Genomic DNA, 57,671 nt, shown 5'->3' with positions numbered 1-57,671 from the left:
GAGGCTTGACCATGTCGGCCTTGTGCTCGCGGCGGCCGCCTCCCGCCCTCGCAGGTATCTGTTCTGTGGCGCGTGGCGGCTGACGTCGGCTCATGGCCCGGCTCTTAGAACCCTTTTGCCATGAGCCAGTTGTCCATCCTTTCGGCGACTGCTTGCCATCCTGGTTCGAGCATCATGACGTGCCCCATGTCGGGGAAGATTTCAACGTCTGCCCGGTAAATGGCCGCCACGGCAGACGCGTCCCCTTTGATTCGCGAACGGTCGTCTTTCGCGCCGAGGACGAGGATGGGCGCTGTCACAAGGTGAGCACCCGGAAGTCGGTTCACCGTTTCTCGTGCAGCGCGTGTGCTCTCGGGTTCCAGCCGAGCCACACAGGAGCTGACGATGGAGTCAGGGGTCCGCGCGGAGAACAAGAACTCGCGCGCCAACGCCGGAGTATTAAACAGATCAACTGGGTTGCCAAAGGTGTTGGTCCATAGAACAATCCACGGGTGACGGCGGATCGTGTGGAATGCCCATCTTCGTAATCCCCGCGGTGTGCCTGGTGCCATGAGAACCCCGGCCGGGCCGCCTCGCTTCTCAAGGTACTTGAGCACTATCCAACAACCCATCGAGTGACCGATGAGCACTGGCGGGCAACCCAGCGTGCCAACAACATCGTGTACGTCGTCCACGTAGTCCGCGATTGAACAAGATTTGAGAGGCTTGGACAAGCTGCTGGCACCGTGGCCGCGAAGACTCAGCGCGACAGCGCGGTAACCCTTGTCGGCGAAGAATCTCAGAAAATGATCGTCCCAGACTCCTGCTGTGCTGCAGGCGCCGTGAACGAAGAGCAGCGGAACAGGATGCGCTTCGGTCGCGGACCCTCTGTCGATAACTTCCAACATGAGTCTCCCAAACGGTTCGATGCGTATTCCTCCCGGCATCTTCCCAGCCGCTAGTCGCCGAACGGCTAATTCGCTCGATTGGCTTGCCGCTCCGGGCCTCTGCGGCGCGGATGCGGCCACGGGGGCGCCAACACCGGTGAGCATGACGTCGATGCGATCCGTCCGCCACGGGTGATGCCGAGGGGTGAGAGTTGATCCCTCAGGCCGCGACGCCGTGGATTCCAGGTTTGAGGGCTTCGTCGAAGCGACACAGCACCGTCTCGGCAACCAACCGGTGTGCGCCCAACGGCTCTGCCAGCGCGTGCCCGGCGCCGTCGGCGAAACCACGCACCCGGTCCGGTAGCCGCCCCGGCGCCAGGAACCACGGTGCGATGACCACCCGTCGGGCGCCCTGCCGGCGCAATCGGCCTGCGGCCTCGGCCAGCGACGGTCCCGGATGGGTCACGAACGCCGTCGTCGCTCCCGCCCAGCTCGTGCCCGCCAGCAGACGGGGCGCCACCCCGCGAGTCCGCGCGTTGGCGATGGGGTCGGACGACCCGATCGCCGCCACGAGCACACCGACCCGCTCGTCGTCCCGGGAGACGCCCGAGTCCATAACCCGCTGCCGCAGCAGCGAGATGAGGCGGGGATCTTCGCCGAGCACGCCGGCTTGGCCCGCATCGACACCGGCCCGGGCGATCTGGCGGGGAATGTCGACCCGGGCGTGGTAGGCGTTAGCCAACAACAGCGGGGTGACGACGGCGGCGTCCCTGCAGTCGCCCAGCACGTCGACCAGGCTGGGTGCGTTCAGCTCGCAGAAGGCAAGCCGCACGTCCAGGCCGGGCCGCATGCGCGCCACCTGACGGGCGACGGCCCACGCGTTGGCCGCCGACCGTGGATCCTCGCTCCCGTGCGCGACGAGCAGGAGGGTGCTCACGACGCGTGCAGCCCGCATTCCGTCTTGGCATGGCCCTGCCAGCGGCCGCTGCGCGGGTCGGCCTCGTCGATCGGCTTGGCCGTGCACGGGGCGCAACCGATCGACGGATAGCCTTCGTAGACAAGGGGATTGACCAGCACGTCGTTCTCGTCGATGTAGTTCTGCATGTCGTCGTCGGTCCACGTGGCCAGCGGGTTGATCTTCACCAGCTTGTATCCCTCGTCGAAGCTGATCACCGGGGCGTTGGCGCGCGTCGGTGCGTCGCTGCGGCGCAGCCCGGTCACCCACGCCGAGTAGCCGCGCAGCGCCTTTCCCAACGGGGCGACCTTCCGCAGCCGGCAGCACTCGCCCGGGTCGCGCGCGAACAGGTCCTTGCCCATCAGCCTGTCCTGCTCGGCCACGGTGTGCTCGGGCGTGACGTTGACCACCCGGATGTCATAGACGGATTCGATGGCGTCCCGCGTACCGATGGTCTCCACGAAGTGGTAGCCGGTGTCCAGGAACATCACCGGCACGCCCGGACGCACCTTGGCGGCCAGATCAATCAGCACGGCCTCCTGCATGCTGGACGCCACGACGTAGTTGCATGTCGCCCAGCCGCGCGGCCCGTTGATTCCGCCGAAGTTCTCGTCGGTCCAACGCAACAGCTCGGTGGCGCTTGCGCCCTCGAGTTCGGCGGCGCCGCGGGCAGCCAACTCGCGAAGTTGAGCTTCCGTCGGCCTCGTGGTTTCTGAGATCATCGCAAGTCGCCTTCCTCGGCGCGAACGACCCACTGCGCGAATCGTTCACCGTCGCTTCGGTGCTTGATGAAGTTGCGTACCACTCGCTCGATGTAGTCGCCCAGCTCGTCGCTGGTGACCTTGTGCTGCCGCAGTTTTCGGCCGAAGCCGCTGTCCAAGCCAAGGCTGCCGCCCAGGTGCACCTGGAACCCCTCGACCGAGCCGCCGTGGCCGTCGTCGACCATCTGACCCTTGAAACCGATGTCTGCGACTTGAATCCGCGCGCACGAGTTCGGGCAACCGTTGATGTTGACCGTGATCGGCACGTCCAGCGCGGCGTTGAGGTCCTCCAGCCGACGCTCCAGCTCGGGAACCAAACCCTGTGCCCGCCCACGGGTTTCGGCGAACGACAGCTTACAAAACTCGATCCCGGTGCATGCCATGAGATTTCGGCGCCAACGCGACGGGCGCGATTCAAGCCCCAGCGCCTCCGCGCCGGCGATCAGGTCATCGAGCTTCTCGTCGGGCACGTCGAGAACGATCAGCTTCTGGTACGGCGTGAACCGGATGCGGTCCGAACCGGCCCGCTCGGCCAGGTCGGCCACCGCCGAGAGGATGGTGCCCGACACGCGTCCGGCGATCGGGGCGAGCCCGACGGCGTTGAGCCCGTTCTTGAGCCGCTGCACTCCGACGTGATCGATCGGATGCGGGACCGGCTCGGGGGCGGGGCCGTCGATCAGCGGGCGCTTGAGGTACTCGGTCTCGAGAACTTCCCGGAACTTTTCGATGCCCCAGTCCTTGATCAGGAACTTCAGCCGGGCCTTGGCCCGTAGCCGCCGATAGCCGTAGTCGCGGAAGATCGAGGTCACCGCGGCCCACACCTCGGGCACCTCGTCCAGCGGAACCCAGGCGCCGACCCGCTGGGCCAGCATCGGGTTCGTCGACAGGCCGCCGCCCACCCACAGATCCAGGCCGGGACCGTGCTCGGGATGGTTGACGCCGATGAACGCGATGTCGTTGATCTCGTGCACGACGTCCTGCAGGCCGGAGATGGCGGTCTTGTACTTGCGGGGCAGGTCGGCGAAGTCGGGCTTGCCGATGTAGCGGCGCACGATCTCGTCGATTGCCCAGCTCGGGTCGAGCACCTCGTCCAGGGACTCGCCGGCCAGGGGAGACCCCAGGATCACGCGCGGGCAGTCTCCGCACGCCTCGGCGGTCTGCAGGCCGACCTCGGCCAGACGCCGCCAGATCTCAGGGACGTTTTCCACCTCGATCCAGTGCATCTGCACGTTCTGCCGGTCGGAGATGTCGGCGGTGTCCTGGCCAAATTCGGTCGAGATCTGGCCCACCGTGCGCAAGGCGGCGGTGGAGAGCGCGCCGCCGTCGCAGCGGACCCGCATCATGAAGTACTTGGCCTCGAGCAAATCGGCGTTCTCGTCGCCGGTGAATGACCCGTCATAGCCCTGCTCGCGTTGGGTGTAGAGGCCCCACCAGCGGAAGCGGCCCCGCAGATCGGACTTCTCGATGCTGTCGAATCCGTCCTTGGCGTAGACGTTTTCGATGCGTTCGCGCACGTCGAGCGGGGCGCCGGCCTGCTTCATCTCTTCGTTGGGATTCAGCGGCTCGCGATCGCCCAGCGCCCACTGACCCTCACTCCGGGCCTTGTTTTGGGCCCTGGCCGGACGGGCTGTGGTCATCGGGTCTCCTTCGCGAACATCGCAGGCTTGGACGCGCAGCACACCGCTTTTATTTCGGCTGCGCAGATCCGGCAGCCAGCTGAGTACAGGTGGGGCGGGTCTACGGCATCAAGGCAGACAGCAACAACAACAGCTGCATACGCGCTTGAGATCGATGTGCCGCCGAGCCACGAGGGCGATACGCAAGCTGCGATTGGCGACGGTCACGGCAGCCATTCTGCCATGGACCGCGACAAGCTTCGCCATCAGGTCATATTTTTCCTCACGCTGACCCAAAGTAGGGCGCGACCCTGGGCGATCGGGCAGACGCAGCCGCGAATCACCTGAGAATCGGCTCCCCCGATCGAGGCCGCCTTACCCGGCCTGACCTGTGCCGATTCGCCTCGCTCGACGGCGGGAGCGCTCGGCGTGGGAAAATTCGGCATGCCCCTTGCCGAGGCCCCGGTTGACCTCCCCGCCCTGCGGCCGAACCCCGGGCAGCCGTTCGGGCTGTACATCCACGTCCCGTTCTGCATAACCCGCTGCGGATACTGCGACTTCAACACCTACACCCCAGCCGAGCTGGGCGGCGTCAACCCGGACGCCTGGCTGCAGGCACTGGGAACGGAGCTGCAGCTGGCGGCCGCCCGGCTGGACGGCCCGACCGTCAGCACGGTGTTCGTCGGCGGGGGCACTCCTTCGCTGCTGGGCGGCGCGCGCGTGGCCAAGCTGCTGGACATGGTTCGTGAGCACTTCGCCCTCGCGCCGGACGCCGAGATCACCACCGAGGCCAACCCGGAGTCGGCGTGGCCGGACTTTTTCGCGGCCATTCGCGCCGCCGGGTTCACCCGGGTGTCGCTCGGCATGCAGTCGGTGTCACCCCGAGTCCTCGGCGTCCTCGACCGGATCCACACCCCGAACCGCTCGGCGGCCGCGGCCCGCGAGGCGTTAGCCGAGGGCTTCGAACACGTCAGCCTCGACCTGATCTATGGGACGCCGGGAGAGTCCGACGACGACCTGCTGCGCTCCGTCGACACCGCGATCGACACCGGCGTCGACCACGTCTCCGCCTACGCCTTGGTGGTGGAGGAGGGCACCGCGCTGGCGCGGCGGGTCCGGCGCGGGGAGTTGCCCGCCCCCGACGACGACGTGCTCGCGCACCGCTACGAATTGGTCGATGCCCGGCTTTCCGCGGCGGGGCTGTCCTGGTACGAGGTGTCCAACTGGTGCCGACCGGGCGGTGAGTGCCGGCACAACCTCGGTTACTGGGACGGCGGCCAGTGGTGGGGCGCAGGACCGGGTGCCCACGGGTATGTCGGTGCGACGCGCTGGTGGAATGTCAAGCATCCCAACGCCTACGCGGAGAGGCTGGCCGGCGGCGAATTGCCGGTTGCCGGCTTCGAGCAGCTGGACCGCGACGCGTTGCACACCGAGGAGGTGTTACTGAAAACCCGTTTGCGCCAAGGACTTCCGCTGGATCGGTTGGGCGCAGCCGAGCGCGAACGTGCCGAAACCTCCGTCGCGGACGGGTTGCTCGTATCCGAGGGCGACAACCTGGTGCTGACCCCGCGCGGCCGGCTGCTCGCCGACGCGGTGGTGCGCACGCTGCTGGGGTAGTCCTCAGTCGGCCGTCAATCCGTGGCCTGAGCGACCCTCAACTCTTGTTCGGCTCGATCCATGGCGGCCACCTTCTCGAGATCGATGATGGCGACCTTTGTGATATCCGGGGCGGGCACCCTCTCGGCGGCGGCTATGGCGATCCGCGTGCTCGTCTCGTGATTGGACAGGGACCGCATGTGGTCCCACCCCTCGATCACCAGCCTCGGACTGTCGTCCTGCCCGCTGAACTCGTCCAGGTAATAACGGAGCGACTCACCCGTCGTGTGATCGACAAGAGGCACACGGGAACTCAAGTGGAGATACACAACCCGGGTGCCCTCCGGAATCTGTCCCAGCTCCCGAATCATGTGAAACAGGTTGAAACACACCAGGGGACCGTCAAGGTACAGGTGGTAGGTGTCTTCGTCGACTTCCCGTTTGGACACCGGATTGCGGAAAAGGCTGAGGAAACGGCCTCCGAAGTTCGGCTTCGCGCAGTCCGTCCCGTTGCTCAGGGTGTGCCAGAGGCCCAGGTACCACAGGTTCAGCACCAACTCCAGGACGATGCCGGTGACGATGCCCACCAGTAGGTCCGTCGTCACGGTCACCAGCACAGTGGTGACGAAGACGACGAACTGCTCCGTCCCGATCCGCGCGATCTTGAGCCACAGCGCGGGCTTACACAGCTTGTAGCCGATGAATACCAGGATGGCGCCCAGGACCGCCTTCGGGACCATGTTGATCACCTCGCGGCCGAGCAGCACGAACGCCAGCAGGAAGCAGGCGTTGTAGAAGTTCGCCCATTGGGTCCGGCCGCCGGCCATGATATTCGCCGTGCTCTTGACCATGCCGGGGATGATGGTCAAGCCACCGAGCAGGCTGGAGGCGCCGTTGGACGCGCCCATCGCCAGCAACGTCTTGTCCGGATCGGAGCGGCGGCGATACGGGTCGAGATTGTCCACGGCCGCGATCGTCGCCAGGGACTCGGTCGCGTCGATCAAAAGCAAGGTGATAACCAGGTACCCCAAGGGCAACAGGAGTGCGGGAGTGCTGAATGCCTCGCCGAAGTGGGGGAACACGATCCCGTGAAACAGCGAATCGGGCACGTTGATGAGCTTGGATCTATCGAGCTTCAGCATGAATGTGCTGACCACCGTGCCGCCGACGAACACCCAGACCGGAGCCGGCATGATCTTCAGCAGCCGCCCGGGTAGGGCCGAGAGCACAAAGAGCGCCACCACGCAACCAACTCCAAGGGCGAAGCACTTGCCGCTCATCGACGAGAGATGGCTGGGCACTTCCTCCAGGACCGTCAAGAATTCGTGGGCCTCGAACTTCACACCCATGAAGTGAGGAATCTGCCGCACGATGATCATCAGGCCGATCGCCGTCAGCATGCCGTGGATGGCCGCGGCCGGGAAGATGGCGCTCAGGCGCGCCACCTTCAACTTGGCAAGGATCACCTGAATCACGCCGGCAATAGCGATCGCGACCAGGATCAGGGGGTACCCCACGGCAAGCAAATCGGATGTTGGGGCGCCGTGCCCGAGGCGGGCCTGCCCCAGGGTGATCATGCCGGCGAACAAGGTCGGCGCCAGTCCCGCGGCCGGGCCACTGATGGTCACGTACGAGCCGCCCAATAACGGCAGGACGAATCCGGCGATGATCGCCGACATGATTCCGCAGACCGGCGGCGCACCCGAGGTGATTGCGATTCCCATCGAGAACGGCAGCGAGATCATCGCAACCGTGAACCCCGAGCGAAGGTCGTAACGCCAGTGTTTGAGACCGGCCAGGCCGTTGCGGGGCTTTTCGGATGGAACGGTTGCCGGAACGGATACGGCTTGTAGCACGGTGAGCGCCCTCTCGACAACGGCTCGACTATGTTGTGGGTCGAATTCAAATGGAACTCATGCAGTTTTCCACCCGCCCGAATCCGCGGCGGCCTCAGTTAACTGGTCTTTACGAATAATTGACGACACTTTTACGAACTGTCGACGCCCACCGTGCAAGGCTGGAAACATCTCGGAAACATCCAGTCCGCCTGGAGTGTCGAACCATCCGGCCTGCCTGGCATCATCAGGGCGTTGAGTCGGGCCCCACGGGTCCCTTTGTGGTTTGCCGCTCACAGCATCGCACCCGCCGCGAGACAGGCTGGAGATTAGAACCTGTGCAGGCTAGGCGGGCGATCTCGATGTCGAGCGGGATTTCCGATACGACGTTTGTCAGACGCCCGGGAACCAATGCGCGACTAGGCGATTGAACTCGATGTAGAGCGGGATCCCGATGGTGACGTTGTAGGAGAACGTCAACCCCAGAGAGGCGGCGAGCGGCAGCGTGGGGCTGGCCTCGGGGATCGCTAGGCGCTGCACCGCCGGCACAGTGATGTAGGACGCCGCGCCGCATAGCACCGCGAACAGCACGTAGGTGCCCGGCTGGAAGTGGGTGTCGGTGAGGTCGGCGTAGCTGTAGGCGGCCAGGATCCCCAGTGCCGCAAACAGATTGGGGGCCAGCAGGCCGAAGGCGATGAAGCCACGACCGGCGAGCTTGAGGTCGTGCAACTTGCGGGACGCCGTCATGCCCATCTCGAGGAGGAACAGGCACAGCACACCCTGGAATGCGGCGACGAAGAGCTCGTTCTGGTCGTGCACGACCTTCTGCCCCTGCAGTGCGCTGACGAAGCCGATGATGATGCCGCCGATCAGGAGAATCAGCCCCGGGTTTAGGAAGACCTCCTGCATCAGCTCCCTGGAGAAGATCGGCATTCGCTTGGCCTTCCCGCGGACCGGGCTGTCGTCGGGCTCCCAGTTCGGATGCTCCAGCTTTTCCAGCGAGAGTTCCAGTTCCTGTTCGACGCCCTGCTGCTCCTCGGAGCTGAGGCTCTGGCCGGGCAGGGGCCGTGCGGCGGTTCCGGGGCCGACCCCGACGGCCACCGGCGCGACGTACCCGGGCTCGTCGGGCATGTAGCCCGATTCGTTGAGACCCCGGTGGCGCAGCCGCATCACCAGATAGAGCGCCACCAGGCAGCCCGGAATCTCCATGATGGCCAACAGGACTGGCATGTAGGCGTTGAAAGCGATGCCCACGCCGGACAGGACGGCGACGCAGGTGGCGAAGGTTCCGGCCGAATCCGAACCGTAATAGCCGGCGACGGTCGCGCGGTCGACTTGGCGCAGGCGGGTCGTATATTTCAGCACCACGTACGCCAGAACTCCGATGAGGAAGTTCAATGCGAAGCCCATCAACGCGAAGCCGGCGATGTTGTCGATGTCGGCCGGCTGGATCTTGGCGAGTTCCTCGCCCCCCTGCCAGCCGATCGACACCAGCAGGTACATGGTCAGGCCCTGATAGATCACATACGGAAACTCGAACCGCACCTTCATGATCGGGATCAGGAAGCCGAAGTAGAAGAACAGCAGTAGCGGCTTGAAGAGATTATGAGTGAAGTTATCCCAGAACTCATGCAGCATTAGCGCCTCCGACGGTCAATACGGCGGTGCCGCAAGCAGCATCCAACGCCGGGGAGTCCACGAACATCATTAGTACCTTGGGGACTCACAGGACTTGAGTCAACGGAGTGAAGGTGTCTTTACGAATCGTTAACAACGCGTAACGGGGGGACACAAACGTCCCGCCCGTCGCAGCGGGTTAGACGCGACGCCGGCCAATGGCGTTGTGGGCCATTGGCCGGCGTCCAGGCTCTACGTGAACCAGTGCCCGATAAGGCGGTTGATCTCGATGTAGAGCGGGATCCCGATGGTGACGTTGTACGAGAACGTCAAACCCAGCGATGCGGCCAGTGGCAGGGTGGGGCTGGCCTCGGGGATCGCCAGGCGCTGCACCGCCGGAACGGCGATGTACGAGGCCGCGCCACACAGCACCGCGAACAGCACGTAGGTCCCCGGCTTGAAGTCGGTGTGGGTGAGGTAGGCGTAGCTATGGGCGACCAAGATCCCAAGCGGGGCAAAGATGTTCGGGGCAAGCAGCCCGAAGAAGATAAAGCCCGGGCCCGCCGATCGCAGGTCCCTCAGCTTGCGTGACGCCGTCATGCCCATCTCGAGCAGGAAAAGGCACAGCACGCCTTGGAATGCCAGCACGAAGAACTTGTCGTCGTCCGCAACGACCTTCTGGCCCTGCAGCCCACTGATGAGGCCGATGAGGATGCCGCCCATCAGAAGCACGAGCCCGGGATTGAGGAACACCTCCTGCAACAGCTCGCGGGAGAAGATCGGCATCCGCTTGGGCTTGCCCAACGCCGGGGTTTGATCGGGCTCCCAGTTCGGGTGCTCCAGCTTTTCCATCGAGAGCTCGAGCTCCTGCTCGACCCCCCGCTCATTTTCGGCCGCGAGGCTCTGGCCGTGCGGGGGTCGTGCTGCGGTGCCGGGCCCGATCCCGACCTTCACCGGCGCGACGTAGCCGGGCTCGTCGGGCATGTAACCGGCTTCGCTCAGCCCGCGGTGGCGCAGCCGCGCGACCAGGTACAGGGCGACCAGGCAGCCCGGAATCTCCATGACGGCCAACATGACCGGCATGTAGGCGTTGAACGCCATGCCGATCGCGGTCAACACGGCCACGCAGGTGGCGAACGTTCCCGCGGAGTCCGACCCGTAGTAGCCGGCGACAGTCGCCTTGTCGATTCGTCGCATCGAGCTCATGCGCCCCAGGAGCAGGTAGGCCAACCCCCCGATCACGAAGTTCAACGCGAAGCCCAGGACCAAGAAGCCCGTGATGGTGCCGATCTCCTCGGGCTTGATCTTGGCGAGCTCCTCACCGCCGTGCCAACCGATGGCCAGCAGCAGGTACATCGTCAGGCCCTGGTAGATCACGTACGGGAACTCGAACCGCACCTTGAGGATCGGGATCAGGAACCCGAAGTAAAAGAACAGCAGCAGCGGCTTGAACAGGTTGTGGGTGAAGTTGTGCCAAAACTCCTGCAGCATGGGGTGCCTCTCTTCAGTGATCCGGTGACCAGGGAAAAAGCACCGTCCGCGAGCGGGCCACCACGAACAATCCCGATGATCGTGCAAGAATTTAGCCCCGCCGTCGGGGGCCCGCCACTCGGATATCGCCCGAAAAACCCGCAGTTAACATCGCTGTGACGCAATATCGGATGCCGCCAAAGTCGGAGGTCACGGCGGTGCTGGTAGGGATAGGTAAAGCCCGCTTGGCGTGAATCCTCTGTGACTTTTCTGGGGATTAACTGTGTGCATGGGTGTGGCGGTGTCTGGGCCGGGGCGGGCCCGACCGATCCGACGGGTCCGCGCCGGCCAAGGAGAGGGGTTGCGCAGGCTTACATAGGTTAGGCTACATTTACTAACCGTGACCGAGCTCAGCGTCGAGACGAATCCCGCCGGCTCCGCGTCACCGCTGATTCCCCTGATCCCCGGCATCGATCCGGCTGACCTCGCGGCCCAGCTGGCCGCCGCGCTGCCCGAGCGCTCGGGCGAGGAGTACCTCCTCTACGAGCGCAACGGGCAATGGGTTCTGGCCAGCGGTGTGCGGGCGATGGTGGAACTGGACAGCGACGAGCTGCGGGTGATCCGCGACGGCACCACCCGGCGGCAACAGTGGTCCGGACGGCCCGGGCCCGTGCTGGGTGAAGCCATCGACCGGCTGCTGCTCGAAACCGACCAGCTGTTCGGTTGGGTCGCCTTTGAATTCGGCGTCTACCGCTACGGGCTGCAGCAACGGCTGGCGCCGCAAACGCCGTTGGCGCGGCTGTTTTGGCCCCGCACCCGCTTCGTGGTGAGCGAGGAGGGCGTTCGTTTGGACGGTGCCGACGCCGCACACAGCGAGGCGGTGCGCCGCCTGTTGCGCGACGGCGTCGCCGGCGTGCCGGACGCCCGCACCATTGACTTGAGCGACGACCCGTCGGGCTACCGCACCCGAGTGGCGGCGGCCGTCCGCGAGATCGCCAACGGCGAGTACCACAAGGTGATCCTGTCGCGCTGCGTCGAAGTGCCTTTCCCGCTTGACTTTCCGTCGACCTACCGCCTGGGCCGCCGGCACAACACACCGGTGCGGTCGTTCTTGTTGCGGCTCGGCGGCATGCGTGCCGTGGGTTACAGCCCCGAACTCGTCGCAGCCGTTCAACACGACGGGACGGTGGTGACTGAGCCGCTGGCCGGCACGCGCGCGCTCGGTCGTGGCGCGGCGCATGATCGCCAGGCCCGCGACGAATTGGAGTCGAACTCCAAAGAGATTGTCGAGCATGCCATTTCGGTACGCAGCTCGCTACAGGAGATGACCGAGATCGCCGAGCCGGGAACCTCGGTCGTCAGCGACTTCATGACCGTGCGGGAGCGGGGGAGCGTGCAGCACCTCGGCTCGACGGTCAGCGCCCGCCTGGACGCGTCGAGGGACCGCATGGACGCGCTGGAGGCGCTCTTTCCGGCCGTCACGGCATCCGGCATCCCGAAGGCGGCCGGCGTCGAGGCCATCCTGCGGCTCGACGAAGGACCGCGCGGCCTCTACTCCGGTGCCGTGGTGATGGTTTCGGCGGACGGCGGCCTGGATGCGGCGCTGACGCTGCGCGCGGCCTACGAATGCGACGGCAAGACGTGGTTGCGCGCCGGCGCGGGCATCATCGAAGAGTCGGAGCCCGAGCGTGAGTTCGAGGAGACCTGCGAAAAGCTGTCCACGCTCGCGCCGTACCTGATCGCCCGGCAGTAGCCTCCGAGGCCGCTTTCCCGCGGCCCCCCTGCCTCGGTGTGTCGCGGCTCTCCCAGCCATGGGACCTTTGGCCCTATTTCGCCTTTTCGCCGGCGTGTCATCTTGGTGTAACCGCATGACACAGTAAATTCAGTGTTACTGATCGCAACACATAACTGGGAGGGCTCCGTGTCCGACGGCTTGACCAACTTGCAGCTACTTCGCGAGCTAGAACCCGTGGTCGAAAAATTGCTTGACCGCCACCTCTCGCTGTTCAAGGAGTGGAACCCGCACGACTACATCCCGTGGTCGGACGGCAAGAACTTCTACGCGCTGGACGGGCAGGACTGGGAAACCGGACAGAGCCGGTTGTCCGACGTGGCGCAGGTCGCGATAGTGCAAAACCTGCTGACCGAAGACAATTTGCCGTCCTATCACCGCGAGATCGCGATGAACTTCACCATGGACGGCCCGTGGGGACAGTGGGTGAACCGCTGGACCGCCGAGGAGAACAGGCACAGCACGGCGCTGCGGGACTATCTGGTGGTCACCCGCGCGGTCGACCCGGTCGAGCTCGAGAAGCTCCGGTTGGAGCAAATGACTCGAGGGTTCAGCCCCGGCCAGAACCACCAGGGTGACATGTTCGCTGACAGCCTGTTCGACTCGGTGATGTATGTGTCGTTTCAGGAGTTGGCCACCCGCGTCGCCCACCGCAACACGGGCAAAATCGCCGGCGACACCATCGCGGAACAGCTGATGGCCCAGGTGTCGCACGACGAGAACCTGCACATGATCTTCTACCGGGACGTCAGCGCAGCCGGCCTGGACATCGCGCCCAACCAGGCGATGCGCTCGGTGCACCGGATCCTGCGCAATTTCAAGATGCCCGGGTTCACCGTGCCGGAGTTTCGGCGCAAGGCCGTGATCATCGCGGTCGGCGGTGTCTACGACCCGCGCATCCATCTCGACGAGGTGGTCATGCCGGTACTGAAGAAATGGCGCATCTTCGAGCGCGATGACTTCACCGGCGAGGCGGCCCGGATGCGCGACGATCTCGGGGTGCTGATCAAGGAACTTGAAGTGGCTAGCGACAAATTCGACGAATCCAAGCAGCGCTACCTCGAGCGGGAGGCCCGCAAGACGGAACGGATCACCGCCGACAAGGTCCTCAAAACCGAAGGGACGCTGACGCTTAGCGGACGCTAGCCGTTGCCGATTGACCGCACGATCGCCTTCTTGTCGATCTTGCCGATCGGCGTCGTGGGCAGCGCCGCCAGCGCGACCAGCACGTCGGGCCGGGCGTGGGCGGCGACGCCACGCCCGTCGAGATGGGCGTTGAGCTCGGCGAGGGTCAACTGGTCCCGGTCGAAAACAACCGCCGCGCAGATCTTTTCGCCCAGGTACGGGTCGGGCAGCGCGACCGCCGCTGCCGAACGGATCGCGGGATGGCTCAGCATGTGCTCTTCGATTTCGGCCGCCGCGATCGTTTCGCCCGCGCGACAGATGACGTCCTTGATCCGGCCGGTGACCACCAGGTAGCCGTCGTCCCTGCGGCGGACGAGATCACCGCTGCGATAGAAGCCGTCGGGATCGAAGCAGCGCTCGTTGTCGCGTTCGGCGCGGAAGTAGCCGTTGAGCGTGTACGGCCCGCGCACCAGCAGCTCGCCCTCCTCGCCGGGCGCCACCGGCCGGCCGGCCCCGTCGACGATGCGCAACTCGTCGGCCGCACACAGCGGACGGCCCTGGGTGTTCTCGACGACTTCCGGGGGATCGTCCGGCCGGGTGTAGCAGAGCAGCCCCTCGGCCATCCCGAACACCTGCTGCACGCCCGGCGTCAGCGTGGCGCGCACCAGGCGGGAGTCCGTCGGCTCCAGCTTCGCTCCGCCAATCTGCAACAGCCGCAACGACTTCGGAGTCACCGGCTCCCACTCACAGGCCTGGGCCCACAGCTTGGCCAGCGCCGGCACCAGGGCCGTCACGGTCACGCGGTGGCGCGCGATGGCGGCGAAGGCGGCCTCCGGGCTGGGATCGGCGCCGAACACCGTCGTGGCGCCGACGGACATCGCGCCCAGCAGGCCGGGGCAGGCCAGCGGGAAGTTGTGGCCCGCGGGCAGCACCGAGAGATAGACGTCGTCCGCCGTCAGCCGGCAGACCTCGGCGCTGGCCGTCGCGTTGAACACGTAGTCGTCGTGGGTGCGCGGGATCAGCTTGGGGGTGCCGGTGGTGCCGCCCGAAACCAGCAGCAGCGCAGGCATTGCCGGGTCGGCCAGCGGCGGGGCCGGCGAGTGGACGCTGCCTTGTTCGCACAGTTGCGTCCACCCCGCGAACTTCCCGGGGTCGCCGTCGACGATCACATGCCTGAGCGCCGGGTGCCCATCGACGAGCTCGCCCGCCGTCGCCGGGTAGTCGAAACCGCTTGCGGCATCGGGTATCACGAGGGCTGTCGCCTCGCTGACGGCGGCGAAGTGGCCCAATTCGGCGGCCCGGTGAGCGGGAAGGCACATCACCGGGATCGCGCCGGCCCGCAGCAGCCCGAACAGCGCGGCGGCGAATTCGCGGCCGTTCGGCAGCTGGAGCAGGACCCGGTCGCCGGGCGCCACGCCCAGCGCGCGCAGCCCGGATGCCGCGCGGGTGACCCGCTCGTCGAGCTCCGCGTAGCTGTATCCGGCGTCGGCCCCCGCGTCGACGACCGCGGTCCGGTTCGGCCAGCGGCGCGCCGCGTCGGTGAGGATCGTGTCCAGCGCGCGTCCCGTCCAGTAGCCCGCCGCGCGATAGGACTCGGCCCGGTCGGCCGGGAACGGCACGAATCCCTCCAGGCCCGCCGAAGGTCGCGTGGGGTTCGGGACCATCGGTCTCCTCGGGCTCGGGGGGTGGTAGCGGCGGCGCCAGGGATGAGGATAGGGTAACCAAACAACTTAGGGCAGCCTTTGCTAATTCAGGGAGGATTCGTGGTGCGTGCCCCGGCATGCTCGGAGGACATCCGCGCGGAGGTCGCCGAGCTGCTCGGCGTCCGCGCCGACGCGATTCACCCAGGTAGCAACCTCATCGGCCAGGGCCTGGACTCCATCCGAATGATGACGCTCGCCGGTCGGTGGCGCCGCCAGGGCATCGCCGTCGATTTCGCCGCCCTGGCCGCGGCGCCGACGATCGAGGCCTGGTCCGAGCTGGTGACGGCGAGCCCGCGCGCCGACGAACCGGCCCCGCCCGCCGACGCCGAACCGTCGGGGGAGGGCGAGCCCTTCCCGCTGGCGCCGATGCAACACGCGATGTGGGTCGGACGCCAGGACAACCAGCAGTTGGGTGGCGTCGCCGGGCACCTGTACGTCGAGTTCGACGGCGGCCCGATCGACCCGGACCGGCTGCGCGCGGCGGCCAACCGGCTGGCCCTTCGCCATCCGATGCTGCGGGTGCGATTCTCAGCCGACGGCACGCAGCGCATCGCCGCGGCCGACGAGTGCGGGGACTTCCCCGTCTCGGTGGTGGACCTGCGCGACCAGCGGGACCCGGTCGAGCCGCGCCTGGCGGCCCTGCGCGAGGCCAAATCGCACCAGCAGCTCGACGGCGCGGTGTTCGAACTCGCGGTGACGCTGCTGCCCGATGGGCGGTCCCGGCTGCACGTCGACCTGGACATGCAGGCCGCCGACGCGATGAGCTACCGCACGCTGATGGCCGACCTGGCCGCCCTCTACCTCGGCCGGGAACTGCCCGAATTGGGTTACACCTACCGCGAATACCGCCGGGCCGTCGCGCGTCAGGAGGCGCAACCCCAGCCGCGGCGCGACGCCGACCGGGATTGGTGGGCCCAGCGCATTCCCGGCCTGCCGGATCCGCCCGCGCCGCCGTCGACGGGCGGGCGGGGCTCACGCACCAGCACCCGTCGCTGGCATTGGCTGGACCCGGCGACCCGCGACGCGCTGTTCGCCCGCGCCCGAGCCCGCGACACCACCCCGGCGATGACGCTGGCCGCGGCGTTCGCCGACGCGCTGGCCCACTGGTCCTCGCCGCGGTTCCTGCTGAATGTGCCGCTGTTCGGGCGCCAGGCGCTGCACCCCGACGTCGAGAAGCTGGTCGGCGACTTCACCTCGTCGCTGCTGCTCGACGTCGACCTGACAGACGCCGACACTCCGGCCGCGCGGGCGCGCGCGGTGCAGGATGCGATGCGGACGGCCGCCGCCCATTCCTCCTATCCCGGCCTGTCCGTGCTGCGCGACCTCAGCCGCCACCGCGGCACCCAGGTCCTGGCGCCGGTCGTCTTCACCAGCGCGCTGGGTCTCGGGGAACTGTTCAGCGCCGATGTCACACGGCAATTCGGCGCACCCGCCTGGATCATCTCCCAGGGCCCGCAGGTGCTGCTCGACGCGCAGGTCACCGAGTTCGACGGCGGCGTTCTGGTGAACTGGGACGTGCGCGACGGTGTCTTCGCGCCGGGCGTGATCGACGCGATGTTCGCCCACCACATCGAGGAACTGCTACGGCTGGCGGCCAGCGACGACGCCTGGGACGCCGCCGCTTTGCCGGCGCTGCCGGACGCGCAACGCGCGGTGCGCGAGGCGGTCAACGGCCGCAGCGCCGCGCCGAGCGGGGAGGCTCTGCACGACGGGTTCTTCCGGCGGGCCGAGCAGCAACCCGACGCGCCCGCCGTGTTCGCGAGCTCCGGCGACCTCACCTACGGGCAGCTACGCGACCAGGCGCTGGCGCTGGCCGCGGCGTTGCGGGCGGCGGGAATCGGCGACGGTGACACTGTCGCGGTGCTGGGCCCGAAGACCGCCGAACAGCTGCCGGCACTGCTGGGCATCCTGGCCGCCGGCGGCGTGTACCTGCCCATCGGCGTCGACCAACCACGCGACCGCGCGGAGCGCATCCTGCACACCGGTGGGGTGCGGCTGGCCCTGGTGTGCGGCGGGCAGCCGCTGTCGCTGCCCGTCCCCGCGTTGGTGATCGTCGACGTGCTCCGCGAGCCGCCCGCCATCGCCGACTTTCCCTTCGCCAGAACGGATCCCGCCGAGCTCGCCTACGTGTTGTTCACGTCGGGCTCCACGGGGGAGCCCAAGGGCGTCGAGCTGACGCACGACGGCGCGATGAACACCGTCGAATTCCTCAGCCGCCATTTCGAGATCGGCGCGGCGGACCGTTGCCTTGCCCTCTCGACGCTGGAATGCGACCTGTCGGTGCTCGACGTCTTCGCAACCCTGCGGGCCGGTGGCGCGATCGTCGTGGTCGACGAGGCGCAGCGACGCGATCCGGACGCGTGGGCCCGGCTGATCGACACCCACCAGGTCACGGTGCTGAACTTCCTGCCGGGCTGGCTGGAGATGTTGGTCGAGGTCCAGGCCGGCGACCTGTCGTCCCTGCGGGTGGTGGCCACCGGCGGCGACTGGGTGCGCCCCGGCCTGGCCCGCCGGCTGCAGGCGCGGGCGCCGCACCTGCGCTTCGCCGGGTTGGGGGGCGCCACCGAAACGGCGGTCCACGCAACCATTTTCGAGGTCGACGCCGACATGCCCGAGGACTGGACCGCGGTGCCTTACGGCAAGCCGTTCCCCAACATCGCCTGCCGCGTCGTCGGCGACACCGGCGCCGACTGTCCCGACTGGGTCGCCGGTGAGCTGTGGGTGTCCGGGCGCGGCATCGCCCGGGGCTATCGCGGGCGCCCCGAGCTGACCGCCGAGCGCTTCGTCGTCCACGACGGCCGAACCTGGTACCGCACCGGCGATCTGGCGCGCTACTGGCCGGACGGCACCCTCGAGTTCGTCGGCCGCGCCGATCACCGGATCAAGGTCAGCGGGTATCGCGTCGAGCTCGGCGAGATCGAGGCGGCGCTGCGCCGAGTGCCCGGGGTGCGAGCGGCCGTGGCCGCCCTGGTGCCCGGCTCCGGCGGCCCCGACGTGCTGGCCGCCGCCGTCCGCCTCGACGACGACGCGTTGACCGCACCGCGAATACGCCAGCTTCTGGCCGATCTCGTTCCCGCGCACATGGTTCCGCAGCACATATCGTTGACCGACCGCATCCCGTTCACCGACGGCGGCAAGATCGACCGGCGCGCCGTCGGTCGTCAACTGGCCGAGGCGGTCGACTCCGGCGACGTGTCCGCGCCCTATCAGGGCCCGCGCACCCAACTGGAACGCGCGCTGTGCCACATCATCGCGGACCTTCTCGACCGGGACACCGATGCGGTGGGTGTGCACGACGACTTCTTCTCGCTCGGCGGCGATTCCGTCCTTGCGACGCAGGCCGTCGTCGGCATCCGCCAGTGGCTCGACTCGCCGAGCCTGATGGTCGCCGACGTCTTTGCCGCCCGGACCGTCGCCACGCTGGCCGACTTGCTGACCGGCCGGGAGGCGAACGGCGACCGGCTCGAGCGGGTGGCCGACGTGTATCTGGAGATCGCGGACATGTCGAGCGCCGACGTGTTGTCCGCGCTCGACACCGCCCCCGCGCCGGCACGGCGCGAGTTCAAGCCGTGGGTGAAGCGGTTTACGGCGAGCGCCGCGCGCGGCTCAGTGGTCGTGTTCCCACACGCCGGCGGCGCCGCGGCGGCGTATCGGTCGCTGGCGAAAGCGTTGTCGTCCAATGACGTCGACGCCTTCGTGGTGCAGTACCCGCAGCGTGCCGACCGGCGGGACCACCCCGCGGCCGAAAGCATCGACGCGCTCGCCCTCGAGTTGTTCGAGGCGGGCGACTGGAGCTCGGTGGCTCCGCTGAGCCTGTTCGGGCACTGCATGGGGGCCGTCGTGGCGTTCGAGTTCGCCCGGGTCGCCGAACGCCATGGCGTGCCGGTGCGCGTCCTGTGGGCCTCGGCCGGGCAGGCCCCTTCGACGGTCGAAGCCTACGGACCGCTGCCGACCAGCGACAGCGGCGTGCTGGCGGACATGATCGATCTCGGCGGCACCGACCCCGAACTGCTGGACGACGAGGAATTCATCGAACTGCTGGTGCAGGCGGTGCAGGCCGACTACCGGGCCCTGAACGCCTACTCGTGCCGCCCCGACGTGCGCATCGCCGCCGACATTCACGCGGTCGGCGGCGATCGCGATCACCGGATCAGCCGGGAAACCCTGGCGCGCTGGGCAACCCACACGTCCGGCCGATTCACGGTGTCGGAATTCGAGGGTGGCCACTTCTACCTCGACGATCACCTCGACGCGGTGGCCCGGATGGTGAGCGCCGATGTCCGATAACGACCCGGTCGTGATTGTCGGGTTCGCCCTCGAGGCGCCCGGCGGCGTGGAAACCGCCGACGACTTCTGGGCGTTGCTGTCCGAGCAGCGCGAGGCGCTCGGCCCGTTCCCCACCGATCGGGGCTGGGCGCTTCGCGAGCTGTTCGACGGGTCGCGGCGGGACGGCTTCAAACCCATCCGCGATCTTGGTGGATTCCTCTCGACTGCAACGACATTCGACCCGGAGTTCTTCGGCATCTCACGCCGGGAAGCGACGGCCATGGACCCCCAGCAGCGGGTCGGGCTGCGGGTGGCGTGGCGGAGCGTGGAGAACAGCGGCATCAACCCCGACGACCTCGCCGGCCATGATGTGGGTTGCTACGTCGGCGCGTCCGCGCTGGAATATGGCCCTGCCCTTTCCGAATTCTCCGACCACAGCGGGCATCTGATCACCGGGACGTCGCTGGGCGTCATCTCGGGGCGCATCGCCTACACGCTGGACCTGGCCGGGCCGGCGCTGACGATAGACACCGCGTGCTCGTCGGCGCTCGCGGCGTTTCACACCGCGGTCCAGGCGATCAGGTCCGGCGACTGCGACCTCGCGCTCGCCGGCGCGGTGTGCGTGATGGGCACCCCGGGCTATTTCGTCGAATTCTCCAAAAAGCACGCGCTGTCCGACGACGGCCATTGCCGGCCCTACAGCGCGCTCGCCAGCGGAACTGTCTGGGCCGAGGGCGCGGCCACGTTCGTGCTTCAGCGCCGGTCCCGCGCGCTGGCCGACGGGCGTCGCATCCTCGCCGAGGTGCGGGCCAGTTGCCTGAACTCCGACGGACGCAGCGACGGCCTGATGGCGCCCAGCGGTGACGCGCAGCTGCGACTGTTTCGGCGCGCCATCGCGCAGGCCGGCGTCGAGCCCGTCGACGTTGGCATGGTCGAGGGGCACGCCACCGGCACCCGACTCGGCGACCGCACGGAACTGTGCTCACTCGCGGCCAGCTACGGGACCGCGCCGCCCGGCCGCGGGCCGCTCTTGGGCTCGGTCAAGTCGAACATCGGCCATGCGCAAGCCGCCGCCGGCGCGCTGGGCCTCGCCAAGGTCATCCTGTCCGCCGAGCATGCCGCCGTTCCCCCGACGCTGCACGTCGACGAGCCCAGCCGCGAAATCGACTGGGAGAAGCAGGGTTTGCGGCTGGCCGATAAGCTGACACCGTGGCGGGCCGTCGACGGATGGCGAACCGCGGCGGTATCCGCGTTCGGGATGAGCGGCACCAATACCCATCTGATCGTCTCGATGCCGGATAACGGGTCGCCCGATGCCCCTTAACCGACTGCCCGACGGTCGCGTCCCGGTGCTCCTCAGCGCGCACGCCGACGACCTCGTGCGCGAGGACGCCGGCGCGATCGCCGACTACCTCGAGCGCTGTCCGGAAACGACCGTGGACGAGGTGGGCCGTCAGCTGCTGCGGACCCGACGGGTGCGCCGGCATCGCGCGGTGCTGCGCGCCGCCGACCGGGCGGAGCTCATCGGTGGGCTGCGGGCGCTGGCCGCGGGGCGCGAGCACCCGCTGTTGGCGCGTTCCGCCGTGGATTCCGCGCCGCGGCAGGCCTTTGTGGTCCCCGGTCAGGGTGTGCACTGGCCGGGCATGGGCGCCGTCGCGTACCGGGCGCTGCCGACCTATCGGGCGGCGGCCGATGACTGCGTCGCGGCGTTCGAGGCCGCCGGCCACGTATCACCGCTGCGCTACCTCACGGTCGGCGACGAGTCGCAGGCCTTCTCCGAAATCGAGGTGCAGGGCGCGCAATTCGTCCATGCTGTCGCGCTGGCGGAGGTCTGGCGGTCGTGCGGTGTGCTCGCCGACCTCACCATCGGCCAGAGCCTCGGTGAGGTCGCCGCGGCCTTCGTCGCCGGCGCCATGAGTTTGCCGGATGCCGTCGCCGTCGTCGCCGCCCGCGCCGCCGTGGTGGACCGCCTTCCGGGCCGCTACGCGATGGCCACGCTGGGCGTCGGCGCCGACGCGGCCGGCGCGCTCATCGCAACGGCGGACGGCTGGGTGGAGCTGGCGGTGGTGCACTCGGCGTCGACCGTGGCGGTGTCGGGCGAACGGGACGCGGTGCTGGCGATCGCCGATGCGGTGCGCTCGCGCGGTCAGTTCGCCCGCGAGATCGCCGCGGGCTTCCCGGGGCACACCAGCGTGCTCGAGCCGCTGCGCGACGAGTTCGTGTCGCAGCTGCCCGCCGCCGAATTCCTAGAGTCCCCGGTGCAATTCATCGGCGGGGCGACCGGCGACGTGGTGACACCCGACGAGTCATTCGGTGACTACTGGTATGCCAACCTGCGCAACACGGTGCGATTGGACCGCGCGTTCGCCTCGGCGATCCGTTGCGGCGCGGGGTCATTCATCGAGTTGTCGGCGCATCCGGCGCTGCTGTTCACGATCGGCCAGACCTTCGAGGCGGACGCACCGGACGGCCCCGCGGTGCTGGTCGGTTCGGGCCACCGCGACGAGCCGGTGCTCGAGGCGCTGTCGGCGAACATCCTCACCGCCGCCGTCGCCGACCCTGGTTACACCTGGGGCGACTACCTGGGCGTCCCGCCCGCCGGCGACGTTGGCCTACAAGGATTTCCGAACGCTCCGATGCGCGCGATCCCGATGTGGGCGCACCCGGCTCCGCTGGCGCCCGTGTCGGCAGCCGCAGCGCCCGACATCGTGATGGAGCACTGGCAGCGGGCGGTATTGCCCGCACCGGGGCCGCTCACCCGAATCGCGGTGATCAGCATGGGCGCCGAAAGCCCAGTGGCCCGACCGCTGCGCGCGGCGATCGAGTCCCACGCCGCTGCCGAGCTCAGCGAACCGCGGGACGCCGAAATCGTCGCGGTGATCGCGCCGGCCATCGACGGTGCCGGCGCGCAGCGGGCCGCCGAGGCGCTCACGGGCCTGGCCGCGGCCGGCCTGCTCGACTACGCGAACGCGCCGGGCCCCCGCTGCCACACCGTCTGCCTGATCACCGTCGCCGCCGACCGCGTCGGCCCGCGTGACGCGCCGTCGTCGGCCGGCCACGCGGCGTTGGCCGCGATGCACCGCAGCGCCGGATTCGAACACCCCGAACGGAGTTTCACCCACCTGGACCTGCCGTCGTGGGAGTTGACGCCCGCCGCCGGCTCCACCGCCGTCGACGCCGTGTTGTCCGGCGCCGGCGAACTCGCGCTGCGCGGGCGCGCGCTGTTCGAGCGCTCGTTGCGCGACGCGCCCGCCGCTGCGCACTGGACACTCGACTCCGGGCTGCTCGACGACGTGGTCATCACCGGTGGTGCGGGCGCCATCGGTCTGCACTACGCCCGCTACCTCGCCGAGCGCGGCGCGCGGCGCATCGTCCTGGTGAGCCGCCGCAGCGCGGATCCCGGAGTGCTGAGGGCCTTGGCGGCCGAATACGGCACCGAGCTGGTGCCCGCGCCCTGCGACCTCACCGATCGGGCCCAATTGGCGCTCACCGCAGGACGATACGCAGCCGCCGGTGCGTCGCTGGTCGTGCACGCGGCGGGCGGCGCCGGCTTCCGCGCGGGCGCCGTTCTGACGGAGGCCGCCCTCGCCCAGGCCTTCGCCGCCAAGGTCGTCGGACTGGCCCACCTCGCCGAACTGTGGCCGGTGCGCGCCGGCGCGCGAATGCTGTTGTGCTCGTCGGTGTCCGGGCTGTGGGGCGGGCGCGGACATGCCGCTTACTCGGCGGCCAACCGCCTGCTGGACCATATGGCCGCCGAACTGCGCGCCGCGGGCCGGCACTGCGTGTCGGTGCGGTGGGGCCTGTGGCAACCGTCGTCCGGCGGTGAGTCGGGCCGGGGCATCCTGGATGCGGCCGAGGTGGAAAACATCGAGCGTTCGGGCCTGCGGCCGATGACGCCGCGGGACGCGATCGAGGCGAGCCTGCGTGACTGGCACGAGGACCCGCTGGTGTTCGCGGCCGACGCGGCCCGGCTGCGAATATTCCTGGGCGGCAGGCGGCCCGAATCGGCCGAACGTCGCAGCGCCGCAGAGCTTCCGGTCGTCGAGGTGGTGCGCGGCCAGTTGGCGGCCGTCCTCGGGATCGAACGGGCCGGCGAACTGAACCTCGGCGAATCGCTTTTCGACCTGGGCGTCGACTCGATGCTGGCGCTGGACCTGCGCAAGCGCCTCAAATCGACGATCGGCCGAACGGTGTCGCTGGCGACACTGATGGGCGACATCACCGGCGCCGAGCTTGTCGAACAACTCGAGGGCGCCGACGAGCGCTCCGGCACAGCACAGAAGGTGGACGTTTCGCGTGACTGACATCGCCGACACCGGCGCCCGCCTGGAACTGCTTCGGCGCCGGCTCGCCGATCGCGGCCTCTCGGCCGACACCGGGGAGACCGACGCGTCCGCCGACGACCAGCTCTCCGACGGCCAGGCCCGAATGTGGTTCGTACACCTCGCCGACCCCAGCGGCGCGCTGCTCAACGTGTGCGTCTCGTACCGGATCACCGGTGACATCGACCTCGCGCGGCTGCACGATGCCGTCGACGCGGTCGCCCGCCGGCACCCGATCCTGCGCACCACCTACAGCGTCGGCGACGATGGCACCCCCCGGCCGGCCGTGCAAGACGATCTCCGCCCGGGCTGGGCGCAACACGACCTGACCGACCTGTCCGAACACGCGCGCCGGCTTCGGCTCGAGGTGCTCGCCCAGCGCGAATTCTCCACCCTTGTCGACCTTTCCAAAGACGCGCCGCTGCGGATCACCGCCGTGCGCATCGCGGCCGACGAGCACGTGCTGCTGTTGGTGGCCCACCACATCGCGTGGGACGACGGCTCGTGGCGAATATTCTTCCGCGACCTCACTAATGCCTACGAGGGCGCCGAGCTGGCGCCCCACCGCCACACCTCGGCGCCGGCTGTGCCCTCTGTGCCCGACACCACCAAAGCCGACCTCGACTACTGGCGCGCCGTCATGGCCGACCCGCCGGAGCCCCTGGAGCTTCCCGGCCCGGCCGGCACGACCATGCCGACCAACTGGCGGGCGGCGCGCAGCGAGCTGCGGTTGTCCGGCGACACCGCCCAGCGGGTGATCGCGATGGCGCGCGACACCGGCTGCACCCCATACATGGTGCTGCTTGCCGCCTTCGGCGCCCTCGTGCATCGCTACACCCACAGCGACGACTTCCTGGTGGCCGCGCCGGTGCTCAACCGCGGCGCCGGAACCGACGACGCCATCGGTTATTTCGGCAACACGGTGGCGCTGCGGCTGCGACCCCGGCCGGCGATGAGCTTTCGCGAGTTGCTCAAGTCCACGCGCGACGTGGCAACCGGAGCGTTTGCGCACCAACGGGTCGGCCTCGATCGTGCCGTGCGCGAACTGAACCCCGATCGTCGCCACGGCGCGGAACGGATGACCCGGGTCAGCTTCGGATTCCGCGAGCCGGACGGCGGCGGGTTCCGCCCACCCGGCGTCGAGTGCGAGCGCTACGGTCTGCGCAGCAACCTCACCCAGCTGCCGCTGGGCTTCATGGTCGAATTCGACAGCACCGGTGCGCTGGTGGAGGCCGAACACCTGCTGGAGATCCTCGACCCGGCGCTGGTGCGCCAGATGCTGCATCACTTCGCAGTGCTGCTGGACGACGCACTGGCAGCACCGGACCGGCCGCTGGCCGGGCTGGCGCTGCTGGACGAGGCCGACGCCGCCTGGCTGCGTGAGGTGTCGCACGGCGAGGCGTTCCAGACCGCCCCCAAAACCCTGGCCGACCTGGTCTGCGAGCAGGCCGCACGGACCCCCGACGCCGTCGCCGTCGCCTACGAAGGCCGCCGGTTCACCTACCGCGACATCAATGAGGCGGCAAACCGGTTGGCGCACTGGTTGATCGAGAAGGGGATCGGCAGCGAGGACCGCGTGGCCGTGCTGCTCGACAAGTCGCCGGACCTGGTCGTCACCGCGGTCGGCATCGCCAAGTCCGGCGCGGTGTACGTACCGGTGGACCCCACCTATCCGCGGGATCGGCTCGAGTTCATCCTCGACGACTGCGACGCGAAGCTGGTGCTGCGCGAGCCGGTGGCCGGCCTCGCCGCGTACCGCGCCGACGACCCCACGAACGCGGATCGGCTCCGGCCGCTGCGGCCGGAGAACACCGCGTACCTGATCTACACGTCGGGCACCACCGGGTTGCCCAAAGGCGTTGCGGTGGCGCACCGTCCGGTCGCCGAATACTTCGTCTGGTTCAAGGGCGAGTACGGGGTGGACCACACCGACCGGCTGCTGCAGGTCGCCTCGCCAAGCTTCGACGTGTCGATCGCCGAGATCTTCGGGACGCTGTCCTGCGGGTCGCGAATGGTGATCCCGCGCCCCGGCGGCCTCAACGACATCGGCTACCTGACCGCCCTGTTGCGCGACGAGGGGATCACGGCAATGCATTTCGTGCCCTCGCTGCTCGGCCTGTTCCTGTCACTGCCCGGCGTCAACCAGTGGCGGACGTTGCAGCGGGTGCCCATCGGCGGCGAACCGCTGCCCGGCGAGGTGGCCGACAAGTTCCACGCGACATTCGACGCGCTGCTGCACAACTTCTACGGTCCGACCGAAACCGTGATCAACGCCAGCCGGTTCAAGGTCGAGGGCCCGCAAGGCACCCGCATCGTGCCGATCGGCCGGCCCAAGATCAACACGACGATGCACCTGCTCGACGATTCGCTGCGACCCGTACCGGTCGGCGTGATCGGCGAGATCTATCTCGGCGGAACGCATCTGGCGCACGGATACCATCGCCGCGCCCGGTTGACCGCCGAGCGGTTCGTGGCCGACCCGTTCAATCCCGGCGCCCGGATGTACCGCACCGGGGACCTGGCGCGCCGCAACGCGGACGGCGACGTCGAGTTCGTGGGCCGCGCCGACGAACAGGTCAAGATCCGCGGCTTCCGGATCGAACTGGGTGACGTTGCCGCGGCCATCTCGGTCGACCCGACGGTCGGGCAGGCGGTCGTGGTGGTCAGCGACCTGCCGGGACTCGGCAAGAGTCTGGTTGGCTATGTGACGCCCGCCGCGGGAACGTCCGAGGTCGACCTCGACCGCATCCGGGCCCGCGTCGCCGCGGCGCTGCCCGAATACATGGTCCCGGCGGCATACGTTGTGCTCGACGAGATCCCGATTACCGCGCACGGCAAGATCGACCGTGCCGCGCTGCCGACCCCGGAGGTGAGTTCCGGTGCGGAGTTCCGCGAACCGGCATCGGCCACGGAGCGGCGCCTTGCCGAACTGTTCGCCGAGTTGCTCGACCGCGACCGGGTTGGCGCCGACGACTCGTTCTTCGACCTGGGCGGCCACTCGCTGCTCGCGACGAAGTTGGTCGCGTCGGTCCGTAACGCGTTCGGCGTCGACGTCGGCGTGCGCGGGGTTTTCGAACTCGCGACGGTGGCGCGGCTGGCCGCGCACATCGACGCCACGGATCAGGCGTCGGCGCGGCCACGGCTGACCGCGCTGGACCGCAGCGGGCCGGTTCCGCTCTCGTCGTCGCAGCTGCGCAGCTGGTTCACCTATCGCTTCGACGGGCCCAACGCCGTCAACAACATTCCGTTCGCGGCGGCGTTGCGGGGTCCCTGCGACACCGACGCGCTGGCGGCGGCCGTCACCGACGTCGTGACCCGGCACGAGATCCTGCGCACCACCTACCGCGAGATCGACGGCGTCCCGCACCAGATCGTCCACCCGCCCGCCGAGGTTCCGGTGCGCCGCGCCAACGGGCCCGACGAGGAATGGCTTGGGGCCCAACTGGATACCGAGCGCCGCTACGTCTTCGACCTGGAGACCGACCTGCCGATCCGGGCGGCGGTGCTCGGCACGCCGGACCGCAACGTCCTGTCGGTGGTGATGCACCACATCGCCGGCGACCACTGGTCTGCCGGTGTGCTGTTCACCGACCTGCTGACCGCGTACCGCGCCCGCCGCGGCGGTCGAGCCCCAGAGTGGGAACCGCTGCCCGTGCAATACGCCGATTACGCCGCATGGCAGGCGGCGCTGCTGGAGGACAGCGCCGGCATCGCCGGACCTCAGCGCGACTACTGGACCCGCCAGCTCGAGGGGATGCCGGACGAAAACGGCCTGCGCCCAGACTTTCCCCGGCCGGCCGCGCTGAGCGGCGCCGGTGCTGCCGTCGAGTTCGGGTTCGGCGCCGCGACCCGCACCAAGCTGACCGCCCTGACCCGCGAGCTCGGCATCACCGAGTTCATGCTCCTGCAGGCCGCCGTTGCGGTGTTGCTGCACAAGGCCGGCGGCGGCCCGGACGTCCCGCTCGGCACCCCGGTCGCCGGGCGCAACGAATCCGACCTGGACCGCCTGGTCGGGTTTTTCATCAACATCGTGGTGTTGCGCAATGACCTGCGCGGCAACCCCACCCTGCGCGAGTTGCTACAGCGGACCAGGGACATGGCTTTGGCCGCCTACGCACATCAGGACCTGCCGTTCGACCAAGTGGTGGACGCCGTCAGGCCCGCCCGGTCGCTGTCGCGCAACCCGTTGTTCGACGTGGTGGTGCACGTTCGCGAACAGTTGCCGCAAGACCGGGTGATCGACAGCGGACCCGACGGAGACACCACGTTCACCGCGCTGGAGCCGGACTTCGACGTGGCGCACGCCGACATGTCGGTCAACTTCTTCGCGTCCGACGACGGCTACCGCGGCCACGTCATCTATCGCCCCGAGCTCTACCGGCGCGCCACCGCGGAACGGTTCGCCCAGTGGCTGATCCGCGTCATCGGCGCGTTCGCCGACGACCCCGATCAACGGTTGCGCGACGTCCAGATCACCGACGCGCACGAAAGACAGCGCATTCTGGCCCGGGCCACCGCGGGCGACGGGGCCGCTCGGGTGTACCTGCTGGACGCCTGGCTGAACCCCGTCCCAGCCGGGGTGGTGGGCGACGTCTACTACGGTGGCGGCCCCGCGGTCATCGGCCGGCTGGCGCGGGCTTCGCTCACCGCGACCCGCTTCGTCGCCGATCCGTTTGCCGCCCAACCGGGTTGGAGGCTGTACCGCAACGGCGAACGCGGCATGTGGACCGACGACGGTCAACTCCAGTTGGTCGCCGACATCGACCGACCCGCACCGACGCCGGCACCCCGGGGCCCGGCCGAACCGCCCGACACCGCCACCGAGCGGGCGCTCGCCGAAATCCTCGCCGACCTGCTCGACACCGCCGAAATCGGCCGGCACGACGAATTTTTCAATCTCGGCGGGGACAGCATCCTCGCCGTGCGGGTTGCCGCGCGGGCGCGCGACGCCGGACTGCCGCTGACCCCGCGGATGATCTTCGAACACCCCGTGCTCCACGAGCTCGCCGCCGCCCTGGATGCCAAGGCGACGGCCGAAACCCAACCCGAGGACGGCGGCTCCCACGCGCCGATGAGCACTTCGGGGCTTTCCGCCGACGAGCTGGCGGCCCTGACCTCGTCCTGGGGTGATCGGCCGTGACCCGAGCGGACCCGCGGCCGGCCATCGAGGATGTGATGGCGCTCAGCCCCCTGCAGCAGGGGCTGTTCTCGATGGCGACGCTGGCCTCCGAAGACGGCTCAGGCGCCGACCCGTACGTCATCGCGATGGCCGCCGACGTGGGGGGCTCGCTCGACGTCGCGCTGTTGCGCGAGTGCGCCGCGACGCTGCTGATGCGGCATCCTAACCTGCGGGCAAGCTTCATCCACGGCGACCTGAGCCGGCCCGTCCAGGTGATACCGAGCAGCGTCGAGCTGTTGTGGCGGTGCGTGCGCGCCGATCCGGACGAGGTCGAGGCGCTGGAAGCCGAAGAGCGCCAACGCCGTTTCGACGTGGGTCGCGGCCCACTGATCCGGTTCCTGCTCATCGAATTGCCGGAGCAGCGGTGGCATCTGGTCATCGTCGCGCACCACATCGTCATCGACGGGTGGTCGCTGCCGCTGCTGGTGTCCGAACTCCTGGCCCTGTATCGGGCCGGGGGAGACGCCGCCGCGCTGCCGCCACCGCCGCGGCCGTACCGCGACTACATCGGCTGGCTGGCCAACCGGGACCAGGCGGCCAGCCGCGCCTTGTGGGCCGAGCACCTCGGCGGCACGGACGGGCCCACCCTGCTCTCGCCGGCGCTGACCGCCACCCCGCCGGCGGCGGGTGTACCGCGACGCACCACGCTGCGCCTCGATCCCGAGGCCACCGCCGCGCTGGCCGACGCCGCCCGCACCCGCGGGGTCACCCTCAACACACTCGTCCAAATGGCTTGGGCGGCAATACTATCGGTCTTCACCGACCGCGACGACGTGATGTTCGGGGTGACCGTGTCGGGCAGGCCGGGCGAACTGCCGGGCGTCGAATCGATGGTCGGCATGTTCATCAACACCGTCCCGTTGCGGGTCCGCCTGGACCCGCGCAAGCCCGCCGGAACGCAATGCCTTGCGTTGCAACGCGAATCCGCCGCGCTGCGGGACCACAGCTACCTGGGTCACGCCGAGCTGCGAGCCATCGCCGGTGTCGGTGAGATGTTCGACACGCTGCTGGTGTACGAAAACTTCCCGCCCGGTGAGGTCGTCGGGGCCACCGAATTCGTCGCCAACGGCGCGACCTTCCGTCCGGTGGCGCTGGAGAGCGTGTCGCATTTCCCGGTGACCATCGCCGCCCACCCGAGCGCCGACGGGCTCACGGTGCTGGTCGAGGTGCTCGACGGTGCGCTGGGCGCGACCGCGCCCGAAGACCTCGGCAACCGGCTGCTGGCGGTTGTGCAGCGGTTGGTGGACAAGTGGGACCGGCCACTGCGCGAGGTCGACATCCTGCTCGACGGCGAACGCGAACCGGGCGCCGCGGACCTGCCGGAGGCGCCCGCACTAGCGGTGCACGCCCGCTTCGCCCAAATCGCCACCGCGCAACCCGATTCGACGGCGGTCAGCTGGGAAGACGGGCGGCTGACCTACGGCGAGCTCGACGCGCTTGCCGATCGGCTGGCGGCCGCACTGCAGCGCGCGGGCGCGGCCGGCGAGACCCCGGTGGCGATCATGCTTCGCCGCGGCCCGCTCTACGTGGCCGCCATGCTGGCCGTGCTCAAAGCCGGCGGCCTGATCGTGCCGCTGGACCCGGGCATGCCGGGCGAGCGGATCGCCGAGATCCTGCGCCAGACGTCGGCCCCGATCGTCATCGACGAGGACTTCGTCGCCGATGCAACCGCCCAGAGCGCCGATTACCGAGCCGTCGCCGTGCCGCCGGACCATGCGGCCTACGCCGTCTTCACCTCGGGCACCACCGGCGCACCGAAGGGCGTCATCGGTACGCACCGCGCGCTTGCGGCGTACATCGACGACCACATCGAGCGCGTCCTTCGGCCCGCCGCCGCGCGCATCGGGCGACCGCTGCGCATCGCGCACGCCTGGTCGTTCACCTTCGACGCGGCGTGGCAGCCGTTGGCGGCCTTGCTCGATGGGCACTCGGTGCACGTCGTCGACGACGAGCATCAACGTGACGCCGAGATGCTGGTCGACGTGATCGACCGCTTCGGCCTGGACATGATCGACACCACGCCGTCGATGTTCGGCCAGCTGCACAACGCGGGGCTGCTGGGTCGCGTGCCGCTGGCGGTGCTCGCGCTCGGCGGCGAAGCCCTCGGCGTCGCCGCGTGGCGGGCGATCCAAACCGAATGCGCCCGAACGGCGATGACGGCCTTCAACTGCTACGGACCGACCGAGACCACGGTCGAGGCCGTCGTCGCGGCCATCGGCGAGCACGCCCGGCCGACCATCGGACGTCCGACCCGCAGCACCCGCGCCTACGTCCTCGACGCCTGGCTGCGGCCGGTACCCGACGGGGCCGCCGGCGAGCTGTACCTGGCGGGCGATCAGCTGACCCGCGGCTACCTCGGGCGCGCGGCCGAAACCGCAACGCGTTTCGTCGCCGAACCGAACGGCCGGGGCGCCCGGATGTACCGCACCGGAGATGTGGTGCGCCGCATGCCCGACGGTGGCCTCGAGTTCCTCGGGCGCAGCGACGACCAGCTCAAGATCCGCGGTTTCCGCGTCGAGCCCGGCGAGATCGCGGCCGTGCTCTGCGGCGACGACCGGGTGCGCGGCGCCCACGTGATGGTCCGACACCACGCCCATGGGCCCCGGCTGACCGCCTATGTGGTGGGCGAGCCCGACCGGCCGGCGGTGGCCGAACTGCGTGCGATGCTGCTCGACCGGCTGCCCCGCTACCTGGTTCCCCATCACATCGTCGTCGTGGACGAGTTGCCGTTGACGTCGCACGGCAAGATCGACGAAAAGGCTTTGGCGGCAATTGATGTCGCCGACGGTCCCGCCGTCCCGCCCGATACGCCGACCGAGGCGGCGCTGGCCCGGGCGTTCACCGACGTGTTGGGCGGCGCCGACGTCGACGTCACGGCGAGCTTTCTGGAGCTGGGCATCGACAGCATCTCGGCCCTGTCGGTCGTGCAGGCCGCCCGCCGTCGCGGACTGGCGCTGCGGGCGCGGTCGATGGTGGAGTGCGACAGCATCCGCGAACTCGCGGCGGCGATCGACTCCGACGCCGCCCGGCACGCGACCCCGAACGGCGCCGAAGAGTCCGGCGAACCGATCCCGGTGTTGCCAAGCGTGCATTGGCTCTACGAGCACGGCGATGCCCGACGGCTCGCGCAGACCGAAGTCATCAGGCTGCCGGACACGATCACCCGAGACGGTCTGGAGGTGCTGCTGCGCGCGGTCCTCGACGGGCACGAGGTGCTGCGATGCCGGCTGGACCGCGACGCCATGACGCTTGTCGCACAACCGAACGTCGACATTTTCAGCGAGGCGTGGGTGGGCGGCGACCCCACCAATGATGTCGCCAAACATGTCCTCGAGGCGGTGGAGAGCCTCGACCCACAGGCCGGTCGGCTGCTGTCCGCGGTGTGGCTGCGCCGAGCGGACGAGCCCGGGCTGCTGGTGCTGACGGCCCATGTGCTGGCGATGGACCCGGCCTCCTGGCGCATCGTGCTGGGCGAGCTCGATGCCGGCCTGCACGCCCTGGCCGCGGGACGCGCGCCTGTGCCGGTCCGCGAACACACCACCTACCGGCAGTGGTCACGCCTGCTCGCCGAGCGGGCGAAAACGCTGACCACTGAAGCCTTTTGGGCCACCGAATTGCGCGGCGCCGATCCGCCGCTGGGCGGACGTCGGCTGCGGCCGCAGACCGACCGGGCCGGCGACCTGGCGGTCAGCGTCTCAGCCTGCGGGCCCGAGCTCACCGGGCGGCTGCTCGCGGCGGCGCAGCCGACGGGCGAACTGCTGATCACCGCGGCCGCCCGGACGGTGACCGCGTGGCGACGGCGACGCGGTCAGGACACCCCGGCCCCTCTGTTGGCGCTGGAGACGCACGGCCGCACGGAATTGGGAATCGATACCGATACCGGCGACACCGTCGGGTTGCTCAGCGCGATCTACCCGTTGCGCATCCACTCCGACGGGCCCAGCGACCTGGCCCGAATCCCCGGCAGCGGTGTCGATTACGGCCTATTGCGTTACCTGCGGCCCGATACCCGGCTGCGCGAACTTCCCGAACCGCAACTGCTGCTCAACTACCTCGGTAACCTCCACGTCGGCGTTGGGGACCTCGAGCTGGACCGCGAGCTGATGGCCGAGGTCGACCGGGTGCCCGAGCCCGACCAGGCGGTGCGCCACGAACTGACCGTGGTTGCCGGCATCCTCGGGACCGGTGCCGACCGCGTGTTGGCCACCCAGTGGCGAGCGCTGCCCGACATTCTGGGACAGGCGGAAATCGTAGAGCTGCAAGGACTTTGGACCGAGACACTGCGGGAGATGGCGGAATGAGCACACTTGCGATCCTCGGTGCCGGAGCCAAGGCGGTGGCCGTCGCGGCCAAGGCATCGGCGCTGCGCGACATGGGCGTCACAGGAGTTGACGTCCCCGAAATCGTCGCGGTCGAACGCATCGGGGTGGCGGCCAACTGGCAGGCCAGCGGCGGATGGACCGACGGGGCGCATCGGCTGGGCACCAGCCCGGAAAAAGACGTCGGGTTTCCCTACCGCTCGTCGCTGGTGCCGCGGCGCAACGCCGAGCTCGACGAGCGGATGACCCGCTACAGCTGGCAGTCGTATCTGATCGCCACCGCGTCGTTCGCCGAGTGGATCGACCGGGGCCGCCCGGCGCCGACCCATCGCCGGTGGAGCCAGTACCTCGGCTGGGTCGCCGACCAGGTCGGCCTGAACGTGGTGCACGGCGAGGTCGAACGGCTTGCGGTCGACGGCGACCGCTGGGTGCTGCAGACGCACGAAACGACCGTGCACGCCGACGCCCTGATGATCACCGGCCCCGGGCAGGCCGAAAAGTCCTTGCTGCCGGGCAATCCGCGCGTGCTGTCGATCGCTCAGTTCTGGGACCGGGCCGCGGCGGACGACCGGATCAGCGCGGAACGGGTGGCGGTGATCGGTGGTGGTGAGACCGCCGCGTCGATGCTCAACGAGCTGTTCCGGCACCGGGTTTCCAGCATCACCGTCATCTCCCCGCAGGCGACGTTGTTCACCCGGGGCGAGGGGTTCTTCGAGAACTCGCTGTTCTCCGACCCCGCCGACTGGACCGACCTGACGCTGGACGAGCGCCGCGATGCGCTGGCGCGCACCGACCGCGGGGTGTTCTCGGCGAACGTGCAGGAGGCGCTGCTGGCCGACGACCGCATCCACCATCTGCGCGGCCGGGTCGCCCACGCCGTGGGCCGCGACGGGCAGATCCGGCTGACGCTGTTCACCAACCGGGGCAGCGAGAACCTCGAGACGGTGCACGGTTTCGATCTGGTCATCGACGGCTCCGGCGCCGACCCGCTGTGGTTCACCTCGCTGTTCGGTCAGGACGCCCTCGACTTGCTCGAACTCGGGTTGGGTGGCCCGCTGACCGCCGACAGCCTGCAGGAGGCGATCGGCTACGACCTGGCCGTGACCGATGTGACCCCAAAGCTGTTCCTGCCCAACCTTTCCGGACTAACCCAGGGCCCCGGTTTTCCCAACCTGAGCTGCCTCGGGTTGCTGTCCGACCGGGTGCTGGGTGCCGCTGGGCTGTCAGCGGGTTCCGGGACCCAACGAACGACGAGGAGAAGCGATGAGCACCAACCCCTTTGACGACGACGACGGCGCCTTCTACGTGCTGATCAACGGCGAGGAGCAGCACAGCCTGTGGCCCGCGTTCGCCGAAATCCCGGACGGCTGGCGCGCGGTCTTCGGCGAAGCGAGCCGGTCGGCGTGCCTGGACTATGTCGACGAGAACTGGGCCGACCTGCGGCCCAAGACGCTGCGCGAGGCAATGGCCGGCGACTGAGCGCCGGTAGCGTGCCCGTACCGTGACCCGCCCGAGACCAAGAACAGCGGGCGCCGGGGGCAGAATCACAACTCTTATGTCACCAGGGGGAGGACCTGACCAATGAGAACGAAACCCTTGAAGTCCTTGGCCATCGGCGCGATAGCGATGGGCGCGGCGGCCGTCGGCGTGACGTCCGTCGCTCCCGCCGCCGCCACACCGCTGCCGCAGGATCCGCCGCCGGCGCCGGGACTGCCGAGCCCGGAGCAGTTGTCCAACCTGTGCGTCCAAGCCACCGATCCCGGCGTGTCTTACACGACCAAGACCAACCTGGTCCAAAACGGCATCGCTCCGGACGAGGGCCACGTGGCAGACCACGACCTGCGGAAGGCGTACCGGAACGGAAACTTCCCGGAGACGTTCGCCGTAACGAACATTGCGCCGGCCGGCCCGAACGCGGCCCAGGCCGACGTGGCCATCTCGGGTCCGAGGTTCGCCGGGCCGGTCGAAAAGCACCTCGCGTTCGTCAACGAGGGCGGCAACTGGATCCTGCAGCACGACGCCGCGATCGCCCTGATACAGGCCGCCACCGCGACCAACTAGCAAAGCCGAGCAGCCTGTGCGCCCACATAGCGGGCGCACAGGTTGTTCACATGGCGTGGCCGTAACGTCTCGGTGCGCAAACACGAAACAACAATCGAAAAGACGCACATTGGCACGGTCCGTCGACGCGTGCCCGCCCAAGGGGGGACCATGAAAACCGTTAAATTCTTCGCCGGCGGTGCGGCAGCGCTGGCCGTCATCGGGGGAGCGGCCGCCGGCATCACGTCCATTGCGGCGCCGGGTGAGCAGGCCTCGGTGCGGCTGATCACGGTCGGCGCGCCGTTGCCGCTGGACCCGCCCCAGGCGGTGAACGTGCCGACGGCCAATCAGTTGACCGGCCTGCTGAATAGCCTTGCCGATCCCAGCGTTTCGTTCTCCAACAAGAGCAACCTAGTCGAAGGTGGCATCAGCGGGATCGAAGCGCACGTCGCCGACAAGAAGCTGCAGAAGGCGGCCAAGAACGGCGACCTGCCGCTGACGTTCGGCGTCTCCAACATCCAACCGACGGCGGCGGGGTCCGCGACGGCCGACGTGGCGGTCTCGGGTCCCAAGCTGACGTCGCCGGTGACCCAGAACGTCACGTTCGTCAACCAGGGCGGCTGGGTGCTGTCGCGCTCCTCGGCGATGGAGTTGCTGCAGGCCGCCGGTCAGTGATCGGCGCGCACGGCGCGCAGGTCTAGTTTGGCGATCCGATCGGGGTCGGCCAGCACGTCGATGCTGGCGACCAGCCCGTCGCGCACCACGAATCCCATGATGGCCGTGGGCCGCCCGGCAACGAATATGACCGCACCGGCGGCGCCGTTGACGATCGCCGGGCGCACCTCGCGCTCCGGTCCCCCGTAGCCGCGGGCGAGTTTGGCCACGGCCGTCGCGCCCTCGGCGCGGAATACGTTGGCGCCCTTGCCGAAATCGCCCCGCAACACGACGCCGGGATCGAGCACCGACACCAGGCGGTCAAAATCGCCGGCGCGGCCCGCGGCGAAGAACGCGTCGACGGCCTCTCGTTGCGCGGCGACCCCGCTGTCGGGGGCCGGATCGGCCTCCTGGATGCGCTGGCGCGCCCGGCTGGCCAGCTTGCGCGTCGCCTCCGGCGTCCGCTCGACAATGGGCGCGATCTCGTCGAACGGGACGGCGAACACGTCGTGCAGCACGAAGGCCAGCCGCTCCGCCGGCGGCAGCGTGTCGAGGACGACGAACAACGCCAGCCCCACCGCGTCGGCGAGCATCGCCCGATGTTCGGGATCGAATTCGCCCTCGGCATCGACGATCGGGTCCGGCAGCTGCCCGACCGGCTCCTCCCGGCCCCGCCCGTGCCGGTCGCGCAACGCATTCAGGCAAATGCGGGCCACCACGGTCGTCAGCCAGGCGTCGAGGTTCGCGATGTCCCCAGCGTTGGTGAGCCGCAGCCAGGCCTCCTGCACGGCATCCTGGGCGTCGTCGACCGAGCCCAGCATGCGGTAGGCGAGGGCGCCCAGCCTCGGCCGCGCCGCCTCGAAGCGCGCGGACAGCGAAGCGTCCGCCCCGGTCACGCGCGACCGGTCTCGGTCAGGGCGCAGACCCGGTTACCGGAGAAGCCGGAGGACCCGATGTCGAGCGCGATGTTGAACCGGGCGCGCAGGTTCCCCAGCGTGATGACGTGGGTCAGCCCGACGAGTTGCGGCGTGTCGAAGTGGGCGCGCAGCGCCTCGAAGAGCCCGTCGCTCACCTCGACCGGGGTCCGGCTGATCGCGGTGGCGTACTCCAGGATCAGCTTGTCGAGCTCCGAGAAACACGACGCGTTGCGGTAGTCGGCCATCCCGAGCAGCTCCTCGTCGGTGATTCCCCACTGGCGCGCGATCTGTGAACCCAGGTCGATGCAGTACTCGCAGCCCACCGTGGTCGCCGACTTCAACTCGGCCAGCGCGCGCTGGCGGGGGCTGAGGATATCCAGCTTCGACTCGGCCTGCTCCAGCTTGCCGTAGGCGTTGAGCAACCGCGGGATGTGCGCGTACATGCGCAGCGGTTCCAACATCCCCGCCGTCTGTAGGCCGGCCATCTGCGACAGCTTGCGCTTGGTGAAGAAGAAGGCGATCTTGGCGCCCAGCGTGGCGTCGCGGTCCGAGACTCCTTGCAGCCGAGGCATGGCGGTCCTCCTTGAATGTCGTCCTACTAGGTCGACACCGGGCGACGCCCAAACGTGACGGCTAGGCCTGCTGGCTCAGCGGCATATCCATGTCGAACACCCGGGCGTGCAGCACCGTGCGGTTTCGCAGCGCGGCGCGCACCGCACGGTGCAGGCCGTCCTCCAGGTAAGTGATGCCCCGCCAGCGGACGGCGTGGGGGAAAAGGTCGCCGTAAAAGGTGGAATCCTCCGACAGCAGGCGGTCCAGGGCCAGCACGGTCGTCGTCGTGACCAACTCGTCGAGCCGGATCTGCTGGGGCGGTATTTGGGACCAGTCCTTATAGGACAGCCCATGATCCGGATATGGCTTGCCCTCGCGCACGCCCTTGAAGATCATCGGCGGGCCTTCAACGATGTCCGCGAAGCGTCGCCTCGGCCCGACCGGTACATGCAGGACAGGCTAGCCGGGAACTCGCCGGAGTTCGCCGCCAGCCGACCGCTAATGGCGCTTGGCACCCTTTGCGACCCGTAAAATGGACGCAATCAAGGAGGAGGGAGCCGATGGGAAGCGCCGACGAGCGTCGCTTTGAGGTGCTGCGCGCCATCGTCGCCGACTTCGTCGCCACCAAGGAACCGATCGGTTCGAAATCATTGGTGGAGCGGCACAACCTTGGCGTCTCACCCGCCACGGTCCGCAACGACATGGCGGTGCTGGAGGCCGAGGGATACATCACCCAGCCGCACACCAGCTCCGGCCGGGTGCCCACGGAAAAGGGCTACCGCGAATTCGTGGACCGGCTCGACGACGTCAAGCCGCTGTCTTCGGCCGAGCGGAGCGCCATCCAAAGTTTCCTGGAATCCGGCGTCGACCTCGACGACGTGCTGCGTCGCGCGGTGCGCCTGCTGGCGCAACTGACCCGCCAGGTGGCGGTGGTCCAGTACCCGACGTTGTCGACGTCGACCGTGCGCCATCTGGAGGTGGTCTCGCTGACACCGGCGCGGCTGTTGATGGTGGTCATCACCGACTCCGGACGGGTGGACCAGCGCATCGTCGAGCTCGGTGACGTCATCGACGACCATCAGCTGTCCCAGCTGCGCGAGATGCTCGGCCAGGCCCTGGTGGGCAAGCGCCTTTCGGCCGCGTCGACCGCGGTCGCCGACTTGGCCGGGGAGCTGCACGGGCGCAGCGGGCTGGCCAACAACCTCAGCGACGCCGTCGGCCGTTCGGCGACGGTGTTGCTGGAGTCGCTGGTGGAGCACACCGAGGAACGCCTGCTGATGGGCGGCACCGCCAACCTGACCCGCAACGCCGCGGACTTCGGCGGCTCGTTGCGGTCCATCCTGGAGGCCCTCGAGGAGCAGGTGGTCGTGCTGCGGTTGCTGGCCGCCCAGCAGGAAGCCGGCAAGGTGACGGTGCGCATCGGCCACGAGACGGCCGCCGAGCAGATCGTCGGGGCCTCGATGGTGTCCACCGCGTACGGTCACTCCGATACCGTGTACGGCGGCATGGGTGTGCTGGGACCCACCCGGATGGACTATCCGGGAACTATCGCCAGCGTGGCTGCGGTTGCGATGTATATCGGCGAAGTGTTGGGTGCCCGATGACCGTGCCCCCGCACCGGAGTTTGTGGACGGCCGCGTAGCCGCGGCTTAAGACGTTTCAGGAGAGTCAGGCGTGGCACGCGACTATTACGGGCTGCTCGGCGTGAGCAGGAACGCCAGCGATGCGGAGATCAAACGCGCGTACCGCAAGTTGGCGCGCGAGCTGCATCCGGACGTCAACCCCGACGAGGCCGCGCAGGCGAAGTTCAAGGAGATCAGCGTCGCCTACGAGGTGCTGAGCGACCCGGAGAAGCGACGGATCGTCGACTTGGGCGGCGATCCGCTGGAGAACGCCGCCGCGGCCGGCGGCGGGTTCGGCGGCTTCGGGAACCTGGGCGACGTTTTCGAGGCCTTCTTCGGCGGCGGCTTCAGCGCGGGGTCGGCCTCGCGCGGTCCCATCGGGCGGGTCCGGCCCGGCTCGGACTCGCTGCTGCGGATGCGGCTGGACCTCGAAGAATGCGCGACCGGGGTGACCAAGCAGGTAACCGTCGACACGGCGGTCCTGTGCGACCGCTGCCAGGGCAAGGGCACCAACGGCGACTCCGTGCCCGTCCCTTGCGACACCTGCGGTGGCCGCGGCGAGGTGCAGACCGTGCAGCGTTCGCTGCTGGGCCAGATGGTGACGTCACGGCCGTGTCCCACCTGCCGCGGTGTCGGGGTGGTCATTCCCGACCCGTGCCACCAGTGCATGGGCGACGGCCGGGTGCGGGCGCGCCGGGAGATCAGCGTCAAGATCCCGGCCGGCGTCGGCGAGGGCATGCGCGTCCGGCTCGCCGCCCAGGGCGAGGTCGGGCCCGGGGGAGGGCCGGCCGGTGACCTCTATGTCGAGGTCCATGAGCAGGCCCACGACATCTTCGTCCGCGACGGCGACGACCTGCACTGCACGGTCTCGGTGCCGATGGTCGACGCGGCGCTGGGCGTCACCATCACCATCGACGCCATCCTGGACGGCACCAGCGAGATCACCATCCCGCCGGGCACGCAGCCCGGCACGGTCATCACGCTGCGCGGCCACGGGATGCCGCACCTGCGCTCGGGCGCCCGGGGCAACCTGAACGTCCACGTCGAGGTGGTGGTCCCGGCCCGCCTGGACCACCGCGACACCGAACTGTTGCGGGAGTTCAAGGACCGCCGCGGCCGCGATGTCGCCGAGGTCCGCTCGACGCACGCCGGCGGCGGGCTGTTCAGCCGGCTCCGCGAGACGTTTACCGGGCGCTAGTCCGCCTTCGTCTCATTTCGTCGAACGTGGGGTCTATGTACGAATTCAGGCCAGATTTCGTACCTAGCGCCCACGCTCGGTGGCGGCTGGCGTAGGAGAACCCATGGTGGCAACGCTGTTTTACGTTGACGCACTGCCCGACGCCGGCGAGCTGGCCGCCGTCGAGGGCGACGAGGGCTTCCACGCCGCCACCGTGCGGCGAATTCGTCCCGGCGAAGAACTGGTGCTCGGCGACGGCGCCGGAACCCTCGGCCGGTGCGTGGTGGAGCAATCGGGCCGCGACGGGCTGCGGGCCCGGGTCCTGGAGCGCTGGGCCGTGGAGCCACCGCATCCCGCGGTGACGGTGGTGCAGGCGCTGCCCAAGTCCGACCGCTCCGAGCTGGCGATCGAACTGGCCACCGAAGCCGGCGCCGACGCGTTCCTGGCCTGGCAGGCGGCCCGCTGCGTGGCCAGCTGGGAGGGCGCCCGGGTCGACAAGGGCCTGCGCCGGTGGCGCGCCGTCGCCCGTTCGGCGGCCCGGCAGTCCCGTCGGGCGCACATCCCGCCCGTCGACGGACTGGTGTCCACCGCGGCGCTGACGCAGCGGGTTCGCGACGAGGTGGCGGCCGGGTCCACGGTGCTGGCCCTGCACGAGTCGGCGACCGATCGCCTTGCGGATAACCATGTGGGCCAAGCGGATTCGGTATACCTGCTGATCGGTCCCGAAGGAGGCATCGCGCCCGACGAGATCGACGCGCTGACCGAGGCGGGCGCGGTCGCGGTCCGGCTCGGGCCGCAGGTGCTGCGGACGTCGAGCGCGGCCGCGGTGGCACTCGGGGCGCTGGGCGTGCTCACCCAGCGATGGGATCAACATGCGGATACACAATCGCCCGCGAACGAACCGTTGGGACACAGTCCTGACCGGCGGTAGACTGCAAGCCAGGATTTCACCACGTCAGGACCCCAGAAGGCAGGCATCGGAAACCACGTGACGCCCCGCGAGACCAGCGCTGCTGACGCAGCATCGACCTCCCAGGTTCGCAGCAGCATCAACGTTCCGCCCGATCTCGTCGTGGGCCTGCTCGGTTCGTCAGACGAAAACCTGCGCGCATTGGAACGCACCCTCAACGCCGATCTGCACGTGCGGGGCAACGCGGTCACCATCTCGGGAGAGCCGGCCGACGTGGCGCTCGCCGAGCGGGCGGTCTCCGAGCTCATCGCCATCGTGGCGGGCGGCCAGCCGCTGACGCCGGAGGTGGTGCGGCACAGCGTGGCGATGCTGGTCGGCACCGGCAACGAATCACCGGCCGAGGTGCTGACCCTGGACGTCTTGTCTTGGCGCGGCAACACGATCCGGCCCAAGACGCTCAACCAGAAGCGCTACGTCGACGCGATCGACGCGAACACGATCGTGTTCGGGGTCGGACCCGCCGGCACCGGCAAGACGTATCTGGCCATGGCCAAGGCTGTGCACGCGCTGCAGACCAAGCAGGTGAGCCGGATCATCCTGACCCGCCCGGCGGTGGAAGCCGGTGAGCGCCTTGGCTTTTTGCCGGGCACGCTGAGCGAAAAGATCGACCCGTACCTGCGGCCGCTGTACGACGCGCTCTACGACATGATGGACGCCGAGCTAATCCCAAAGCTCATGTCCGCGGGGGTGATTGAGGTCGCGCCGTTGGCGTACATGCGTGGTAGAAGTTTGAATTCTGCGTTCATCGTGCTCGACGAGGCACAGAACACCACCGCCGAGCAGATGAAGATGTTCCTCACCCGGCTGGGCTTCGGGTCGAAGATGGTCGTCACCGGCGACATGACCCAGATCGACCTTCCCGGTGGCGCCCGGTCCGGCCTGCGGTCGGCGGTCGAGATCCTCGACAGCGTCGACGACATCTGCATCGCGGAGCTGACGAGCGTCGACGTGGTGCGTCACCGGCTCGTCTCGGAGATCGTCGAAGCCTATGCCCGCTACGAAGAGCCCGGCTCGGGGATGAACCGGGCGGCCCGGCGGGCTTCCGGTGGTCGCAGCCGCCGATGAGCATCGAAGTCTCCAACGAATCGGGCATCGACGTCTCCGAAGCGGAATTGGTCAGCGTCGCGAAGTTCGTCATCGCCCGGATGGACGTCAACCCGAGCGCCGAGCTGTCGATGGTGCTGCTCGACACCGCCGCGATGGCCGACCTGCACATGCGCTGGATGGACCTGCCCGGGCCGACCGACGTGATGAGCTTCCCGATGGACGAGCTCGAACCCGGCGGGCGGCCGGACGCGCCCGAGCCCGGCCCCTCGATGCTGGGCGACATCGTGCTGTGCCCGGAATTCGCCGCCGAACAGGCGGCCGCGGCGGGCCACAGCCTGGGACATGAGTTGGCGCTGTTGACAATTCACGGCGTGCTGCATCTGCTCGGCTACGACCATGGCGAGCCGGACGAGGAAAAAGAGATGTTCGCTTTGCAGGACCGGTTGCTCGAAGAATGGGTCGCCGAACAGGTCGAGGCCTACCAGCAGGATCGCCAAGAAGAACGCGACCGCCGGTTGCTGGACAAGTCAAGGTATTTCGACAACTGAGCCCGCTATCCACGAAAATGGAATACGCCGGGTTCTGACGCACCTCCAAGATCCCTTGCGGTGCAAGTGATCTAGCACCGTGGGCGAATTGCTTAGCGTAAACACTGGAATATCCGCTCGAAATGGGCGTACGCTCTCGACACAATTTCATGTGCGCCCGCTTCACCGATATGTCGACGATCTGGCGGAAGGAATGCGATGTCGTATTTGGTGGCGGCCCCGGAGTTTTTGGCTTCGGCGGCAACGGATCTGTCCGACATCGGCTCGGCGCTGACCGCCGCGAATGCCGCGGCGGCGCCAACCACGGGAGTGGCGGCAGCCGCTGCCGACGAGGTTTCGGCGGCGATCGCGTCGCTGTTTTCCGGGCACGGACAAGCCTTTCAGGCGCTCAGCGCTCAGGCGGCGGCATTTCATTCCGAGTTCGTGCGGGCATTGAACGCCGCCGGGGCCGCCTATGCGGGCGCCGAGGCGGCGAGCGCCGTGCCGTTGCAGAGCGTGCAGCAAGACCTGCTGGGTGCCATCAACGCGCCCTTCCTGTTGCTGTCCGGCCGACCGCTGATCGGCAACGGCGCACCCGGCGCGGTTGGAACCGGTCAACCCGGCGGCAACGGTGGCTGGCTGATCGGCAACGGCGGCGCCGGCGGGTCCGGAATCAACTCGGCGGCCGGCGCCGGCGGTACCGGCGGCGCGGGCGGCGCGGGTGGGCTGTTCGGCTCCGGCGGTAGCGGCGGGGCCGGCGGGTCCGGTGCCACCATCGGCGGGACGGGCGGGGCCGGCGGGACCGGCGGGCTGTTCGGTGCCCCCGGCGTCGGTGGACGCGGGGGGCCTGCCCCCATCGCCGGGGCCGGCGGGGCCGGTGGATCCGCCCTGCTATTCGGCCCGGGCGCGCTTGGTGGGGTCGGTGGGGGAGGCAACACCACCGGTGGGGCCGGCGGGCCGGGAGGCCACGGCGGCCTGCTATTCGGTTCCGGCGGGGGCGGCGGCGCCGGCGGGCAAGGCGGGACCACCGGTGGGGCCGGCGGTAACGGCGGCAACGCCGGGCTGTTGTTCGGTGCCGGTGGTGCCGGCGGCGCGGGCGCGACAGACCTGGCTGCCGGGACCGGTGGCGCGGGCGGTAACGGCGGCAATGCCGGGCTGCTGTTCAGTCCCGGCGGGGCCGGCGGCAGCGGCGGGTTTGGCTTCACGACCGGCGGGGCCGGCGGAGTCGGCGGTAACGGCTTCCTGATCGGTGCCGGCGGCGTCGGCGGCGCCGGAGGGGACAGCGGCATCCTCGGCGGGGCCGGCGGGGCCGGCGGCAACGCCGGCATGCTGTACGGCACCGGTGGCGCCGGTGGCGTCGGCGGCGGTGGCGGAACCAACGGCGGTAACGGCGGTAACGGCGGCGTTGCGGTGCTGTTCGGCGACGGCGGTGAAGGCGGGGCCGGCGGCTTCGCGGGCACCGCCACCGGCGGCAACGGCGGCAACGGCGGCAACACGCTGTTCGGCTTCGGCGGTAACGGCGGCATCGCCGGGTTCGGCATCGGGACGGACGGCAAGGCCGGCAAGGCCGGAACCGGGTTGTTCGGCTAGGGGTTGTTCTAACGTGGGCGGCGCCGACCACCTAGGCTGACGATGCGCAGTTTGGGCCGCCGCACTTAGGAGCAAGCCACTATCTCAAGGTATTTCGACAGTTGACCGGGGTGTTCCAGCTGCTCGGTGCGATCGCCTTGATCGCGCTGGGCGGCCTCTTCGCGGCGATCGACGCCGCCGTCAGCACCGTCTCGATGGCCCGGGTGCAGGAACTGGTGCGAGAAGAGCGACCCGGCGCGGTGTCCCTGCTGAAGGTGATGACCGAGCGGCCCCGCTACATCAACTTGATGGTGCTGCTGCGCATCATCTGCGAGATCACCGCGACCGTCTTGTTGGTGGTGTTCCTTTACGACAACTGGGGCATCAAGTGGGGGTTGTTCGGTGCGGCCGCGATCATGGTGGTGACCAGCTTCGTCGTGATCGGAGTCGGACCCCGCACCTTAGGCCGCCAGCACGCGTATTCCATTTCCTTGGTGACGGCCCTTCCGCTGCGAGCGATTTCGTGGTTGCTGATGCCGCTCAGCCGCTTGCTGGTGGTCCTGGGCAACGCGCTCACCCCGGGCCGGGGATTGCGCAACGGCCCGTTCGCCTCCGAGATCGAACTGCGCGAGGTCGTCGACCTCGCGCAGCAGCGCGGCGTGGTCGCCGCCGATGAACGCCGGATGATCGAGTCGGTCTTCGAACTGGGTGACACCCCGGCCCGCGAGGTGATGGTGCCGCGCACCGAGATGATCTGGATCGAAAGCGACAAGCTCGCCAGCCAGGCGATGAACCTCGCCGTGCGCAGCGGGCATTCCCGCATCCCGGTGATCGGCGAGAACGTCGACGACATCGTCGGGGTGGTGTATCTCAAAGACCTTGTCCAGCAGGCGTTCTCGTCTCCCGACGGTGGGCGGGACACCAAGGTGTCGGAGGTGATGCGCCCGGCGGTCTTCGTGCCGGACTCCAAGCCGCTGGACGCGCTGCTGCGGGAGATGCAGCGCGACCGCAACCACATGGCCCTGCTCGTCGACGAGTACGGCGCGATCGCCGGCCTGGTCAGCATCGAGGACGTGCTGGAAGAAATCGTCGGCGAGATCGCCGACGAGTACGACGAGGCGGAAACCGCCCCGGTGGAAGACCTGGGCGACAAACACTTTCGGGTTTCCGCGCGGCTGCCGATCGAAGATGTGGGGGAACTCTACGACGTGGAATTCGATGACGACCTCGATGTCGACACCGTGGGAGGCCTGGTCGCCCTGGAATTGGGCCGGGTGCCGCTGCCGGGGGCCGAGGTGGTGTCGCACGGCCTGCGGTTGCGCGCCGAGGGCGGCCCGGACCATCGCGGGCGAGTGCGCATCAACACCGTGCTGCTGAGCCCGGCCGAGCCCGACGGCGCCAACGGGTCGACCGATGGGGAGGCCGAGTGACTGAGGAACTGGACGCCGAGGACGCCAAGCTGGTGGTGCTGGCGCGCGCCGCGATGGCCCGCGCGGAAGCCGACAGCGGCGCCGCGGTCCGCGACGCCGACGGTCGCACGTATGCGGCCGCACCGGTGGACTTGCCGACGCTGAAGCTGACTGGGCTGCAGGCCGCGGTCGCCGCCGCCGCCTCCAATGGGGCGACCGGCCTCGAGGCGGCCGTCCTGGTTGCCGGATCCGCCGACGATCCCGGCATCGTCGCGGTTCGCGAACTGTCGCCGACGGCCGTGATCATCGTCACCGACCGCGCCGGCAACCTGCTATGAGCGCCGATGCGCCCGAATTCCGTTCGGGCTTCGTATGTCTGGTCGGCCGGCCGAATACCGGCAAGTCCACGCTGACCAACGCCCTCGTCGGCGCCAAGGTGGCGATCACGTCGACGCGGCCGCAGACCACCCGGCACACCATCCGCGGGATCGTGCACCGCGACAGCTTCCAGATCATCTTGGTCGACACCCCGGGCCTGCATCGCCCGCGCACCCTGTTGGGCAAGCGGCTCAACGACCTGGTCCGCGATACCTACGCCGAGGTCGACGTGATCGGGCTGTGCATCCCGGCCGACGAGGCCATCGGACCCGGCGACCGCTGGATCGTCGAACAGATCCGAGCGGTCGCGCCCAAGACCACGCTCGTCGCGGTCGTCACCAAAATCGACAAGGTGCCCAAAGACCGGGTGGCCGCGCAGCTCGTCGCCGCCAGCGAATTGGTCGGCGGCTCAGCCGAAATCGTGCCGGTGTCGGCGGTAACCGGCGCGCAGGTCGACGTCCTGATCGACGTGCTGGCCGCGGCGCTGCCCGTCGGCCCCGCGTACTACCCCGACGGCGAGCTGACCGACGAGCCCGAAGAGGTCCTGATGGCCGAGCTCATCCGCGAGGCCGCGCTGGAGGGGGTGCGCGACGAGCTACCCCATTCGTTGGCGGTGGTGATAGACGAAATCAATCCGCGGGACGACCGGGATGATCTCATCGACGTGCACGCCATCCTCTACGTCGAGCGGGACAGCCAGAAGGGCATCGTCATCGGCAAGGGCGGCGCGCGGCTGCGGGAAGTGGGTACCGCCGCGCGGGCCCAGATCGAGAAGCTGCTGGGCACCAAGATCTACCTCGACCTGCGCGTCAAGGTGGCCAAGAACTGGCAGAGCGACCCCAAACAGCTTGGTCGGCTTGGTTTTTAGCCCTCAAGTTTTTTCTGCCTCGTAACGGGTAGCCGCCCAGCATGACGCAACCACAACTCGCACTGATAACCGGCGCGTCCAGCGGCATCGGGTTCGAACTGGCCAAGCAGTTCGCCCAACACGGCTACGACCTGGTCGTGGCGGCCGAGGACGATGTAATCCACGACGTACCCCAAAAATTGTCCCAGTACAGCGCCGCCGTGCAGCCGGTACAAGTTGACCTGCGCAATCCCGACGGGGTAGAGCACCTGTACCAGAGCACGATCGAAGGCGACCGCGTGCTGGCAGCGGCGGCGCTCAACGCGGGCGTCGGTCGCGGGGAGATGTTCCTCAAGAGTGAGCTGGCCGACGACCTCGCGATGGTCGATCTCAACGTGCGCTCGACGGTGCATCTGGCCAAGCTGGTGCTGCGCGACATGGCGAACCGTGACGACGGCAAGGTGCTTTTCACGTCGTCCATCGCGTCTCAGATGCCGGGTTCCTACCAGCCCGTCTACAACGCGTCGAAGTCGTTCATCCAATCGTTGGCCGAGGCGCTCCGCGACGAATTGCGGGACACCTCAATCACTGTCACGGCCCTGATGCCCGGCCCGACGGACACCAACTTCTTCGCCCGCGCCAAAATGGTCGATTCACTGATGGGCAAAATGCCCAAGGACGACCCCGCTCAGGTCGCCCGCCAGGGGTTCGACGCGCTGATGCGCGGCGATCAGAAAGTCGTTGCCGGCTCGGTCTTTTCGAAGTTGATGGGCGCGGCGAACCGCGTGCTGCCCGACGACGTCAAAGCCATCGGCAACCGCGTCATGTCGATGCCGCGCGGCAACGGCAACTGAGTCAGGCGAGCACCCGGATGGTCTCCATCGATGGATCGGCCGCGTCCGGGACGTTCATCCCGGCGCGCACACCGGAGCGCAAGTAGTCCAGCACCGCGTCATTGAGGCGTTCGCCGGGAACGACCGCCGGAATGCCGGGCGGATAGGGCGTGACCTGCTCGGCGGAGATCCGACCCGCCGCCCGATCGCTCGGCACCGCCTCGACGCGCCCGAAGAACGCGTCGCGCGGCAGGCAGACGTTCTCCAATTGCAACTCATCGGGCGACGGCAGGTCGATTTGCGGTGGGGGCTCGAAATCGTCGGCCGCCTTGCGCCATTCGGTCAGCGCCTGGGTGAGACGGTCGGCGGTCGTCTTGTCGTCGGCGAAGGACAGCGTCGCCAAGATGCGGCGGTGATCGCTCATCCCGATATCGACGTGAGCGTGCGCGCGCAGCCAGTCGGCGGCCTGGTAACCCGAAGTGCCCGTGGCCGCTACGTCCATCAGCACCTGCATTCGGTCCAGGTCGTGTGATGCCTGCACCCCGAGTAGCTCGTCGTCGAGCACCTCCACGTCGGGAATGCGTTCGATCTCGTCGCGCAGCTGATGCGCCAAATCGAGTGCGGCGCCGAGCAATTCGTGACCCTGTTCCACCATCTGCCGCCGCCAACCGTCGATCGCCGAATACACCAGCACGTTGGGGCTGGTGGTCATCAGCAGGTCCGCGCACGCCGAGAGGCGCTTCTGATCGATCAGATCGCCCTGCAGGTGAAACACCGAGCCCTGCTCGAAGCCCGCCCCCATCTTGTGCACGCTGACCACGCAGACGTCCGCACCGGCGTCCATCGCCCAGGTGGGCAGGTCCTCATGGAATGGCAGATGCGCACCCCACGCCTCGTCGATGATCAGCGGCTTGCCGCGCGCGTGGCACACCTCGGCGATTCCGGCGATGTCGGCGCAGGTCCCGTACGGGCTGGGGCTCACGACCAGCGCACCGGCGGCGTCGGGGTACTTCTGCCACGTCTCCTCCACCTCGTGCGGCGAGGGCGGATGCGAGAAGTGATGCTCGGCGTCCCAGCGAGGGGTGATCCAACGGGGCTGCACGCCGGAGAAAATCAGGCCCGCCACGATGGACTTGTGGCTGTCCCGGCTCACCAGCAGGCTGCCGTCACCGCCGGCCACCGCCATCATCGCCGCCTTCACCGACAGCGAACTGCCGCAGGTGGAAAACCAGGCGACCTCGGCGCCGACGGCGTCGGCCATCAGGTCCTCCGCCCGCTTCAGGAATTCGTTGCTGGTCTTGCGGTCATCGAGGCCGCCGCTGGCCAGCACGTCGTCGAGGAACGGTTCGCGACCCAGCACCGCCAGCACGCGGTCGTCGGCGCCGCGGCCCTGCCGGTGGCCCGGTGGCGTGAACCCGTAGCGGTTCTTGTCGCGGTAGTCGGCCAGCGCGTTCAGCAGTGGAGCATCGGATTGATCCATGGCAGGGGGATACCCGGGTTGCCGCGGGCTATGTGCGCACCCCGGCGCGACTATCTGCGCGGCGGCGCGCCGGCGGGCGGCGTGTCGCTGCCGGCGTGCCACCACACCGTCGGCTGCTTGGTCGACCAGCCGCAGACGGCCTCCAGCTCGGCGGCCAGCGAGATGAGCAGCCCCTCGCTGTTTGCCGGGCCCATCAGCTGGACGCCGATTGGCAAACCTTCGGAGGTGAACCCGGCCGGCACGTTGATGGACGGCCAACCCAAAAGGTTCCACGGCCACGTCAACGGGCACGCGGCGATCATGGCGCGGTCGGTGCCGAAGCCGCCCAACCGGTCGAAGGCGCGCGCCAGCGGCGGCGGCTGGGCGGTGGTCGGCGCGAGCACCACGTCGACGATGTCGAAGATCGAGCCGACCCGGCGCTGGTCGGCGGCTTCGTGGCGGCGCGCGCTGCGCAGGATCGCCTCGCCCATCACGTGTCCCACCCGCAGGTTGGACAGCGTGCGGGGGTCCCAGATGACGCCCTCGCCCAGCCGCTCCTCCCACTCCCGCAGCCCGGCGGTGGACCGGGCCAGGAAATTCCACGACAACCGCAGCCCGTAGTCGGGGTTGCCGGGTACGACGGTGTGGCCCAGGAGCTGCAGCTGCTTGCCGACGGCCCGGGTCGCGGCCAGGATCTCCGGGTGCAGCTTGGCCCGGAAACCGGTGTACGGGAACCGCGTTGACAGCGCGATGTTGAGCGGACCGGGCGCCTTCCCGACGTAGTCGGACGCGGTGATCGGGGGCGGTTTGTGCCGGTCGCCCTCGACGTTGCCGGCCGCGGCGTCCAGCACCAGCGCGGCGTCGGCCACGGTGCGCGCCAACACGCCGTTGACCGTGATCCCGTTGAACGCCTCCGGCAACGGCCAGGTGGAGATGCGACCGCGCTGCGGCTTGATGCCCACCAGGTGCGTCCACGCCGCGGGGATGCGCACGCTGCCGGCGCCATCGGAGCCGATCGCGGCGGTGACCAGGCCGGCGGCCACCGCGGCCGCGCTGCCCCCCGACGATCCACCCGGCGTGTGCCGCCGCGACCAGGGGTTGCGGGTGTGTCCGAACCCCGGGCCGCTGGTGAACGGCCACTGGCCCAGCTCGCAGGTGTTCGTCTTGCCCACGATCACCGCGCCGGCGGCTTTCAGGCGGCGCACCACCTCGGCGTCCTGGGTGGCGGGCGCCACGTATCCCTCGGTGCCGAACGCGGTCGGCACGCCCGCGACGTCGACGTCGTCTTTGACCGCGATCGGGATGCCCAGTAGCGGGGCGGTGTCGCCGGCCGCGCGTCGCCGGTCGGCCTCCGCCGCGTCGGCCAGCGCCGATTCGGTCAGCACCACCCGAAAGGCATTGAGCGTCGACTGGCTCGTGTGAATGGCGTGCAGCGAACGGCTCACCAGCGTGGTCGACGTCACCGCCCGGCTGGCCAGCTGGTAGAGCAGGTCGGTCAGCGTGGGCAGGCGCTGGCCGCCGGATCCCGAACCCGGGCCAGAAAGGGCCCCGAAAGCGGACCCGGAAGCGCCAATCACGGGGTACGAGACTAACGGCGCGGATACCCGGATTGTCGCGGCGGGGTGCAAAACTATTGTGATGCGGCTATATCGAGACCGGGCCGTTGTGCTGCGCCAGCACAAGCTCGGCGAGGCCGACCGGATCGTCACCCTGCTGACCCGCGATCACGGGCTGGTTCGCGCGGTGGCCAAGGGCGTTCGGCGCACCCGCAGCAAATTCGGCGCGCGACTTGAGCCGTTTGCTCACATCGACGCGCAACTGCACCCCGGGCGCAACCTGGACATCGTCACCCAGGTCGTCGCCATCGATGCGTTCGCCACCGACATCGTCAACGACTACGGCCGGTACACCTGCGGCTGCGCGATGCTGGAAACCGCCGAGCGGCTCGCCGGCGAGGAGCGGGCCCCGGCCCCGGCCCTGCACCGGCTGACGGTGAGCGCGCTGCGGGCGGTCGCCGACGGCCGCCGGCCCCGTGACCTGCTGCTGGATGCCTACCTGCTGCGCGCCATGGGCATCGCCGGATGGGCGCCGGCGCTCACCGAGTGCGCCCGGTGCGCGACGCCCGGCCCCCACCGGGCGTTTCATATCGCCGCCGGGGGCAGCGTCTGCCCACACTGCCGCCCGGCCGGTTCGACCACCCCGCCGCCGGGTGTGCTAGATCTGATGACCGCGCTGCACGACGGCGATTGGGAGGCCGCCGAGGCGTCGCCGCAATCGCACCGCAGCCACGTCAGCGGATTGGTGGCCGCGCACCTGCAATGGCATCTGGAGCGTCAGCTCAAAACGTTGCCGCTGGTGGAGCGGACGTATCAGGCCGACCGCACCATCGCCGAACGGCGTGCAACGCTGTTCGGGCAGGATATGGCCTGTGGTTGAGCGCAAGCCGAAGTCGACCGACTTCCCGCAACTGCCCCCCGCACCCGACGATTACCCGGTCTTTCCCGACAAGTCGACCTGGCCGGTCGTCTTCCCGGAGCTGCCGCCGTCCGCCGACGGTGGCCCACGCCGGCCGCCGCAGCACATTTCGAAGGCGGCCGCGCCGCGGATCCCGGCGGACCGCCTGCCCAATCACGTCGCGATCGTGATGGACGGCAACGGTCGCTGGGCCACCCAGCGTGGGCTGAGCCGCACCGACGGCCACCGGGCGGGCGAGGCGGTGGTGATCGACATCGTTTGTGGCGCAATCGAAATCGGGATCAAATGGCTCAGCCTGTACGCCTTTTCCACCGAGAACTGGAAGCGCTCCCCCGAGGAGGTTCGCTTCCTGATGGGGTTCAACCGCGACGTGGTGCGCATGCGCCGCGTCAACCTCAACACGATCGGGGTCCGGATCCGGTGGGTGGGTTCACGGCCCCGCCTGTGGCGCAGCGTCATCAATGAACTGGCGATCGCCGAGGCCATGACGGTCGGCAACGACGTCATCACGGTGAATTACTGCGTGAACTACGGCGGCCGCGCCGAAATCGCCGACGCCGCAAAGGATATCGCCCGGTTGGCGCAGGCCGGCAGGCTCAACCCGGAACGCATCACCGAGGCGACGATCTCGCGTCACCTGCAACGGCCCGACATCCCCGACGTGGACCTTTTCCTGCGGACGTCGGGGGAGCAGCGGTCCAGCAATTTCATGCTCTGGCAGGCGGCGTACGCCGAATACATCTTTTCCGACAAGCTGTGGCCCGACTACGACCGCCGCGACCTGTGGGCCGCCTGCGAGGAATACGCCGAGCGCAATAGAAGATTCGGGAGCGCCTGATGCCGTCACTGCAGGAGCGTCTGGCATCGATACTGCGCGACGTGCTTCCCGTCGACGAGGAACCTGACGGCGCACTCACGTTGCGCCACAACGGAACCCTGGCGTCGTTGCGGGTGGTGAACATCGCCGAGGACCTGGACTTGGTCTCGCTGACCCAGATCCTGGCCTGGGACCTGCCGCTGACCAAGAAGGTCGCCGACCAGATCGCCAAGCAGGCGCGCGACAGCAACTTCGGCAGCGTGACCGTGGTCGAAAAGGTCAATGACAAGGCGGTGCAACGCAACTCCGGCAAGGGCGCGTCCAAAACCGGCGATGTCATGCTGCGCTACAACTTTCCCGGCGGCGGGCTCACCGACGACGCGCTGCGCACGCTGATCCTGCTGGTGCTCGACACGGGCGCCGAGATCCGGCGTTCGGTGACGGGCTAGGACACGGCGGATTCGGCCGGCGCGACGGCTGCCGGTGCAAGGTCCTCGCGGGCGCCGGTGCGCAGCAGCGAGTGCATGAGGTTCGGGTCGTGATCGGCGGGCCGGGTCGAGTCGATGAATCGCTCGACGACCTCGACGAAGCGATCCGGGTGGTCGTGATGCGGCACGTGCCCGGACTTTTCGAAGATCGCCAGGCGCGACCCGGCGATCGCCGCGTCGGCCGTCCGGGCGTGGCTCACCGGGATGACGACGTCGTCCTCGCCCCAAATGATTTGCACGGGAACGGATTGCACCAAGTAGCTGCGATCAAGCATGGTGACGTATTGGCCGCGCCCGTCCACCACCGACCGCAGGGTGCGCGCGAACGCCGCCAACGCAGCGGGGTCGCGGAAACCCTCGAGCAGCCGCACGGTGTCGACGGCGTCGCGACCGAACTTGGTGGAACCGAGCAGGGCCTGAACGGCGCGGCCAAAGACCCGCATCGCGGGCAGCGCGCCCGGCACGCGCACCATGGCCAGCGCCTCGCTGCCCAACGGCATCGCGGCCAACCGCAGCGCGAAGCTGACGTCCGACTCGACGCCACCGGCACTGACCAGCACGAGGCGCTCGACCAGATGCGGGTACTGATAGGCGAACTGCATCGCCACGCCGCCGCCGAACGAATGCCCGACGACGGTGACCCGCTCGATGCCCAGCACGGCGAGCAGGTCACGCATCCCGTTGGCGAAGGCCGGCAGCGAGTAGTCGGCGCGCGGCTTGTCGGATTCGCCGTGGCCCAGCAGGTCCGGCGCGATGACGGTGAAGCGCTGCGCGAGCTTGGCGTGCACCGGCCCCCACGACTCGGACTTGTCGCCGACGCCGTGGATCAGCAGCAGGGCCGGCCCGGAACCGGCGATCCGGAAGGCGCGGCGGTAGCCGTGGATGGTGCGAAACTGCAGTGACGGTCCCTCGACGTCGCGCACCGGCCGCAGGTGGGGGGCGGGTTGCTTCCGCATCGTGTTCTCGCTTCCCTTGAGTTCTGGTTGCCTCGGCCCGTGGGCCACTCATGGGTAGGAGCACGCAACGGTCGCGTATCGGACGCTTTTTTCAGAACTTTTTTCGGTCAGACAAAACACGACGTCCGCACCGAGGCGGTTCAGCCTAGGACCCGCACTCCGAGCACGTTCCGAAGATTTCGATGGTGTGGCTGACGTCGGAAAAGCCGTGCTTGGCGGCCACTTGCGCCGCCCACTCCTCGACCTCGTGGTCGCCCACCTCGATGGTGGCGCCGCAGTGGCGGCACACCAGATGGTGGTGATGATGCTCCGAGCACCTGCGGTAGACCGACTCGCCCGTGTCGTTGCGCAGCGTGTCGACCAATCCGGCCGCGGCCATCGATTGCAGCGTGCGATACACGGTGGTCAGACCGATGTTCTCGCCGCGCCGGCGCAGCTCGTCGTGCAGTTCCTGGGCGGAACGAAATTCGTCGAGCGTCTCCAGCAACGTGGAAATCGCCGCGCGCTGGCGGGTGGCGCGCACGCTGGTGCCCGTCACTGGGTGTCCTCACTCGCGTGCGCGACCGCGTCCACGACGATGTGCGCCAGGTGATGGTCCGCGAGCCGGTAGAGCACCTCGCGGCCGGATCGCTCCCCGGCGACCACGCCGGCCGCCTTGAGGATCTTCAGATGCTGGCTGACCAGCGGCTGCGGCACACCGAGCGCGTCGACCAGTTCGTGCACGCAGCGCTGCGATTCGCGCAACTGCAGCACGATGGCGATCCGCACGGGTGCGGCCAGCGCGCGCAACAGCTCGCCGGCGGCGTCGAGGATCTCGCGTGACGGCGGCACGGGATATTCGGGAAATCTCCCGTGCTCAGCAGCGGCGCCGCCGTGCTGGTGAGGCATTCCGCCCAGGTCGGGGCGTGCGTCGTCGGCCGCGGCGGTCTGCGCCGGACCGGACTTAGGAAGGGGCACAGAGGAGGACATCGTCATCCGAGAGTCATCACCTCGAGAAGTGCCGGGTCTTGTGGAAGGGGCGCGACGGAGTCATGGTCGGCCGCCTTCCACTGTCACATGCATGATGACGCATGTCAAAGACCGGGGCGGCGGTCGATACCATGGCTGATGTTTTGCGGGCGGCCTTGCCGCCCACCTGTTTGCCCGGATCTTCGAGAGGGAGTGCACTGCCCCGTGGCGTCCGTCATCGACACAGTTGTCAACCTGGCCAAGCGGCGGGGCTTCGTCTTTCCCTCGGGTGAGATCTACGGCGGCACCAAATCGGCGTGGGACTACGGTCCGCTGGGCGTGGAGCTCAAGGAGAACATCAAGCGCCAGTGGTGGCGCGCGGTGGTCACCGGCCGCGACGACGTGGTCGGCATCGATTCGTCGATCATCCTTCCGCGCCAGGTCTGGGTGGCCTCCGGCCACGTCGAGGTCTTCCACGACCCGCTGGTGGAGTGCATGAACTGCCACCACCGGTACCGTCAGGACCACCTGCAGGAGGCCTACGCGGCGAAGAAGGGGATCGGCGACCCCGATTCGGTGGCGATGACCGAGATCGTCTGCCCGGACTGCGGCACCAAGGGCCAATGGACCGAGCCGCGCGAGTTCAACATGATGCTCAAGACCTATCTCGGGCCCATCGAAACCGAGGAGGGGCTGCACTATCTGCGGCCCGAAACCGCGCAGGGCATCTTCGTCAACTTCGCCAACGTGGTGACGACGGCCCGCCGCAAGCCGCCGTTCGGCATCGGGCAGATCGGCAAGAGCTTCCGCAACGAGATCACCCCCGGCAACTTCATCTTCCGCACCCGCGAGTTCGAACAGATGGAGATGGAATTCTTCGTCGAGCCGTCGACCGCCAGGGAATGGCACCAGTATTGGATCGACACGCGGCGCGAGTGGTACGTCGACCTCGGCATCGACCCGGAGAACCTGCGACTGTACGAGCACCCGAAGGAGAAGTTGTCGCACTACTCGGACCGCACCGTCGACATCGAGTACAAGTTCGGTTTCGCCGGCAACCCGTGGGGCGAGCTGGAAGGCGTCGCCAACCGAACCGACTTCGACTTGTCAACGCACGCAAAGCATTCCGGCGTAGACCTGTCGTTCTACGACCAGGTCAACGACACCCGGTACACCCCGTACGTCATCGAACCGGCGGCCGGCCTGACGCGGTCGTTCATGGCGTTCTTGATCGACTCCTACACCGAGGACGAGGCCCCCAACGCCAAGGGCGGCATGGACAAACGCACGGTGCTTCGGCTCGACCCGCGGCTGGCGCCGATCAAGGCCGCGGTGCTCCCGCTGTCGCGACACGCCGACCTGAGCCCCAAGGCCCGCGACCTGGCCGCCGAATTGCGCAAGAACTGGAACATCGATTTCGACGACGCCGGCGCCATCGGGCGCCGCTACCGGCGCCAGGACGAGGTCGGTACGCCCTTCTGCGTGACGGTGGATTTCGACTCGCTCTCCGACGACGCCGTGACCGTGCGCGAGCGCGACAAGATGACCCAGGACCGGGTGGCCATCGGCGCCGTCGCCGACTACCTGGCCGCGCGCCTCAAGGGTTGCTAGCCGCCCGGGCCCCGGGCGTAAATAACGCGATTAGGCCCGACCGCAATTTGTCGCCGCTATTGAGAAAATAATTCCAACAAGGTCAATTCGACCGGGTTTAGGAATTTGTACCTGCAAATCGCGCGGTGAGTCGGACGGCCGCACCGCGACTGACAAAACGGCGCTGGTACGCGACGGTTGACGTGCCGTGTTCGGATTAGATCAAGTTTGAGTAGTTGACTCGGTCAAGTCTATCTTTTCGATCGATTCAAGTTTAGAAAAAAGATGCTGTAGTTCGGCGATTTTTGTCTTACGATCCGGCAGTGGGCTGTGTTCATTTCCCGGCAGCCGCGGCGCCTGCCGCGGCCTGATGTAGGGGGTCGTGATGGTCCTCGACTTTTCCTGGCTGCCGCCGGAGATCAATTCGGCGCGGATATCCCGGGGGGCGGGTTCGGGGCCGTTGTTCTCGGCGGCATCGGCCTGGGACGCGCTGGCTTCGGACCTGTCGGGGGCCGCGTCGTCGTTCAACTCGGTGGTCACCGGATTGACCGGCGGGCCATGGACCGGTCCGTCGTCGGCCGCGATGGCGGCGGCCGCCGCACCGTACGTGGGGTGGTTGAGTTCAGCCGCGGCGCAGGCCGCGGCCGCGGCGGGCCAGGCCCGCGTGGCGGCGACGGCGTTCGAGTCGGCGTTGGCGGCGACGGTGCCCCCCGCGGCGGTGACGGCCAACCGTCAGCAATTCATGGCGCTGATCGCGGCGAACACCCTGGGCCAGAACACCCCGGCGATCGCGATGACCGAGTTCGAGTACCTGGAGATGTGGGCCCAGGACGTCGCCGCGATGCTGAGCTATCACGGCGGCGCGTTGGGTGTGGCCGCGGCGTTGCCGTCGTTCAGCCTGCCGCCCGTCGACCTCGCGGGGCTGGCGGCGTTGGCGGCATCGCCGCTGGCCGGGGTGGCGTCGCAGGTTGCCG

Annotated in this window: 43 protein-coding genes; 27 read left to right on the top strand and 16 right to left on the bottom strand. The window is 68.7% G+C overall.

Features of this window, described 5'->3' with window-relative positions; genetic code table 11:
• Positions 1–104: 104 nt before the first annotated feature.
• From A5712_RS23080 to A5712_RS23065, 4 genes are all read right to left on the bottom strand, one after another.
• Positions 105–887, bottom strand: a complete 783-nt coding sequence (locus A5712_RS23080; RefSeq protein ID WP_068110311.1) for an alpha/beta hydrolase — start codon at positions 885–887, stop codon at positions 105–107.
• Between the two features lie 199 nt (positions 888–1,086).
• Entirely contained in the window at positions 1,087–1,821 is a 735-nt protein-coding gene (locus tag A5712_RS23075; RefSeq protein WP_068110308.1) for a sirohydrochlorin chelatase, read from the bottom strand.
• A complete protein-coding gene (locus tag A5712_RS23070; RefSeq protein WP_068110306.1) occupies positions 1,800–2,543 on the bottom strand; it encodes a phosphoadenylyl-sulfate reductase in 744 nt (247 codons plus the stop codon). Before A5712_RS23070 ends, A5712_RS23075 begins: the two co-directional genes overlap by 22 nt.
• On the bottom strand, positions 2,540–4,219 hold the full coding sequence (locus A5712_RS23065; RefSeq protein WP_068110302.1) for a nitrite/sulfite reductase: 1,680 nt from the start codon (positions 4,217–4,219) through the stop codon (positions 2,540–2,542). The genes A5712_RS23070 and A5712_RS23065 overlap by 4 nt, the downstream gene beginning before the upstream one ends.
• Before the next feature lie 423 nt (positions 4,220–4,642).
• Between A5712_RS23065 and hemW the strand changes: the two genes are divergently transcribed.
• Positions 4,643–5,815, top strand: coding sequence for a radical SAM family heme chaperone HemW (gene hemW / locus A5712_RS23060; protein ID WP_068110353.1), 1,173 nt, complete (start codon positions 4,643–4,645; stop codon positions 5,813–5,815).
• 14 nt (positions 5,816–5,829) lie between these two features.
• Here hemW and A5712_RS23055 read toward each other — a convergent pair whose 3' ends face one another.
• The 3 genes from A5712_RS23055 to A5712_RS23045 all read right to left on the bottom strand — a co-directional run bounded on the left by A5712_RS23055 (position 5,830) and on the right by A5712_RS23045 (position 10,737).
• Positions 5,830–7,650, bottom strand: coding sequence for a SulP family inorganic anion transporter (locus A5712_RS23055; protein WP_068110298.1), 1,821 nt, complete (start codon positions 7,648–7,650; stop codon positions 5,830–5,832).
• Between the two features lie 372 nt (positions 7,651–8,022).
• Positions 8,023–9,267: a sodium-dependent bicarbonate transport family permease gene (locus A5712_RS23050; RefSeq protein WP_068110294.1), complete on the bottom strand. Its 1,245-nt coding sequence runs from the start codon at positions 9,265–9,267 to the stop codon at positions 8,023–8,025.
• 231 nt (positions 9,268–9,498) lie between these two features.
• Positions 9,499–10,737 carry a sodium-dependent bicarbonate transport family permease gene (locus A5712_RS23045; protein ID WP_068110291.1) on the bottom strand — a complete coding sequence of 413 codons (1,239 nt, stop codon included), beginning with the start codon at positions 10,735–10,737 and terminating at the stop codon, positions 9,499–9,501.
• Between the two features lie 379 nt (positions 10,738–11,116).
• Here A5712_RS23045 and A5712_RS23040 point away from each other — a divergent pair, with 379 nt between their 5' ends.
• Together A5712_RS23040 and A5712_RS23035 are read left to right on the top strand one after the other, a co-directional pair.
• Positions 11,117–12,469 (top strand): salicylate synthase, encoded by a 1,353-nt coding sequence (locus tag A5712_RS23040; protein ID WP_068110289.1) that lies wholly within the window; start codon positions 11,117–11,119, stop codon positions 12,467–12,469.
• A gap of 168 nt (positions 12,470–12,637) precedes the next feature.
• Positions 12,638–13,654 (top strand): acyl-ACP desaturase, encoded by a 1,017-nt coding sequence (locus A5712_RS23035; protein WP_068110286.1) that lies wholly within the window; start codon positions 12,638–12,640, stop codon positions 13,652–13,654.
• Here A5712_RS23035 and A5712_RS23030 read toward each other — a convergent pair.
• A complete protein-coding gene (locus A5712_RS23030; protein WP_068110283.1) occupies positions 13,651–15,297 on the bottom strand; it encodes a (2,3-dihydroxybenzoyl)adenylate synthase in 1,647 nt (548 codons plus the stop codon). The genes A5712_RS23035 and A5712_RS23030 overlap by 4 nt on opposite strands.
• Positions 15,298–15,396: 99 nt before the next feature.
• Between A5712_RS23030 and A5712_RS23025 the strand changes: the two genes are divergently transcribed.
• The 9 genes from A5712_RS23025 to A5712_RS22985 all read left to right on the top strand — a co-directional run bounded on the left by A5712_RS23025 (position 15,397) and on the right by A5712_RS22985 (position 36,137).
• Positions 15,397–19,623, top strand: a complete 4,227-nt coding sequence (locus tag A5712_RS23025) for a non-ribosomal peptide synthetase (RefSeq protein ID WP_068110280.1) — start codon at positions 15,397–15,399, stop codon at positions 19,621–19,623.
• The gene (locus A5712_RS23020) at positions 19,613–20,926 is read left to right on the top strand and encodes a polyketide synthase (protein WP_068110279.1); all 1,314 of its coding nucleotides are present in this window, start codon (positions 19,613–19,615) and stop codon (positions 20,924–20,926) included. Before A5712_RS23025 ends, A5712_RS23020 begins: the two co-directional genes overlap by 11 nt.
• A complete protein-coding gene (mbtD, locus tag A5712_RS23015; RefSeq protein ID WP_068110276.1) occupies positions 20,916–23,906 on the top strand; it encodes a mycobactin polyketide synthase MbtD in 2,991 nt (996 codons plus the stop codon). The genes A5712_RS23020 and mbtD overlap by 11 nt, the downstream gene beginning before the upstream one ends.
• Positions 23,899–29,064, top strand: a complete 5,166-nt coding sequence (locus A5712_RS23010; RefSeq protein WP_068110273.1) for a non-ribosomal peptide synthetase — start codon at positions 23,899–23,901, stop codon at positions 29,062–29,064. The genes mbtD and A5712_RS23010 overlap by 8 nt, the downstream gene beginning before the upstream one ends.
• On the top strand, positions 29,061–33,404 hold the full coding sequence (locus tag A5712_RS23005) for a non-ribosomal peptide synthetase (RefSeq protein ID WP_197519475.1): 4,344 nt from the start codon (positions 29,061–29,063) through the stop codon (positions 33,402–33,404). The genes A5712_RS23010 and A5712_RS23005 overlap by 4 nt, the downstream gene beginning before the upstream one ends.
• Entirely contained in the window at positions 33,401–34,705 is a 1,305-nt protein-coding gene (gene mbtG / locus A5712_RS23000) for an NADPH-dependent L-lysine N(6)-monooxygenase MbtG (protein ID WP_068110270.1), read from the top strand. The genes A5712_RS23005 and mbtG overlap by 4 nt, the downstream gene beginning before the upstream one ends.
• Positions 34,686–34,901: an MbtH family protein gene (locus A5712_RS22995; protein WP_068110267.1), complete on the top strand. Its 216-nt coding sequence runs from the start codon at positions 34,686–34,688 to the stop codon at positions 34,899–34,901. Before mbtG ends, A5712_RS22995 begins: the two co-directional genes overlap by 20 nt.
• A 102-nt stretch (positions 34,902–35,003) precedes the next feature.
• A complete protein-coding gene (locus A5712_RS22990; RefSeq protein ID WP_068110263.1) occupies positions 35,004–35,483 on the top strand; it encodes a hypothetical protein in 480 nt (159 codons plus the stop codon).
• 150 nt (positions 35,484–35,633) lie between these two features.
• A complete protein-coding gene (locus A5712_RS22985) occupies positions 35,634–36,137 on the top strand; it encodes a hypothetical protein (protein WP_068110260.1) in 504 nt (167 codons plus the stop codon).
• Here A5712_RS22985 and A5712_RS22980 read toward each other — a convergent pair.
• From A5712_RS22980 to A5712_RS22970, 3 genes are all read right to left on the bottom strand, one after another.
• Positions 36,131–37,012 (bottom strand): sigma-70 family RNA polymerase sigma factor, encoded by an 882-nt coding sequence (locus A5712_RS22980; RefSeq protein WP_068110258.1) that lies wholly within the window; start codon positions 37,010–37,012, stop codon positions 36,131–36,133. The genes A5712_RS22985 and A5712_RS22980 overlap by 7 nt on opposite strands.
• Entirely contained in the window at positions 37,009–37,605 is a 597-nt protein-coding gene (locus tag A5712_RS22975; RefSeq protein ID WP_068110255.1) for a carboxymuconolactone decarboxylase family protein, read from the bottom strand. Before A5712_RS22975 ends, A5712_RS22980 begins: the two co-directional genes overlap by 4 nt.
• A 61-nt stretch (positions 37,606–37,666) precedes the next feature.
• The gene (locus A5712_RS22970) at positions 37,667–37,981 is read right to left on the bottom strand and encodes a type II toxin-antitoxin system VapB family antitoxin (protein WP_068110252.1); all 315 of its coding nucleotides are present in this window, start codon (positions 37,979–37,981) and stop codon (positions 37,667–37,669) included.
• Positions 37,982–38,145: 164 nt separating this feature from the next.
• Between A5712_RS22970 and hrcA the strand changes: the two genes are divergently transcribed.
• The 10 genes from hrcA to A5712_RS22920 all read left to right on the top strand — a co-directional run bounded on the left by hrcA (position 38,146) and on the right by A5712_RS22920 (position 47,985).
• Complete coding sequence (gene hrcA, locus A5712_RS22965; RefSeq protein ID WP_068110250.1) at positions 38,146–39,189, top strand: heat-inducible transcriptional repressor HrcA; 1,044 nt, start codon at positions 38,146–38,148, stop codon at positions 39,187–39,189.
• A 70-nt stretch (positions 39,190–39,259) separates the two neighbouring features.
• The gene (gene dnaJ / locus A5712_RS22960) at positions 39,260–40,405 is read left to right on the top strand and encodes a molecular chaperone DnaJ (protein ID WP_068110246.1); all 1,146 of its coding nucleotides are present in this window, start codon (positions 39,260–39,262) and stop codon (positions 40,403–40,405) included.
• Between the two features lie 103 nt (positions 40,406–40,508).
• Entirely contained in the window at positions 40,509–41,315 is an 807-nt protein-coding gene (locus A5712_RS22955) for a 16S rRNA (uracil(1498)-N(3))-methyltransferase (protein ID WP_068110243.1), read from the top strand.
• A 57-nt stretch (positions 41,316–41,372) separates the two neighbouring features.
• On the top strand, positions 41,373–42,419 hold the full coding sequence (locus A5712_RS22950) for a PhoH family protein (RefSeq protein WP_068110240.1): 1,047 nt from the start codon (positions 41,373–41,375) through the stop codon (positions 42,417–42,419).
• Complete coding sequence (gene ybeY / locus A5712_RS22945) at positions 42,416–42,949, top strand: rRNA maturation RNase YbeY (RefSeq protein ID WP_068110237.1); 534 nt, start codon at positions 42,416–42,418, stop codon at positions 42,947–42,949. The genes A5712_RS22950 and ybeY overlap by 4 nt, the downstream gene beginning before the upstream one ends.
• A 198-nt stretch (positions 42,950–43,147) precedes the next feature.
• Positions 43,148–44,518: a PE family protein gene (locus A5712_RS22940; protein WP_068110234.1), complete on the top strand. Its 1,371-nt coding sequence runs from the start codon at positions 43,148–43,150 to the stop codon at positions 44,516–44,518.
• Positions 44,519–44,619: 101 nt separating this feature from the next.
• On the top strand, positions 44,620–45,927 hold the full coding sequence (locus A5712_RS22935; RefSeq protein ID WP_068110232.1) for a hemolysin family protein: 1,308 nt from the start codon (positions 44,620–44,622) through the stop codon (positions 45,925–45,927).
• 53 nt (positions 45,928–45,980) lie between these two features.
• Complete coding sequence (locus A5712_RS22930; RefSeq protein WP_068110346.1) at positions 45,981–46,244, top strand: cytidine deaminase; 264 nt, start codon at positions 45,981–45,983, stop codon at positions 46,242–46,244.
• On the top strand, positions 46,241–47,152 hold the full coding sequence (gene era / locus A5712_RS22925) for a GTPase Era (RefSeq protein WP_068110229.1): 912 nt from the start codon (positions 46,241–46,243) through the stop codon (positions 47,150–47,152). Before A5712_RS22930 ends, era begins: the two co-directional genes overlap by 4 nt.
• A 41-nt stretch (positions 47,153–47,193) precedes the next feature.
• Positions 47,194–47,985 (top strand): SDR family oxidoreductase, encoded by a 792-nt coding sequence (locus A5712_RS22920; RefSeq protein ID WP_068110224.1) that lies wholly within the window; start codon positions 47,194–47,196, stop codon positions 47,983–47,985.
• A 1-nt stretch (position 47,986) separates the two neighbouring features.
• Here A5712_RS22920 and A5712_RS22915 read toward each other — a convergent pair whose 3' ends face one another.
• Both A5712_RS22915 and A5712_RS22910 read right to left on the bottom strand, forming a co-directional pair.
• Entirely contained in the window at positions 47,987–49,444 is a 1,458-nt protein-coding gene (locus tag A5712_RS22915; RefSeq protein WP_068110220.1) for an aminotransferase class I/II-fold pyridoxal phosphate-dependent enzyme, read from the bottom strand.
• 50 nt (positions 49,445–49,494) lie between these two features.
• Positions 49,495–51,000, bottom strand: a complete 1,506-nt coding sequence (locus tag A5712_RS22910; protein ID WP_068110216.1) for an amidase — start codon at positions 50,998–51,000, stop codon at positions 49,495–49,497.
• A gap of 61 nt (positions 51,001–51,061) precedes the next feature.
• Between A5712_RS22910 and recO the strand changes: the two genes are divergently transcribed.
• The 3 genes from recO to A5712_RS22895 are packed head-to-tail and all read left to right on the top strand — an operon-like array spanning position 51,062 to position 53,164.
• Positions 51,062–51,859, top strand: coding sequence for a DNA repair protein RecO (recO, locus tag A5712_RS22905; RefSeq protein ID WP_068110213.1), 798 nt, complete (start codon positions 51,062–51,064; stop codon positions 51,857–51,859).
• Entirely contained in the window at positions 51,852–52,736 is an 885-nt protein-coding gene (locus tag A5712_RS22900) for a decaprenyl diphosphate synthase (RefSeq protein WP_068110210.1), read from the top strand. The genes recO and A5712_RS22900 overlap by 8 nt, the downstream gene beginning before the upstream one ends.
• Positions 52,736–53,164, top strand: a complete 429-nt coding sequence (locus A5712_RS22895) for a hypothetical protein (protein ID WP_068110207.1) — start codon at positions 52,736–52,738, stop codon at positions 53,162–53,164. The genes A5712_RS22900 and A5712_RS22895 overlap by 1 nt, the downstream gene beginning before the upstream one ends.
• On the opposite strand, the gene A5712_RS22890 is transcribed toward A5712_RS22895, so the two are convergent.
• The 3 genes from A5712_RS22890 to A5712_RS22880 all read right to left on the bottom strand — a co-directional run bounded on the left by A5712_RS22890 (position 53,161) and on the right by A5712_RS22880 (position 55,134).
• The gene (locus A5712_RS22890) at positions 53,161–54,159 is read right to left on the bottom strand and encodes an alpha/beta fold hydrolase (RefSeq protein WP_068110204.1); all 999 of its coding nucleotides are present in this window, start codon (positions 54,157–54,159) and stop codon (positions 53,161–53,163) included. The genes A5712_RS22895 and A5712_RS22890 overlap by 4 nt on opposite strands.
• 145 nt (positions 54,160–54,304) lie before the next feature.
• The gene (locus tag A5712_RS22885; protein WP_068110202.1) at positions 54,305–54,697 is read right to left on the bottom strand and encodes a Fur family transcriptional regulator; all 393 of its coding nucleotides are present in this window, start codon (positions 54,695–54,697) and stop codon (positions 54,305–54,307) included.
• On the bottom strand, positions 54,694–55,134 hold the full coding sequence (locus tag A5712_RS22880; protein ID WP_068110198.1) for a metalloregulator ArsR/SmtB family transcription factor: 441 nt from the start codon (positions 55,132–55,134) through the stop codon (positions 54,694–54,696). Before A5712_RS22880 ends, A5712_RS22885 begins: the two co-directional genes overlap by 4 nt.
• A gap of 186 nt (positions 55,135–55,320) precedes the next feature.
• Here A5712_RS22880 and A5712_RS22875 point away from each other — a divergent pair, with 186 nt between their 5' ends.
• Together A5712_RS22875 and A5712_RS22870 are read left to right on the top strand one after the other, a co-directional pair.
• On the top strand, positions 55,321–56,718 hold the full coding sequence (locus tag A5712_RS22875) for a glycine--tRNA ligase (protein ID WP_197519474.1): 1,398 nt from the start codon (positions 55,321–55,323) through the stop codon (positions 56,716–56,718).
• Between the two features lie 364 nt (positions 56,719–57,082).
• Positions 57,083–57,671: PPE family protein (locus tag A5712_RS22870; RefSeq protein ID WP_156766724.1), on the top strand; the 589-nt coding region annotated here is incomplete at its 3' end.

This window comes from Mycobacterium sp. E2327, from assembly GCF_001672675.1.
In the GTDB taxonomy this organism is placed as follows: domain Bacteria; phylum Actinomycetota; class Actinomycetes; order Mycobacteriales; family Mycobacteriaceae; genus Mycobacterium.
This window is presented reverse-complemented; position numbering and strand designations above follow the sequence as displayed.

Coding starts and splice junctions, on each gene's coding strand:
- A5712_RS23065 (WP_068110302.1), bottom strand. CDS start 4,219: ATGACCACAGCCCGTCCGGCCAGGGCCCAAAACAAGGCCCGGAGTGAG.
- A5712_RS22915 (WP_068110220.1), bottom strand. CDS start 49,444: ATGGATCAATCCGATGCTCCACTGCTGAACGCGCTGGCCGACTACCGC.
- A5712_RS23050 (WP_068110294.1), bottom strand. CDS start 9,267: ATGCTGCATGAGTTCTGGGATAACTTCACTCATAATCTCTTCAAGCCG.
- A5712_RS23045 (WP_068110291.1), bottom strand. CDS start 10,737: ATGCTGCAGGAGTTTTGGCACAACTTCACCCACAACCTGTTCAAGCCG.
- A5712_RS22920 (WP_068110224.1), top strand. CDS start 47,194: ATGACGCAACCACAACTCGCACTGATAACCGGCGCGTCCAGCGGCATC.
- A5712_RS22990 (WP_068110263.1), top strand. CDS start 35,004: ATGAGAACGAAACCCTTGAAGTCCTTGGCCATCGGCGCGATAGCGATG.
- A5712_RS22985 (WP_068110260.1), top strand. CDS start 35,634: ATGAAAACCGTTAAATTCTTCGCCGGCGGTGCGGCAGCGCTGGCCGTC.
- era (WP_068110229.1), top strand. CDS start 46,241: ATGAGCGCCGATGCGCCCGAATTCCGTTCGGGCTTCGTATGTCTGGTC.
- A5712_RS23070 (WP_068110306.1), bottom strand. CDS start 2,543: ATGATCTCAGAAACCACGAGGCCGACGGAAGCTCAACTTCGCGAGTTG.
- A5712_RS23020 (WP_068110279.1), top strand. CDS start 19,613: ATGTCCGATAACGACCCGGTCGTGATTGTCGGGTTCGCCCTCGAGGCG.
- A5712_RS22995 (WP_068110267.1), top strand. CDS start 34,686: ATGAGCACCAACCCCTTTGACGACGACGACGGCGCCTTCTACGTGCTG.
- hemW (WP_068110353.1), top strand. CDS start 4,643: ATGCCCCTTGCCGAGGCCCCGGTTGACCTCCCCGCCCTGCGGCCGAAC.
- A5712_RS22955 (WP_068110243.1), top strand. CDS start 40,509: ATGGTGGCAACGCTGTTTTACGTTGACGCACTGCCCGACGCCGGCGAG.
- A5712_RS22890 (WP_068110204.1), bottom strand. CDS start 54,159: ATGCGGAAGCAACCCGCCCCCCACCTGCGGCCGGTGCGCGACGTCGAG.
- A5712_RS22895 (WP_068110207.1), top strand. CDS start 52,736: ATGCCGTCACTGCAGGAGCGTCTGGCATCGATACTGCGCGACGTGCTT.
- ybeY (WP_068110237.1), top strand. CDS start 42,416: ATGAGCATCGAAGTCTCCAACGAATCGGGCATCGACGTCTCCGAAGCG.
- A5712_RS22930 (WP_068110346.1), top strand. CDS start 45,981: ATGGCCCGCGCGGAAGCCGACAGCGGCGCCGCGGTCCGCGACGCCGAC.
- A5712_RS22940 (WP_068110234.1), top strand. CDS start 43,148: ATGTCGTATTTGGTGGCGGCCCCGGAGTTTTTGGCTTCGGCGGCAACG.
- A5712_RS23030 (WP_068110283.1), bottom strand. CDS start 15,297: ATGGTCCCGAACCCCACGCGACCTTCGGCGGGCCTGGAGGGATTCGTG.
- recO (WP_068110213.1), top strand. CDS start 51,062: ATGCGGCTATATCGAGACCGGGCCGTTGTGCTGCGCCAGCACAAGCTC.
- A5712_RS23075 (WP_068110308.1), bottom strand. CDS start 1,821: ATGCGGGCTGCACGCGTCGTGAGCACCCTCCTGCTCGTCGCGCACGGG.
- A5712_RS22975 (WP_068110255.1), bottom strand. CDS start 37,605: ATGCCTCGGCTGCAAGGAGTCTCGGACCGCGACGCCACGCTGGGCGCC.
- A5712_RS22970 (WP_068110252.1), bottom strand. CDS start 37,981: ATGATCTTCAAGGGCGTGCGCGAGGGCAAGCCATATCCGGATCATGGG.
- A5712_RS22880 (WP_068110198.1), bottom strand. CDS start 55,134: ATGACGATGTCCTCCTCTGTGCCCCTTCCTAAGTCCGGTCCGGCGCAG.
- hrcA (WP_068110250.1), top strand. CDS start 38,146: ATGGGAAGCGCCGACGAGCGTCGCTTTGAGGTGCTGCGCGCCATCGTC.
- A5712_RS23080 (WP_068110311.1), bottom strand. CDS start 887: ATGTTGGAAGTTATCGACAGAGGGTCCGCGACCGAAGCGCATCCTGTT.
- mbtG (WP_068110270.1), top strand. CDS start 33,401: ATGAGCACACTTGCGATCCTCGGTGCCGGAGCCAAGGCGGTGGCCGTC.
- mbtD (WP_068110276.1), top strand. CDS start 20,916: ATGCCCCTTAACCGACTGCCCGACGGTCGCGTCCCGGTGCTCCTCAGC.